Source organism: Duffyella sp. Ts4 (assembly GCF_051851875.1).
Classification (GTDB): domain Bacteria; phylum Pseudomonadota; class Gammaproteobacteria; order Enterobacterales; family Enterobacteriaceae; genus Duffyella; species Duffyella gerundensis.
The window spans coordinates 1-42484 of record NZ_JBLYPN010000023.1 but is presented as its reverse complement, the minus strand read 5'-3'; the positions used below and the strand labels follow the sequence as shown (position 1 = coordinate 42484).

Below are 42484 nucleotides of genomic sequence, written 5' to 3'. Positions count from 1 at the left end.
CAAAACACCAAAACACCAAAACACCAAAACACCAAAACACCAAAACACCAAAACATAAGGTCCTTAAAAGACACTTCAAAAGCACTTAAAAAGCACTTAAAAAGCACTTAAAAAGCACTTAAAAAGCACTTCAGATTGGGGATAAAAGCCGCGAGTTACTGCATTGTTATATCTGTCTTTCCTCCTCAAGTGCTTCCAAGTCAGGACTGGAATTGGAAAGATCTTCATATTGAAGTCTGGAATCTGGAGTCTGGAGTCTGGAGTCTGAAGTCTGAAGTCTGAAGTCTGAAGTCTGAAGTCTGAAGTCTGGAGTCTGGAGTCTGGAGTCTGGAGTCTGGGGTCTGGGGTCTGGGGTCTGGAGTTTGAAGCTTGAAGCTTCAAGTTTGAAGTTTGAAGTTTGAAGTTTGAACTTGGGTTTTAAACTTGGATTTAGATTTAGATTTAGATTTAGATTTAGATTTTATTTAAGACTTTGCTTTTAGTCTTTTGGGTTTTGACCTGGGTGTTGACCTTTAAGAGGCATCACAAACGCCGAGGGAAAAGTGTTTTCCAGGGCGAGCCGCAGGGATGCGGCGAGAGGGCGCGTTGAGCAGGAGCGAATCGCGCCTGGTCCGTCAGGAAAATGCTTTTGCTGAGGGAACCCGCCTTTGGCGGGCGGTTGTGTTTGCCGGATAGCCGGGGTGCAGGGGCGGGGCGACTGCCGCCCCTGCTCGGGCGGCCCGAAGGGCAGAACGAAATAGCCGTTGACCTTAAAGCCGCCTGCAAGGCAGAACCAGGCAGCCATTGACCTTAAAGCCGCCTGCAAGGCAAAAAGCCGCCCGCTTCCGGGCAACAAGAAAGCCCGCCTGCGCTCAGGCCCTCTCCCCCCCATTTTTGGCTTTAACGATATCTGCCATCACCGCCAGGGCAATCTCTGCGGGCGTCTTGCTGCCGATATCCATGCCAATCGGCGCATGAATGCGCGTCAAATCCGCGGCGCTAAGATCGCCGATTTGTGCCAGACGCTGGCGGCGATTGGCGCTGTTGCGCTGCGAACCCATCACGCCAAGGTAAAACGCAGGCGTGTGAACCGCCTCCATCATAGTAAGATCGTCCATGCGCGGATCGTGGGTCAGCGCCACCACCGCGGTGTTGGCGTGGCAGCTCTGCTCTTCCAGATAGCGGGCAGGGAAGCATTTTTCCAGCCGCACCGCAGCATCGAGCTGGCTGGCGAAGTTGGCTAAAAAATCAGGCCGGTTCTCGCAGACGATGGTTTCAAAACCCAACGCCACCGCAAAACTGGCGCAGTAAAGCGCCACCGTCGACAAACCGGCAACGATCAGTCGCGGCGGTGCGGCAATCGTCAGCGTGATGCGATCGCCCTGCTGCTCCACCACCGTGCTGCTGCGCCAGACAATCTCTTCCAGCCTTTCGCAGGCGTGCGGCAGCGTAATCACCTTTTGCAACGCCAGATGCCCAGCCAGCGCACGATGCAGCTGGGCCAGCCGCTGCGCGTTGTCATCACTGGGTTGCAGATGCTCAATCAGGATGTCCAGCACGCCGCCGCAGGGCAAGGTGCGATCCGGCGTCAGGCCGCCATCGCCATAGCGCACGCGCTGGCTTGGCTGCTGAAAATCGCCCTGCCGAATACGGCGGATAAAATCTTCTTCAATGCAGCCGCCGGAAAGCGAGCCGCAATAGTCGCCATCGGCGGTAATCACCATCATGGTGCCCGGCGGGCGCGGCGAGGAACCAAAGGTGCATAACACCGTGCAGAGCCAAACCGGCTGGCTCACCAGCCAGCGCTGTCCCTGATCGATCACCTGTAAATCTATATGCTGCATCAGGGTTTTCCTGTGGTGTTAAGCGGGAGATCGATATCGTCAACCACACCGCGATCGGTGCTGCTAATCAGTAACGGTGGATGTTCACGCAGCAGCGCTTTCGCGCCGCTGTCGCCAGCGAGCTGTAACAGGCTGTCGCGCAGCGGCGCGGCAAATCCCACCGGATGGCCCGGCAGGTGCTGCCAGACCATCCGCGCGGTCAGCCGCTGCGTCAGCGCCTGCGTGACCTGCTGATAGGCCACAACCGGCACGCCTGGCATATCGCCCGGCTGAATCAGCCAGCCCTGCCAGTTCAAACAGCGGCGCACCCCTTCCGCGATGGTGTCGCCCATGCCGCGTGAATCGATAGTGCACCAGCTCACGTTCGCCTGCATGCACAGCGCCTGAATGCCGCGATAGTCGGGCCGCGTAACCACCTGCACCGGCAGGCCAGACGCCACGGCATGGCGCAACACTGCGGCAAACAGCGGCTCGCCGCTGGCTAACGGCTGTTCCAGCTTAACGCCCTTGCCGCCCGCGGCCTGATAGCGTCGTCCAAACCCCGCCGCCGTGATGATTATCCCGCAGCTGTTCATGGTTATTCTGCCTGAGAAAGCTAAAAGCGTAGCCGAGGGTCGGCAAAGGCGAAATGCACGAAACCCGGTTTTTCTTGCCTGAACCTCGCGATCTGCACGCTTCTGCGCCGTTTGATCGCTTTTCTGCCCCACCCGCTTGATATGGCGCAGCAAAATGCGCGGCGGAATTTGCCGACCTCGCCATTTGGTCGCATCATAAAGGTTACTTTTGCCGATCCCTTACAGGAGCTTTTATGTTTCGTGCGCTGGTCATTAATGATAACGAGGCGGAAGGCTATCACTGCCGGTTACAGGACGTAGATGAGAGCCAGTTGCCGCCGGGCAACGTCACCGTGGATATCGATTACTCCACGCTTAACTACAAAGATGCGCTGGCGATCAGCGGTAAGGCGCCGATTATTCGCAGCTTTCCGATGGTGCCGGGCGTGGATTTTGCCGGCACGGTCAGCGCCAGCGACGATGCCACCTTTGCCCCCGGCGATAAGGTGATCCTGACCGGCTGGGGCGTCGGCGAGCGACACTGGGGCGGCCTGGCACAGCGCGCGCGCGTGGAAGCGGGCTGGCTGGTTAAACAGCCGGATAACCTCAGCGCCCGCCAGGCGATGATTATCGGCACCGCAGGCTTTACCGCCATGCTCTGCATCAATGCGCTGGAAAAACAAGGTATTACGCCCGCCAGCGGATCGATCGTGGTCAGCGGTGCCAGCGGCGGCGTCGGCGGCGTGGCGGTGAGCCTGCTCGCCCGGCTCGGTTATCAGGTCAGCGCCGTTACCGGCCGACCGCAGGAGCGCGACTATCTGCTGCAGCTTGGTGCGGCTGAGATCATCGATCGCAGCGAGCTGGATAAACCCGGCAAGCCGTTGCAGAAAGCGCGCTGGGCGGCAGCGATCGATACGGTTGGCAGCCACACGCTGGCTAACCTCTGCGCCAGCGTGATGCACGGCAGCGCGGTAGCCGCCTGCGGTAACGCGCAGGGCATGGATTTTCCAGCCAGCGTGGCGCCTTTTATTCTGCGCGGTATTACGCTCACCGGCGTCGACAGCGTTACCGTGCCGCAGGACCAGCGCCAGCACGTTTGGCAGCAACTCGCCGGGCTGGTGGATGATGCACTGCTGGAATCACTCAGCGATGAATGCACGCTGGACGAGGCGGTGGATCGCGCGCATCAGCTGATGGCGGGTGAAATCCGCGGTCGGCTGGTGGTGAAATGTCGCTGATTCCGCTCTGACCGTCCCCGGCGATCGCGCCTGATATCGCCGGGAACCTCACCACTTTCCCTGCTCTCTACTGTCTATCCGGCTTTTTTTGCCGTTACGCCCGTTTAATTGATAAAAAACCGCTTTTCGCCCGCTATGCTTACAGGCGACACACGCACGCCTTCTTCTGTTCACTGTACCCATAAAGGAAAAATCGATGAATATTGCCTGTTTAGGTTGGGGTTCGCTGATCTGGAAAACCGAAGCGCTGCCGGTTGAGGGAAGCTGGTTAACGGATGGCCCGCAGGTGCCGATTGAGTTTAGCCGGGTGAGCGACGGCGGCGAGCTGTCTACCGCTATCTGTCTGAACGGCGCGACCGTGCCGGTGCTCTGGGCACGGCTGGCAACCGATTCACTGCCCGCCGCCTGCGAAGCATTACGCCAGCGCGAACAGATTCCGGCGGAGCGCACCGACGGCGTTGGCCGCCTGGTGGTGGGTGAATCAGCAACCGGCCCGCTCAGCCAGTGGGCGCGGCAGAACCAGCTGGATGCGGTAATCTGGACCGCCCTGCCGCCACGTTTTGCGCTGCTCGAAGGCCGTATACCCAGCGTTGTGGAGGCGATCGCCTGGCTGGCTGGATTGCGTGGCGAACAGCAGCAGCACGCCAGGGACTATATCGAACAGGTGCCTGCGCAGATCGATACGCCCTACCGTCGCGCCATCAAACAGCAGCTTGGCTGGGGCTGATTAACCCGCCAGCGGCGGTTCAGCGTGCAGAATGCGTTCAGCCTGCTGCGCAGTGAGTGGATAATCAAAGAAGCGCCGATAAAAATCCTGCGTGATCTTCACCATATCGATGCCGACAAAACGCTGCGGATGCAGCTTCGCCGCGGCCCACTGGATCTGTAGCGCTGCTTCGGTGCCGTAGCGATCCCACGGAAATACCCCGGCCGGGTTTCGCCAGACGCGATGCTGTTTAACCGCGGGCAGGCTACTGAACAAGGCGGCATAATCCGACTGCTCTAGCGTGCCCGCGCTGGCATCAATAATAATCACCTCAGGCTGCCAGGCGATGACACTCTCCGGTGTCGTCTCTTTCATGTTGCCAGCAACCTGCGCGGCGGCATTGCGCCCGCCCGCCAGCCGAATCCAGGTGTCGATCAGCGTATCGCGACCATCGACCTTTAACGGATGCAGCGACTGAATGTGCAGCACGCGCGGCCGCTGCGCCTCGCTTAGATGGCGGGTTACCGCACCGATCGCGTTAACCTTCTCATCGAGATACGCATTCCAGGCCCGCGCGCGCTGGCGTGCCCGATCGGTGCCCACGACCTCAGCGGTGGTCAACAGATCGCGCTTCATCGACGGAAAATCGTTGAACTTCATCACCAGCGTCGGCAAACCGGCCCGGCGATACGCGGCGGCATCGTCATCCTCGGCGGGCACAAACACCACATCGACACGACGAGCCAGCAGCGCTTCGCTCTCAAACGTGCGGCCGCGCACCGCCAGCGCCTGCTGTAGCGACGGTTGAATGGCAAACATCCACGGCCGATCGGCGGCATGATTGACCGTGGCGACGATGCGGTCACCGGCGCCCAGCGTCATCAGCACGGAATGATGCGCATACCAGCCGTCGGCGATGGCGCGGGCCTGCGCAGGCACCTGAACCTGATTGCCCAGATCGTCAGTGACCGTTCGCGCCTGCGCGCCGCCAGCCATCAGCGCAGCCAGCAGCGGCAATAAAAGAGAAGGTTTCATCACGGTAAGCCTCGTCGGCAAAAAGGTAAACGGAGTGACGCGCAGTATGGCATTCGCTATGTATTTTTGTTTATAACGCTGTGCGGTTTGTCGATGGTAGCAAGGCGCGGCTTGCCGCTGGCGGTCGGCTAATGCGAGGATTGAGCCTGTGCCGCGATGCGGCAAACTTTTACCACTGAGCAGCCAGGCATCCCGGATCATGAAAACCCTTAACCAGCTCGATTTACACCTGCTGAAAGCGCTGGCGATGCTGCTTGATGAGCGCAACGTCACCCGCGCCGCGCAACGGCTCGGCGTTACTCAACCGGCGATGAGTGCCATGCTGAACCGCCTGCGCGACGCCTTTGGCGATCCGCTGTTTATCCGTGCGCAACGCGGCCTGGTGCCAACGCCGCGTGCGCTGGAACTGGTGTAACCGCTGCGGCAGATCATCAGCGATGTCAGCACGCTGCTGCAACCCGTACGCTTCGATCCGGCCAGCGCGTGCGCATCCTGACTCAGGAGACGCAGACAGGTAAACCGGCGGCTGAGCTGGCGCTGGCGAATCCGAACCCGATGATCAACGGTCATCAGGACTGGCTGAATGGTTTGGTCAGCGCCGCACGGGCCGCGAAGGTGTGAAAAGTGAGTCAATCGAACGGCGTTCGATGAGGAGTTCGGCTCCTGAAAAGCAAAAACCCGCCTTTTGGGCGGGTTCTTTAATAAGTGGTGCCCGAACTCGGACAAAAACGTCAGGAACGTTTTTGACGGGCGCTTCAGCGTCCGCCCGCAGGGCGAGCCACAGGGAGGTGGCGAGTCAATCGAACGGCGTTCGATGAGGAGTTCGGCTCCTGAAAAGCAAAAACCCGCCTTTTGGGCGGGTTCTTTAATAAGTGGTGCCCGAACTCGGAATCGAACCAAGGACACGGGGATTTTCAATCCCCTGCTCTACCGACTGAGCTATTCGGGCAACGGGGCGCATTAAACAATAACGGCAGAATGCCGTCAAATGCTTTTCATTGAAAAGCGAACCGACTGCGCTCTTTTGCATCAACGCCGTCGCAAATGAGTAAAAAAAGGTAACAGCCAAACGGCTTTTGCTGAATCCCTGACCGTTTCAGCCGATAACAGCGGGGACACCCACAAAAAAAATAAGGTCACCCCATGTTCAGTACCATTACATCAGGATTAATGTCGCGGATGGCCAGCCAGCCGCGTCGACACTCGTCCGCGACGCTCAGCTCGTTGAAAGGCTCCATTGCCATGATCGAGTTTAGCGAAGATGGCACCATTATCACCGCTAATCCGCTGTTTCTCGACAGCATGGGCTATGCACTGACGGAAATTGTTGGCCAGCATCACCGCATTTTTTGCCCGCCTGAAGAGGTCACTTCCGCCGGTTATGCTGCCTTCTGGCAACGACTACGCATGGGCGACAGCCTGAGCAGCAAATTTCTGCGCCTGGCAAAAAATGGCCGCCCGGTCTGGCTGGAAGCGCACTATGTGCCGGTAAAAGATCGCAGCGGCAAAGTATTTAAAATCGTTAAGCTGGCCACCGATATCACCTCGCATATTGTCGACGCACAGGAAAAGCGCGCCATCACCACGGCCATTGAACGTTCGATGGCGGTGATCTCTTTTAACCTGCAAGGCGAAGTGCTTAAAGCCAACGATAACTTCCTGAAAACCATGGGCTATCGCGAGGAAGAGGTTAGCGGCAAACATCACCGCATGTTCTGTGCCGAATCGGTCTATAACAGCGCAAAATACACTGAGTTCTGGAACAAGCTGAAGCGCGGCGAGTTTATTTCCGGGCAGTTTCCCCGCGTCAATAAACAGGGCCATACCGTATGGCTGCGCGCCACCTACAACCCGGTGTTTGACAGCAACGGCCAGCTTTATGAAGTAGTAAAATTTGCTACCGACGTCACCGCCCAGGTTGAGAAAAACCTGCTTGAACGGCAGGCGGCGTCGCAGGCGTATCAAACGGCGCTGGAAACCGATAAGAGCACCCGGTTGGGTGCCACGGTAATTGAAAACAGTGTGCAAACCATGCATGACCTGGCCGGTGAACTGCAGGGCATCTCGGGCGATATCTCCGATCTCAGCGAGCAGTCTGAACGCATCGCCTTTATCGTTGAGAGCATCCGCAGCATCGCTAATCAGACCAACCTGCTCGCACTCAACGCCGCCATTGAAGCCGCACGCGCGGGCGCACACGGTCGTAGCTTTGCGGTGGTGGCAAATGAAGTACGCACCCTGGCGGCGAACATCAATCACGCCACCAGCGAGATCGAAGGCATGATTCAGCAGAATCATACGCTGGCTGATAAGGCGCTGAAAGGCATTGAATCAAATCTTAAACGCGCCGATCAGGGCGTGGTGCTGGCAAAGGAAGCGGGCGGCGTGATTGCTGAAATCCGTGACAGCGCCTCCGAAGTGGTGCGCGCCATTGGCTCCGTCACCGAAGCGCTGAAGGCGAAATAACGAAGGGGTGCAGCAGTGTGCTGCACCGTATATTGATGAGCCGCCTCTTTATTAATGGCCTGCGAGCAGCAGGTCTTATTGATTATTTCAGCACACAATTTCATAAAAATTAAATCAAGAATCACCTCAAAAGCAATTAAATAGTTTATTAAACGTAAAATCAACATTGATTTATTTCCGCTGAAAATAAAAACAACCCCATGGTAATGTCATTACGCCGCACATGACCTCGGGTTAATTATAAGGAAATAATCATGAAAAAAACTTCAGCCTCTTTATTTAGCGTCACCTCTTGCCTGTTAACGCTGCCGTTACTTTTCTCGTCTCAGGTCAGCGCTCATTCATTAATGCAGGGAGATGTGCAAACCTCACTATCATTTGGTTTCCTCAGCGGAAAGGCCCATGAATATGTGTATAGTGACGATTATAAAGTCAGTGAGCTAACCTGGACGATTAAAAACGCGCCGATAGTGAATGCCGAATTTAATTACGATATCACCCCGCACTTTAGCCTTAATGCGCGTGGCTGGACCACCATCGTGGGCGGTAACGGATTCAATAACGACTGGGACTGGGAAGACGTCAACGATAAAAACTTTACCTCGCACTCGTGGGGCAAAGCCAATCTGAATTATGCCAATGAAATCGATCTCAGTGCACGTGCATGGATTTTACAAGGCGACCATTATCGGGCTGGCGTATTGGCGGGTTATCAAAAGAGCCGTTTTAGCTGGAACATGCACGGCGGAAAATATAATTACCGAGGTGATCTTGATGACGATGATAATTACATCTCCTTTCCTGAGCCACTCATTGGCGAGCAAGACAAAGATAAACTCAGCCTGGGTTATAAACAACGTTTCAGCGCGCCTTATATTGGTTTGACCGGTCTCTGGCGTAAAGATGATATTGAATTCGGTGGCCTGTTAAAATTCAGTTACTGGGTGCAGTCAAAAGCCAATGACCAACATTACTTAACCGGCGCCACCTTTCGTGAGAAAGGCAATGATGCCAACATGATTTCAGCGCGCCTCTATGCAGGCTACGACGTCACGCCACAAATTAAGCTGTTAACAGAAGCGAGCTATACCCGCTACTCCTTCACGCGTGCCGATACACAAATTTTCGACAAAGAAGGCGTTAAATATTATCCTGGCACCGGCGGAATGAGTAACCACAGCTGGATGGTGCAGGCGGGCTTGCAGTATCGCTTCTGAAGCGAGGATTCAGCCGCCGCTTATAGCTGCGGCGGCTGTGCTTTACGGCGTTGCCGTGGCGGGCTGTGGCGCAGGCAGGAAAATATGGTCGAGGATATTGCGCATCACCGGCGCGGCAGTCACGCCTTCGCTGCCGCCATTTTCCAGTATCAGCGCCACCGCCACCTGCGGATGATCGAACGGCGCAAACGCGGTGTAGAAAATATGGTCACGCAGCCGCACGGGGATCATCTTCGCGTTATAGGTCTGATCTTTGCGCAGGCTGAACACCTGCGAGGTGCCGCTTTTGGCCGCAATGCCGTACGGCGCGGTGTGAAAATATTTATAGCCGGTGCCGTTGGGCGCATTGGCCATGCCAAACATCGCGTGACGCACCAGCGACCAGTACGGCGAACTGGCGCTGCCAATCTGCGGCTGGCTCTGCGTTGGCTGCCAGGGCGTAATCTGCTTGCCACGCTGCGCCTGCGCCAGCAGATGCGGCTGCGTCACCCGGCCATTATTGATTAAGGTCACCATCGCCTTCACCATCTGAATCGGCGTGGCGATCCAGTAGCCCTGACCGATGCCGACCGAAATGGTATCGCCCTGATACCAGGCTTTTTTGTGCACCCGCTGCTTCCATTCGCGGCTCGGCAGCAGGCCGTTGTACTCTTCATGCAGATCAATGCCGGTGGCTTTGCCGTAGCCAAACTCGCTGAGCAGCTGATGAATGCGGTCGATGCCCATCATATAAGCGACCTGATAAAAGAAAGTATCGGCGGACTCTTCAATCGCTTTGGTGACGTCCAGCATGCCGTGGCCGCTATGCTTCCAGTCGCGGTAGCGCCGGTCGGTGCCGGGCAGCGTCCAGGTTGGCGCCCCGAAAAAGTGGCTCTGCGGCGTGATCACGCCGGTTAACAACGCCGACATCGCCATATAGGGTTTCACCGTTGAGGCCGGTGGATAAAGGCCCTGGGTCACGCGATTGATCAGCGGCAGGTTTTTATCCGCCAGCAGATGCTGATAATTTTTATAGCTGATGCCTTTCACAAAAGGATTGGGATCGTAGCTCGGGCTGGAGACCATCGCTAATACGCCGCCGTCGCGCGGATCTTCTACCAGCAGCGCGGCCCGCTGCCCGGCCAGCTGGCGTTCAATATACTGTTGCAGATGCAGATCGAGCGTCAGAGTGAGGTTTTTTCCGGCTACCGGCGGCACCTCTTTCAGCACGCGCACCACGCGGCCATGGTTATCCACCTCGACCTCCTGATAGCCCGGCTTGCCGTGCAACAGCGACTCGTAAAAGCCTTCAATGCCCTGCTTGCCGATGTTGTGATCGGCAGCGTAGCTTTCCGCGATGCCCGCCGCGCTGAGCCGCTTGTCATCGGCGTCGTTGATTTTTGAGACGTAGCCAACCACGTGTGCCAGCTCGGCGCCATAGGGATACTGCCGATCCTGATAGCTCTCCACCGCCACGCCGGTAAAGCGATACTGATTCACCGCGAACCGCGCCACCTGCTCATCACTGAGCTCGCTTTTCAGGATCACCGGCTTATAGCGGCTGCTCTGTTTCAGGTCATGTTTAAAGGTGTCGATCTCATCCGGCGTCAGGTTAATCAGCGGCGTCAGCGCCTGCAATGTGGCCGCCATATCGCTGACCTTATAAGGCGTGATCTGGATGTCGTACCAGGTGACGTTTTTCACCAGCGGAATGCCGTTGCGATCGTAAATCAGGCCGCGCGTCGGCGCGATGGGGATCATCTTGATGTCGTTTTGATTGGATCGGGTCTGATAATAGCCATGTTCATCAATCTGCAAACGGTAAAGATTGCAGGCGAGAATGGCAAAGCAGGCGATTACCAGCACCATCGCCACGCAGGCGCGACGGACAAACAGCCGCTCTTCGGCCTCAAAATTACGCAAATTCACAGAAAATTATCACACGCTTTGTCATCGTTAGCTGGCCGATGATAAAGCGTCGCAGGCACACCGCCAGCGATAAGATGCACGATTACGCGCTAAAGTGTGACATTTGTTAAGCGGCGCGTTTAGTCAAGATCCTCACCGACCATCATGCGGTGCCCGTCGGGCGTTACTACGCTGAACTCGCGCATGCCGTGCGGCTTATCCTCTGGCGGCTGCGGCAGAATGGCGCCGTTGCGGGCAAACTCAGCGTAAAGCGCAGCGGCATCGTCAACGTAGAGATAGGCAAAATAGCTGTGATCGCCAGTGGCGGAAGGCAGCATCGCGTCGGGCGAGTGGCCGAGCATAATGCGCACGGCACCGCGCGTCGCCAGCTGCCAGCCAGACGCCTCCGGCCAGGCGAGCGTAAAGCCCAGCACGTCACGGAAATACGCCGCGCTGCGCGACAGATCGGGAACGGCCAGCACAAAAGCACCCGCCAGCAGGGTTGAATCGGTCATCGGGCATGCTCCAGTATTAACGTGAGATAAGGGGATAAATGCGTGCTCCCGGTCGAGGTGGCAACCGGCAACTCGCGTGCGACTGAGCGGCATGACCGCACGCAAGCTGCTGTACAGGCTGCCATTGTCGCCGAGGCATCAGCAGAAAGCGTTATCCTTTGGCTGAAAGCGGAATGATAACTACTGCTATTCAATAATCGAATTAATTATCTTTAAAATCAACAAAATAAGCGAGCGCCTTTACCAAAAAAGAGTTCAGTTTTGCCCGGTATTGCTGCATACTTCGCCGCATCTGATGCTAAATTGATTAACCATTTTAAGGGTGACGGCATGTTAACTAACGAAATGACCGGCAAACTGAACGAGCAGTTAAACCTCGAATTTTACTCCGCTAATCTCTATCTGCAGATGAGCGCATGGTGTGCCGACAAAGGCCTGGAAGGCGCCGCGGCGTTTCTGAAAGAGCATTCGCGTGAAGAGATGGAACACATGCAGCGCCTGTTCGATTACCTCAGCGACACCGGCGCGATGCCGGTTATCGGCACCCTGAATGCCCCGCCGGTATCGTTTAATTCGCTCGCCGAACTGTTTGAGCAGACCTACGAACATGAAAAGCTGGTGACCAGCAAAATCAACGAGCTGGCACACGCGGCGATGATGTCACAGGATTACTCGACGTTTAACTTCCTGCAGTGGTACGTTTCCGAGCAGCACGAAGAAGAGAAGCTGTTCAAAACCGTGCTGGATAAACTGGCGATGGTCGGCTCTTCTGGCAAAGGCTTGTTCCTGATCGACAAAGATCTGGCGCGCATGAACGCCAACAGCCACGGCCCGTCAGCATAACGACCGGTTTATAGCATCGCAAAAGGGCGCCTTTCGGCGCCCTTTTTGTTGCGGCATTTTCGCTATGCCAGCGTGAAACGCCGACTTTCTTCGCCCTGCACACAGAGCGTACGCTGCTCGCCTGGCGGCAGCAGCAGTTCCAGTTCACGCCATGCCGGACGGTAATCGCCCTGCTGTTCAAAATGGATATCGATGCGCTCAGCATCGCAACGTATTGTCCAGCGCAGCCACAGCGCATGACCGTCGCGCCAGCCGTGGCTTTCACCATCATCCTCAAACAGCATGCCGCCGCTTTCGCCCGCCGATAACGGCCAGATCGCCAGCTGACGCGTGGTATCCGCTATCGAGGCATCACAGCCGTAAGCGTTGCCCAGCGGCAAGGCGGCACCGGCGCGCACCAGCAGCGGCAGACGCTCCAGCGGGGCTTCCAGCGTAATCTGCTGACCACCGGCAAACCACGCGCCGCTGTGCCAGTCATACCAGCCGTGCGGCTGTTCAGGCAGCCAGAGCGTGCGCTGACGTGCGCCCTGCTCCACTACGCTGGCCACCAGCAGATCGCGTCCCAGCAGAAACTCATCGTTCTCCTCAAAGGTGCGCGCATCATGCTCATGATCGAGGAAGGTCGGGCGCAGCATTGGCTCATCTTCGCTGCTCGCCAACCAGAGCAGCGTATAGAGATAAGGCATCAGCCGGTAGCGCAGCCGAATCGCTTCGCGCACCGCAGGCGTTGCCGCCGGATACATCCACGGCTCGTTGACCGTGGCGTCGTCGTTCCACGAGTGAATGGTAAAACGCGGGTGCATCACGCCATTCTGTACCCAACGGATAAACAGCTCGGCATCGGGTTTATCGCCGGAAAAGCCACCCACATCGTGACCGACGTTATACAGCCCCGACAGGCTCATGCCGATGCCCATACGCGTGTTGTAACGCAGCGTCTGCCAGTTGGTGCGGTTATCGCCGCTCCAGGTCTGCACATAGCGCTGCATACCGGCGCAGCCGGAGCGCGAGATCAAATAGGGCCGCTTCTCCGGCGCAAAGCGCTGCTGCGCTTCCATCGAGGCGCGCATCATCAGCAGCGGCATCACCGGGCGGATATGCTTGATGGCGATCTCATCACCAAAGCCGTGGCAGCGCGCCTCGCCGTCCCACACTTCATATTCGTTATTGTCGTTCCAGGTGGCGTCGATGCCCATTTCCAGCAGCTGGCTGGTAACGTTCTCCTGCCACCAGCGCACGGTGGCCGGATTGGTGAAATCGAGATGCGACCCTTCGTCATCCCAGAACACCGAGCGTTCCGGGCTGTCCTGCTCTGAATCGCGGATAAACAGCCCCTGCTCCGCCACCTGCTGATAGCGCGGATGATCCTGCAACAGACAGGGTTTGATATTGGCGGCCAGCTTCAGCCCGGCGTCATGAAAGGCCTGGCTCATCGCCTGCGGTTGCGGCACCTTGCTGTAGTTCCAGTTAAAAACGTAGCGCTTGTTGTTGATTGAGGTATACCCCGACGACAGCTGGAACGAATCGCAGGGGATTTGATGCTCGCGGCACAGTTCAATGAACTTCAGCAGCTGCTGCTGCGCATCGGGCGCATCGGTGTAATGCATGGTCGAGCCGCTGTAGCCCAGGCTCCACTTCGGCAGGAACAGCGTGCGGCCGGTCAGGCGCACAAACGCCTTGGTGACGTCGAGCACGCGCGGGCCGAGCAGCAACCAGTAGTCGAGATCGCCCGCTTCGGCGCGGTAACGGCGATAGGCGGGATGATAATTATCCAGCTCGTTGCCGAGATCAAACCAGCTGCTGCTCAGGTTGTCATAAAACAGGCCAAAGCTGGCGTTGCCGCGCTGGGTGATGGTGAACGGAATGTGCTTGTAGAGCGGATCGGTGCTGGCGGCGTTGTAGCCCATCGCATCGAGGTTGCGCATCTCAAAACGGCGGCCGCCGCGGTTGAGATCGCCGCTCTTCTCGCCGAGGCCATAAAAGCGCTGATCGGCCTGACGGCGCTGATAGTGCTCAACGCCGTTGCCCTGTGCGTCGAGCAGATAGGCGCCGGTATGCCGATCCTCCGCCAGCGGCTGCCAGTCGCTGCCATCGTGATATTCCCAGGCGAGCCACAGCGGCTGGTGCACGGTAACGCGCAGTCGGCCGCTGGTGAGTAGCAGTCGATCCTGCTGTTGCTCCAGCTGATAGCCGGGCGGCGTAAAGCCCGCCAGCGATTCACGGTCACGCCCCTGCCACGGCACATCATCTGCGGGCGCAATACTCCAGCTGCGCGGCAGAGCCAGCACGCCCTCGCGTTTAATCAGCACGCGCATCACGCCGTCGCCCAATACGTACAGGCGGAACAGATGACGTCCATCCACCTTCAGTTCGATAAAAGCGTCGGTTTGCTGCGCCAGTTGCCACTGTTTTAAGGTTTTCATTGTGTCTTTCCTGAATCTTTAGCAGAGCGGCGATCGGCAATCCAGATCACCAGAAAAATGGCGCCGATAAGGTCAAAGAACCCCATTGCGATAAACAGTGGGTTGAAGCCCACGGTGTCGGCGGTGACGCCGATAATCAGCGAAAAGATAAAGCTGGCGATCCAGGCGCAGGAGCCGCGCATGCCGTTGACCGTGGCCATCTGGCCGCGATCGAACTTCTCCACCACCAGCGCGCTGAGCATGCAGGAGATGATCTGATGGCCGAAGCCGCCGAGGGAGATCAGCGCGATCGCCAGATAAGGGTCTTTCACCTGGGTCATCGCCGCCAGCGACAGCATCAGCACCGCACCGGTTACCGAGCTGGCCACCACCGAGTTGACGCGCGTACAGCCAAACCAGCGGGTATAGAGTTTGGTCAGATAACCGCTGGCGACGCTGCCGAGATCCGCCGCCAAAAACGGCAGCCAGGCGAACATCACGATCTGTTTCAGATCCATGCCGCGTTCGTTGGCGAGATAGAGCGGCACCCAAAAGCTCAGCACCGCCCAGGCGGGCTCGGCGAGAAACGCCGGTAACGCAATGCCGTAAAAGCGTTTGTCTTTGCCGATGATTTTCAGCGCCCGGAAAAACGGCAGCCGCACCGCCGGTGGCTCGTTATCCTGGCTGATAAAGGCGCGTTCTTCGTCGGAGAGGCGCGGATGGGTTTCCGGTGAATGGTAGAGAAAGGCCCACAGCGCCACCCACACCAGGCCAATCGCGCCGGAGAGCAGAAACGCGCCCTGCCAGCCAAAACTGATGTGCGCCACGTAGATAATCGGCGGGGCCAGCATGGCGCCCAGCGAGAAGCCGACGCCCGCCCAGCCAGCGGCAATCGGCCGCTCTTTTTTCGGGAACCAGTCGCCAATCGCCTTGGCGTTAGCCGGGGTGGCCGCCGCTTCCGATGCACCCATGAAGAAGCGCAGGATCGCCAGCTGCAGCCAGCTTCCGGCACCGGCATGCAGCAGGCACATCAGCGACCAGAAAATGGCACAGATCAGAAAGCCCATCTTTAAACCGATGACATCAATCAGCCAGCCGCACACCGGCTGAAACAGCGTATAGGCGAGCTGAAACGCCGCCACCACCCACGAATATTGCTCGGTGGTCATGTTCAGGCTGGTTTTCAGCTCCGGCGCCAGAATGCCGAGTGAATTACGGGTGATGTAGTTGACGGTAACGCCGAGCAAGAACAGCGCCAGCATCCACCAGCGCAGATTGCGAAAGATCCGCCGACTGGTCACCGCGGCGACCGGTTTAGTATTGCTATCCACGTGCATGTTTCTGCTCCACATGTTGCCCGGCAGCTGCCAGGTCGAAGGGGTTCATCTGTTCGAGGATGAGAGGAAAACGTGACCTGCTGTGAAGCTAATCAAGGCAAAAACGTGGGTACAGCCACTTTTTTGAAAACTTTTACATGGGACACTACAGCGCCAAAAGCCAGCGGGAATGCAGACCGTTATGACGTGGCTTTCTGCATAATGAAAAATTTTTCATGGCGTAATATGCGTGGGATCACAAAATGAAAGGAAAGCTCAATATCAGGGAAATTGCGGCGCAGGCGGGCCTGTCGATTGCCACCGTGTCGCGCGTGCTGGCGGGCAAAGCAAACACCCGCGCCGCCACCCGTGAAAAGGTGCTGGCCATCGCCCGGCAGCACGGCGTCATGGAGAACCTTACCGCTGGCCGCCTGCTGCTGAATAATCTGCTGGTGTTTGCGCCGCCGCGCGCCTTTGATCAGCGTACGGATATCTTCTACTACAAGGTGATTCAGGGCATTCATCAGGCGCTGAACCATCACGATGTGCGCGTGCGCTACTGCGGTATTGATGAGCTGGACAGCGACGCCGCGCTATTTCTGCAGAAGATGCACCAGCCGGAAACCGACGCGGCGATCATCGTGGGCATCGATGACCGACATATTCATCAGCTGGCGGCCGAGCTGAACAAGCCGTGCGTGCTGATTAACTGCCTTGATCAGCGCATGCGGTTGCCCGCCGTGTCGCCCGATCATCAGCTAATCGGCCATTTTTCCGCTAACTATCTGTTTGAGCAGGGACACCGCCAGCTACTGACCCTGCACTGCCTGCGCCGTTACACCATGGCGCAGCGTCTGGCGGGCGTGCGTGACGCCTGGCGTGCCAACAATCTCTACATGGATGAGCGCCGCCATCTGCTGACCGTCGAGGGCTTTGGCAGTGCCGAGGCGGAGCAGCGGGTTAGCGCCTGGCTACAGCGCACGCCAGCCAACAAGCGGCCAACGGCGATCCTCGCCGGTGGCGATTTTATGGCGATGGGCGCCATGAGCGCGCTGCAAAATGCCGGTCTGCGCGTGCCGCAGGATATCTCGGTCATGAGCATGGATGGCTTCAACCTGGCGGCGATTCACGATATCGCCCTGACCTCGGTACAGGTTCCGCGCAACGAACTGGGCAGCGAGGCGGTGCGCGTACTGCAACAGCGGCTGCTCAACCCCGGCGGCCCGTGCGGCAACCTGCTGCTCGCCGGAAAATTGGTCAACGGCGAAACGGTGCGCCGCCTGCGTCAGCAGGCGCCGGTGCGCCAGGAAGGACTGTACGAATAGCACAGCGCTACAGGTGAAAAATACGCCCGCTGCCATCGGGCAGTTCAACCGTGATGCTCAGTTTGCCGCCCAGCGCCTCAACGTAACGCTTCAGGGTATCCAGCTTGATTTCGTTGCCGCGCTGCTCAATTTGCGCCACCGCGGGCTGGCTGATGCCCATGCCTTCGGCGACGTTTTTTTGCGACAGATGCAGCTCTTCACGCAGCTTTTGCAGGCCCGGCTGCAACAGCATCGCCTCGGCCATATCCTGAATCAGCATCTTCCCTTCCGGCATCGCATTCGTTTCCGTTTTCATCTTTACCCTCAGTGTTCATATCGATGGCAGCAGGCTTCCGCCCTGTAGCCAGCATTGTTGTTCCAGACTCTCCAGCCGCAGTTCCGACGGCTGCGGTCGACCAAAAAAGTAGCCCTGAAACAGCGTGCAGCCCTCTTCGCGCAGCTTGAGGAACTGTTCGCTGCTTTCCACGCCTTCGGCGGTGATCTGAATATCCAGACTGCGGCTCATGCCGGTGATGGCGCGAATGATCGCCAGCGCCTCACGGCTGTCGCCCATGTCGTTGATAAACGACTTGTCGATTTTGATTTTGTCGAAGGGAAACGAGCGCAGGTAGCTGAGCGATGAATAGCCGGTGCCAAAATCATCCAGCGCGATCATCACGCCCAGCGCCTTGAGGTTTTGCAGGGTGCGAATGTTGCCGAGCGAATCGTCCAGCAGCACCGATTCGGTGATCTCCACCTCCAGCCGGTGCGGGCTCAGGCCGGAATCGCGCAGCGCCGCTTCCACCGTTGACACCAGCGAGCTGTTTTTAAACTGCATCGGCGACAGGTTCACCGAAATGGTCTGCTCGCCCGCCCAGCTCACCGCTTCGCGGCACGCCTCATACAGCGCGTAGGCGCCCAGCATATGAATCAGCCCGGTCTCTTCAGCGATGGGAATAAAGTCGTTGGGCATAATCAGCCCTTTAACCGGATGGTGCCAGCGCATCAGCGCTTCATAGCCGAGAATATTGGTGTGTTCGGCGTCGGTAATCGGTTGATAATAGAGCTTAAGTTGCTTGTTGGTGATCGCTTCGCGCAGGTCGTTTTCGATGATGCGCCGCGTGCGGGCCGCGTCATCCATCGCCAGCGTAAAATGTTCATAGCGGTTGCGGCCATTGCGCTTAGCCTCATACAGCGCCATGTCGGCACAGCGCAGCAGATGTTCCGATGAACCGATCGCGCTGCTGGCCAGCGCAATGCCAACGCTCAGCCCCACCGTCAGATTATGCCCTTCGATGTTAACCGGTGGCCGAATCGCTTCAATCAGGCGCGATGCCAGCGCGCTCGCCTCATCCAGCTTATCCAGCCCCGGCAGCACAATGGCAAACTCATCGCCGCCGATGCGCGCCAGCGTATCGCTGTCGCGGATCACGCCGCGTAGCCGTTTCGCTACCGATCGCAACAGTTCGTCGCCAATCTGGTGGCCCAGCGCATCATTCACATTTTTGAAGTTGTCGAGATCGAGGCACAGCACCGCCAGCAGCTTGTGATGCTGGGCATCGGCGCGCAGCGCCTCGCTGAGTCGCTGACGGAACAGCACGCGGTTCGGCAGGCTGGTGAGATTATCGTGGTGCGCCATATGACGAATGCGTGCGTCGACTTCCCGCTGATCGGTCACGTCTTCGACAATCAGCATGACGTAGTCCTGGCGTGCATCCTCGCCTTTGATGGTGGTGGCGCGCGAATGCAGAATGCGTTCACCGGTCGAGGTGGTGAGTAACTGCTCACACTGATGCACGCCTTCGGTACGCAAGGCGATATCCGCTAAATCGTTGAAGTAGTCGCTCAGCTCGGGCGACATACAATCCTGCGGACGACGATGCTGAAACTGCGCTTTGGTGGTGCCGAACAGCTGTTCTGCTTTGTCATTGATCAGCAGAATTTCGCGTGAAACAGCGTCTTCCACAATCACGCAGGAAGGTATATTGCTGATGATGTTATCAAGAAAGTTCGACAGCGATTCCATCTGCGCGCTCTGCGCTTCTGCCAGATCTTTCGCGCGCAGCAGCAGCTGTTCTTGCTCGCGCTTTTCCGTCACGTCGCGGGTGATTTTAGCGTAGCCAATCAGCTTACCGTTATCGTCATGAATGGCGTCGATCACCACATGTGCCCAGAACGCGCTGCCATCTTTACGGTAACGCCAGCCTTCGTCTTCGAAACGGCCAGAGGTGAACGCTATCTGAAGATTGGCCTCCGGCGCTTTGTCCAGGCGCTCCTGCGCACTGTAAAACACGGAAAAATGTTTGTTGAGAATTTCGCTGGCGAGATAGCCTTTTGCCCGCTGCGCACCGGCGTTCCAGTTCACCACCCGGCCCTGTAGATCCAGCATATAAATCGCATAATCGGTGACCCCTTCCACCAGCAGGCGGAATTTGGTCTCCTGTTCGCGCCGTTCGCGCTCCACGCGCTGCTGTTCGGTGCAGTCGCGGGTAATTTTGGCGTAGCCAATCAGCTGGCCGCTCTCGTCACGAATAGCGTCGATGATCACGTGCGCCCAAAAGGTGGTGCCATCTTTGCGGTAGCGCCAGCCCTCATCTTCAAAGCGGCCGGTGCGCCACGCGGTTTGTAGATTACGTTCCGGCAGATAGGTGAGCCGATCCTGCAGGCTGTAAAAAATACCGAAATGCTTGCCGACCACCTCTTCGGCCACATAGCCTTTGGCACGTTGCGCACCGGCATTCCAGTTCACCACCAGGCCATCCTGATCGAGCATGTAGATGGCGTAATCGGTGACCCCTTCCACCAGCAGGCGGAACTTCGCCTCCTGCTCGCGCACTTTGCGCTCCGCTTCCTGCTCCTGCGTGCGGTCGCGGGTAATCTTGGCAAAGCCGATCAGCTGGCCGCTGTCGTCATGCACGGCGTCGATCACCACATGTGCCCAGAAGGCGCTGCCATCTTTGCGCAGCCGCCAGCCTTCAGTTTCAAAACGCCCGGTTTCGCGGGCGATGCTTAAGCCGCGCTGCGGCATGCCTTTATCGCGATCTTCCTGGGTATAAAATTGCGCAAAATTTTTGCCCACGATCTCCTCGGGCGTGTAACCCTTGGCCCGCTGCGCACCGGCATTCCAGTTGGCCACGGTGCCATCCGGCATGAGCATATAAATGGCGTAATCCACTACGCTTTGCACCAGCAATCGATACAAAATATCGTCGTTGTTGTTCATTCTGATTTGCCTGTCATCGTGCTGTGTGTTGACTCGCCGGAAAAGGTCCAGCGATAACTCGGCCTTGTTGTTCAGCGCGACGCTGAACAAAGGTTACTGACACATGATTATCACGTCTTACATAGAGAGTTTATCGGCAACGGTAAGGAAATATTCAGCCAACCGGCATCATGCTAGCGATTTTTTCCCTGTCGCCATGCCAGACGCCACGTGACTTGCAGGACAATTAGCACGCCGCGCCGGTTCTGCTGCGCTGCGGATTAACTGATTATAAAAGCAGGTGGCAACAAAATAGCAATTTGCATTAGAATTGCGCTGGCTGATTAATTTCGACAGCAAATACTATTATAAAATTCCTTTTTAGTCTTTTTTAGAGACAAGTCTCAAATTGGTCTCATCCAGAGGCGGCAATAATGGTCAGGGAAGCACCGGCTTTGTAATTAACGGCTGTGGTAACACCGTCGTTTAACAAAGCAGCAGTCAATTTAGCTCATCGCATTTCTGGGAAAGGCACATGATTAAAACTATTTTTATTGTTGATGACCATCCGATCATATGTACGGGAATTAAAGCGTTTCTACGCGCCAATGGATATGAGATCGCTGGGATTGCTGAGAATGGGCTTTCGGTTATCGCTGACGTCGGGTTGCACCGTCCCGATTTGGTGATTATGGATCTCAACATCCCTGGCAGGGATGGCATTCAGGTTATTGAAATACTTAAAAAAATAAACTCAAGGCAGCGTATTATCGTATTGACCGCGTCGGAAAGTGAATACCATTTACAGCGCTGCCTGCAGCTGAACGTGGAAGGCTTTGTTTATAAAAGCCATGATATCAGCCAGCTACTGGTGGCTATTCGCGCCGTCAACAAAGGCGAACGCTATTATCCGTTGCAGGTCGACCTGGAGAGTGAAGATCGCGACAGCGAAAGCCGCCGTTTAATGAGCCTGTCGCGCCGGGAATTGTCGGTGCTGGTTCGCCTGGCGTCTGGACAGTCAAATAAAGAGATTGCTGCGCAGCTCTGCCTGAGCAATAAAACCATCAGCACCTATAAGGTAAAAATCCTGAGAAAGCTGGGGATAAAAAGCATTGTAGAAATAAACGAAATGGCGAAAAGAAATAATCTTGTCTGATTGATATTCTGTTTTTTCGTTAACTGGTCAGAGTTCGTACCTTTATTTTTAGGAAACTTTTTAGCCCTTCTCTTAATACGTTCGTGTAATGCAGCCAGGGCGGCGGGCCGTTATTATGTTGTTTATTTCCAAATCAGCGGGATAAATAACGTAAATCGCTGCCCATGGCTGATTATGTCTTGAGCGATCCCACCTCATACCGGTAGACTTGCCGCCACGTTTCACCTCGCCTGTTTGTGCCCCTATGTTATCGCCCAAATTATTGTGCGGAATGGCCCTGACGCTGTGCCTGAGCGGCTGCGGCACGCTCTCCAGCAATCACATCGATCTCTCTGCGCGAGCAATGCATCTGGCCGTCTGCGGTGCGCCGCTGTGGCAGCAGGTTGACGCCCTTGCGTTGCCGCAACTGCAACAAACGCCGGGCATCAGCATTGCGGTGCTCGACGCACAGGGTGGGCGCCAACTATTCAACTACGGTTATCTGGATAGTTCCAGAAAAGCGCCGGTAACCGGCGATACGCGCTTTGCCATCGGATCGCTGAGCAAAGGTTTTACCGCCGAAGCGACCGCGTGGCTGGTGCAACATCAGCAGCTGAACTGGCAGGATAACCTTGGCACGCTGCTGCCCGATCCCAACGCGCTGAGCGCCGATGCCCAACGTATTACCCTGGAGCAGTTGGCCACCCACAGCGCCGGGCTGCCGCGTCAGATCACCAACAGCGCGATGCTGGCAAGACTGGTCGATTACCTGTTTACCGGCGCGCCCTTTTATCAGGATCTCGATCGCGGCGACTACCGACGCTGGCTGGCTGGCTTTCATCGCCCGCCGCAGCCGCAGGTGGTCTATTCCAATCTTGGCTACGCGCTGCTCGATCGCGCCGTGCTGTTGAAAAGCGGCCAGCCGCCGCAAAACTGGGTTGAAAAGCAAATTTTGCAGCCGCTGGCGATGCGCCACACCGGCTATCAGCCAGATGCGCTGCCCGACAACGCCGATCGCGCCGTAGGTCACGCGGGCGACCAGCCTAAATTTATGTCGCGCGGCCAGCCGGTGCCGGACTGGCAGTTTCACGGCGACATGGTGGGCGCGGCCGCGTTGTGGTCAACCAGCAGCGATCTGCTGCGTTACGCGCAAGCGCACTTGCAGGGCAGCGGCGATGCCACGCTCGATGCGGCATTTCAGGATGCGATGCGAGTGCGGATTAGCACGCCCGGCCACGATGATGCGGCGCTGGGCTGGCTGCAAAACACGCTGTTTGGTCAGCAGATTCTCTATCAGTCGGGGTTTATTGGCGGCTTCGCCAGCTACATTGGGCTGGATCGCCGCCACGGTACGGCGGTGGTGGTGTTACAGAACAGCTTTAACTGGCGCAATGATATCGGTCATCGCCTGCTGCTGCGTCTGGCAGAGCAGCAGGATCATCCCTGCACGACAACTAGTGTTGCGCTACCGGATGCCAGAAGTGGGTCAGCGCACCTTCTCCGCCGGTCAGCGGATCGCTCTCTGGTAACGGCACGTGACTGATGCGTTCCTGCGAGCGCTCCAGCAGGCTTTTATCATCACGTAGCGTTTCTGGCTCCATCTGATTGGGATAGGCGCCGACGCAGAAAAAATCTTCGCTGGCGGCGACCTGCTTATGGCCGACGCCCGCCGGAATCAGCACCGCATCCCCGGCGCGCAGCGTGACCATGCGGCCATTGTCACCGCCAAACAGCACTTCTGCCCATCCCGCGCCTACGCCAAGCAGCTCATGGGTATTCGGATGATAATGGGTATAAGGATGGATTGGATAGCGCCAGCGCGGCGTCCAGTGATGCTGTGCAAAAGTCTTTTCAAACCAGCCAGCGATATCCTCCTCTTCACCCTCTTCCAGTTCACGCAGCGCGACGCGCGGATAGATAATCAGCGGTAGCGGGTTGTTGGGCACGCCGTTATCGACGGTGGCCAGCATCAGATGCAGCGGATTGGCAGATGCGCCGGCAGAAAAAGTGCCAGCCGCAAAGGACATGGAAAGCAGTAATGACGACACGGGCACAATGGGAGGACACATAAGCCATCTCCAGGCAGGCGGAATGATGAGCTATAATTGTGGCAAATTTTCACAAACTCACAACACCTTCCGCTACGTTTTCATCACAAAAAATGCTTAACAATTAATCACTAAGTCAAATTCAGGCAAAAAAAAACCGGTGACGATAATCACCGGCTGAACCACGAGGTTCTAAGGCACTGACGGGCTACTGGATTCGTTGCATCGCGGGCTTCACCACCTTCTCGCCCTGATGACCATAAAATTGATACAGCGTTTCGGCGGCCGCTTCGGTTAACACCATGATTTCAATGCGCCGGTTGCGGTCACTTAACGGATTCTGCTGATCGAGCGGCATGCGCGCCGCCATGGCATTCACCTGAATCACGCGGGCCGATTCCAGCCCGCCGCGCTCCAGCATGCGCCGGGCGGCCAGCGCACGGTCGCCGGAGAGATTCCAGTTGTTGTAGGCGGCGTTGTCGCTGTAACGCGCCGCATCGGTATGGCCGGTGATCATGATCTGGTTATCGATGCGGTTAAACACCGGCGCCAGCTCGGTCAGCAGCCGCGCAAAATAGGGCATTAGCACCGCGCTACCGCGGGGAAACATGGTGCGATCGCTGTTGTCCTGAATCAGAATACGCAGCCCCTGCGGCACCTTCTCCAGCGACAGGTTATTTTGCGCGTTATAGAGCGTGGCGATATTGAGGATCACCTGGCGCAGCTTTTCCAGCTCGCTGTCGGAGCGCGAGATCACGCTGCTCAAACTTTCTGCCGGGTCCGCCAGCGGCGGCGTCGAGTCGCGAGTTGCGCTGTTGATCGATCCGCCATCGGCACGCAGTTCCGCCTGAGCGGTCGGCAGGCTGCTGGTGGCCAGCTCCGCGTCCGTTGCCACCTCAATCTGCGTCGTCACCGGCGCCGAACCCTGATGGCTGCCAAAGGCGAACGGGTTAAAATCGGAGTTATCGAAGAACGAGGTATGGTGCATCTGCGCCACGATCTCCCGCCGTTCATCTTCCGACACCGAACTGATGATTAACTTCGTGGTGGTCACCAAAGGCGCCGAGCGTATTTCTGAAGTCTCGGCGCGCTTTACCCTTGATGCGCTGCCGGGCAAACAGATGGCGATCGACGCCGATCTCAACGCCGGGTTGATCAATCAGGAAGAGGCGCGTCAGCGGCGCAAAGATGTCGCCAACGAAGCGGATTTCTACGGTGCGATGGATGGCGCGTCGAAGTTTGTGCGCGGTGACGCCGTAGCCGGGATCATGATCCTGTTGATCAACGTGCTGGGCGGCATTTTGATCGGCATCTTCAAATACAATCTGCCCGCCGGGCAGGCGTTTGAGCAATATGTTCTGCTGACCATCGGTGATGGTCTGGTGGCACAGATTCCCTCGCTGCTGCTGGCAACCGCCGCCGCGATCATCGTGACCCGCGTCAGCGACGGCAACGACATTGGCGACGAGATCAAATCGCAGCTGCTGGCAAAACCCTCGACGCTCTACACCGCCGCACTGGTAATGTTTGTGCTGGCGGTAGTGCCTGGCATGCCGCACACGGTGTTTTTAACCTTTACCGGCCTGCTGCTGTTTGCCGCCTGGCGCCAGAACCGCCGCGTGCAGCCAGCAACGCAGAACGAGAACGATATCAGCGCCATTCAGCAGGCGTTGCAGCCGGAAGATGATGGCCTGAGCGTCAGCTGGCAGAGCATTCCGCTGATCGAGCCGGTTGGCCTGAATTTGGGCTATAAGCTAGTGACCATGGTGGATAAAGCCAAAGGCAGCCCGCTGACCCAGCGTATTCGCGGCGTACGACAGGTGGTCTCCGAAACCAGCGGCGTGCTGCTGCCGGAGATCGCCATTCGCGAAGATTTTCACCTCAAACCGGCGCAGTACGCGATAAAAATCAACGGTGTGCGCACCGCTATTGGTGAAGTGCACGCCGATCGGCTGATGGCGATTCCCACCGCCGAGCAGTATGGCGAAATCGATGGCCTGCTCGATACCGATCCCGCTTACGGCATGGCGGTGACCTGGATTTTGCCGGAGATGAAGGCCAAAGCGCTGAACCTCGGTTATCAGGTGGTGGATTGCGCCAGCGTGGTGGCGACTCATGTCAATAAAGTGGCGCGTGAGAACCTGCCGGAGCTATTCAATTATGAGGATATCACCGCCCTGAACGAACGACTGGCCAGTATGGCACCGAAGCTGGCGGAGGATCTCAACGCCGCGCTGAACTACAGCCAGCAGCTGAAGATCCACCGGCTACTGTTGCAGGATCAGGTATCGCTGAAGGATATCGCCACCATTGCCACCACGCTGGTGGAGAGCGCGGCGGTGACCAAAGATCCGATCCTGCTGGCGGCAGACGTGCGCTTTGCCCTGCGCCGGGCGATGGTGGCGGCGATCGCGCCGGATCATAAACCGCTGTCAGCCTTTACGCTCGACAGCGATCTGGAGAATCTGCTGCTGGCGGCGCTGAATCAGGCGCAGCAGGCGGGCAAGATCGCGCTCGACAGCTTCCCGGTGGATCCTAATATTCTCACCCAGCTGCAATCCACCTTGCCGGTGATCCATGAGCAACTGAAGGCGCAGAACCTGACGCAGGTGCTGCTGGTCACACCGCAGCTGCGCCCGCTGATCGCCCGCTACGCACGGCTGTTTGCCGCCGGTTTGCAGGTGCTCTCCTATAACGAAGTGCCGGATGATGCCCGCCTGGAGATTGTCGGCACCGTTAGTTAAGATATTTCTTTACTTATCAGGCCCGGAAACCCCGCCGGGCGCTGTTTTTCACTGCTTTATCCTCCGCTATTCCTGCCTGAAAAAATTATTTATTAACGCTATTCAACTATTTAGTTATGCAATCGCTTGCCCTAAGTAATGTCCCATATCGGCTGTGTTTTCAGGCGTTTATCATCCGCACCTTCTGGGGCCGCAGCCCGTCAGAGGCCGCATTTCCTGCGTCCTGCGTCCCGTTTATGCATCTCTTCCGCTGGCGCTCTGCCGGTGGAAAAACATAAGGACATGCCGATGAAACTCTCTCTGTTAACCCGTAGCTGCCTGCTGGCTTTAGCCACCGGTGGCATTGCACCTGCGCTGCAGGCGGAAGCCTGGCGTGCCGAAGGGGGTGAACAAAAAACCGTGACCAGCGGCCATACCACCAGCACACCGGGTGAATATCCACTTTATGCTGAAGGTGCAGGCAGCACGCTCATTAGCGAAAATGCTTATGAGTTCAATACCACCGGCAACGATCTTTACGCGGCTTATGCACTGGATGGTGGCACGATCATCGCCAACGGCGGCAACTTTACCACCAACGGTACCGGTGCCCACGGCCTGCTCGCCGAAGACGCAACGCTGGTAATTAACGGCGGCACGGTAGCCACCTCCGGCAGCAGCAGCCATGGGATAATGGCCAGCGGCGGCGCGGCTGATATCAGCCTGGAAGATCTGAATATCACCACCTCCAGCAACGGCAGTAACGGCATCAACATGACCGGCGGCATACTGGAAGCTCAGCGCATCACGCTGACGACCTCCGGCAGCAACGCCGATGCGGTTTCACTTGATAACAGCCAGGCGGATCTCAGCGACAACAGCAGCATTACCACCCGCGGTAATGACAGCAACGGCGTGCGCGTACAGAACAACAGCCGCCTGACCATCAGCGACACCACCATTGAACTGGCTGGCAGCGGCAACGCCAGCGGACTGAATATCAGCGACAGCACCGTTAACGCCACGCGGCTGACCGTTACCGCAGCGAACAGCAGCCGCGGTATTGTAGCCAGCAGCAGCGACGGCACTCATCGCTTGCAGCTCAGCCAGACCAACATCACCACCGATGAAGGCGATGCGCTGGTGCTGTCGGGCGGTGAAGCCGAGATGACTAACCTGGTCATCAACAGCAATGAAGGCTATGGCATTCGCAGTGAAAACACCGCGCTAACCCTCAACCAGGGCACGATTGAAACCCTCGGCAGACAGTCAGATGCTATCTGGCTCAGCGGTGACAACAGCGTTGCCAATATTGATGATGTTGAACTTTCAGCCAGCGGCGTGCGGGCCCATGCGGTGCTGCAGGACGGTGGCAGCATTACGCTGCGCAACAGTGAACTGCAAACCAGTGGCATTGGCGGACACGTTATTGAGAGCAGCAACGGCGTGTTCAACGGCGATAATCTGCGTATTAATAGCAGCGGCGCAGGAGGCCACGGCGTGCTGGTCGGCGCTGATGCAGTCGTCACCCTGACCAACAGCGACATTAACACCCTCGGCGGTGGCAGCGCGGGCATACGCGTAAACAGCGGCGGCAGGTTGATCGGCAGCGGCCTGGGCATCGATGCCAGCGGCGGCTCAGCGGTGGCGCTGCAGGGCGGCGATTTACAACTCAGCGAGAGTAAATTACACGCCACCGGCACCACCGCGGTGCTGGATGTACAACCCGCCGATGACGTTCGCGGCCAGGGCCGTTTCGACAATGTTAGCTTCAGCAGTGAACAGGGTGCGCTGATCAAAGCCACCGGCGGCAACGCCGATCTGATCTTTAGCGGCAGCGGTGAGCTGAAAAGCAACGGCGGCGGCCTGCTGCTGGACGCGACCACCCCGGGCACCAGCGATCTTACCGTGCAGACGGATAACTATCAGCTGGCTGGCGATATGCGCGTCGGTGACAACCATCGGGCGGCGGTGACACTGAGCGGGGAATCGGTGTGGCAAGGTGCGGCATCCGCGCTGACTGAATTGTCACTGAATAACAGCCGCTGGTTGATGACGCTCTCCTCTACGCTTGGTTCGCTGAATTTACAGAATGGCCGCGTGAACTTTGGCGCCGCTGGGGCGGATGATTTTCAGACGCTGACCACCGATACGCTTAGCGGCAGCGGCGAGTTTGCCATGCGCACCGATATCGCTAACCTGCGCGGTGACCGGCTGCAGGTCACGGCTGACGGTGCCTCACAGGGTAATCACACCCTTGTGGTGGAGGATTCGGGCCGTGCGCCGCAAAACGGTGACGATCGCCTGGTGCTGGTCGATGCCAACGGCGGCGATGCGCGCTTTAGCCTGGCGGGTGAACATGTTGATGCCGGTGCGTTCCGTTACTATCTGCAGGAAGAGAACAGCGACTGGTATCTGGCGACCGTAACTGAATCGGTTGACCCCGTTGACCCGGCCGATCCTGATCCCATCACGCCAGTCGATCCGGTCGATCCGGTTACGCCCGTTGTGCCGATTATTCCGGAAGATCCCCAGGATCCTGTGGCTCCCGCCAGACCTGACACGCGCGCTAATAACCTGTCAAAAGGCGCTAATGCCGGATTAGGTCAGCAGACCGCTCTGATTGCGTTGCTGACGGCAGAAAACGCCACGCTGGTGGAACGCATGGGTGAGCTGCGAACCGATGGCGGCAGCGGCCTGTGGGTACGTCTTATTGGTGAAGCTTTGCAACACGATCTTGCCCGCAGTCGCGCCTTTAAGCAGACTCTCGGTGGCTTCCAGTTAGGCGGCGATAAGCGTATGCGTTACACAAGCGGCGACCTGCTGCTGGGCGGACTGTTCGGCACCACCGTTTCGGAGCAGGAATATGGCAATAACAGCGCCGGTGAACTTACCTCTTTCAACGTCGGCGGCTATGCAACCTGGCTGGATAACAACGGTTTCTATGCCGATGCGGTGGTGAAGTTCCACAGCATTGAAAGTGCAATCGATATGCGCAATAACCTTTATCGCCGCATTGATGGTGACAGCACCAGCCGTGCCATGAGCGCCAGTCTCGAGACAGGCAAGCAGTGGAAAAATGATGACGGCTGGTTTGTTGAACCACAGGCGCAGCTCACCTCTTTCATTCTGTCCGGTGACACGCTAACGCTGGATAACGGGCTGGAGATTAAAAACCGTCATTACACCTCTCTGCAAAGTCGGTTTGGCGTACGCGCTGGCCGCACGCTGGCGCTGGACGATCAGCAGTCGCTGAATTTCTACGCCAGGGTGTCGAAAATTACCGAGCACGGTAAAGAGCCTGAAGTGCGCGTTGATGGCGTGAAGCTTTATGCCGCGCTGCCTGGCGATCGCATTGAGTATACGGCGGGCGCCAGCTGGCAGGTGAACAACAAGCATAAGCTTTATGCCGAGGCGGGTTATGGGCACGGTAAGCGGATTGAGCAGAAAATGAACCTCAATATTGGCTATCGGTATAGTTTTTAAGGGGCCCTGTGGCCGGGCTGGGCGCTATGGGGGCCGGGGCCGGGGCCGGTAGTTTTAAGGTCAACGGCCATTTCGTTCTGCCTGAAGGCAGCTCTTAAGGTCAAGGTCAACGACCATTTCGTTCTGCCCTTCGGGCCGCCCGAGCAGGGGCGGCATGCGCCCCGCCCCTGCACCCCGGCTATCCGGCAAGCACAACCGCCCGCCACAGGCGGGTACCCTCGTCGGTTCACATTTCTTCACGGACCGCTCGCGATTCGCTCCCCGCTCAACGCTCCCTTGTCCCGCCATCCATGGCGGGCCATCCTGAAATGTTCACCTCCTCAGCGGTGGTGATGCCTCCTCAAGGTCAACACCCAGGTCAAAAGCCAGGTCAAAAGCCAGGTCAAAAAAAGAAGAACAAAAGGAATAAAAAAACAGGGCAAACACGTAAAACAGAACAAAACAGAACAAGACAGAACAAGACAGGCAGAACAGGCAGAACAGGCAGAACAGGCAGAACAGGCAGAACAGGGCTGGGCTTCGACCTGAATATTTAGGTTTAATCAGCTTTGGGCATGTCAGATAGCCTTTTTTTAATCAGATAGCCGTTTTATGGCTGGTCTGTCGGGATGCGGGCGATGACTTTGATTTCGAAATCGAATCCGGCTAGCCAGGTGACGCCGACGGCGGTCCAGTTGGGATAAGGTGGGTGCGGGAAAAGCGCCTGTTTTATCTGCATGATCGTGGGGAATTGGTTTTCCGGATCGGTATGGAAAGTAGTGACATCGATCAGATGGTCAAAAGTACAGTTAGCGGCAGCGAGTGTGGCCTTAAGGTTCGCAAAGGCTAACTCTACCTGGGCGGCAAAATCTGGCTCCGGCGTGCCGTCGGCACGGCTCCCAACCTGACCTGACACAAACAGCAGATCGCCGGATCGTATCGCGGCAGAATACCCATGCGCCTCATAAAGTGCATGCCGGTTCACAGGAAAAACAGGTTCACGCGGGATCATAGTGTTTCCTTTTTTTATCAATGGTGAGTAAGACAACAGCACCCCACGCAAAATTGATTTAATATACGCGGCGTATCTTTAATTAATCACGCATACGTAGCGTATGTCAATTAGCATACGATGGGTATGTCAAAAAGGATGATTTATGGCTGGTAAACGTCGCGCTGAGAGCATGGAAGAGAACCGCACAAAGTTAATTACGGCGGCGCGTAAAGCCTTTGCTGAAAAAGGATTTGCGGCGGCCTCGATGGATGAACTCACTGCCAGCGTTGGGCTAACGCGCGGCGCGCTTTATCACAATTTTGGCGACAAAAAAGGGCTGCTGGCGGCGGTTGTAGCGCAGATGGACGGTGAGATGGCGCAACGTGCTAAAGCTGCTGCCGCGCGCGCGGCGGACGGCTGGGAGAAACTGCTGGCGGAAGGCGTGGCCTATATTGAAATGGCGCTCGACGCGGACGTTCAGCGCATCGTGCTGCTTGATGGCCCCGCATTTCTGGGCGATCCCTCACAGTGGCCGAGTCAAAACAGTTGTCTGGCATCAACCTGCCAGAGCCTGACTGACATGATCGATCGCGGCGTCATCAAACCGGTCGACCCCGCCGCCGCCGCCCATCTCCTCAACGGCGCTGCACTTAATGCTGCGCTATGGATAGCCGCCAGCGACAACCCACAACAGGCGCTACCCAAAGTCATCGACGCCTTCACGATCCTCGCCAGCGGCCTGCGCAACACGCCCGATCAAGCCCATTAATCCTCCCCAACTGAAAGAGCCATATCCACCCCCTACAGATTTACTTCAGTTTTCAGTTTTTAGTTTTTAGTTTTTAGTTTTTAGTTTTTGACCTGGGTTTTGACGTGGGTTTTGACGTGGGTTTTGACGTTGAGGAGGCATCACAAACGCCGAGGCAAAAGCATTTTCCAGGGCGAGCCGCAGGGAGGCGGCGAGAATAAGCGCCGCGCCGGGAGCGCGTCGCGCATGGTCCGTCAGGAAAAGGCTTTTGCCGAGGGCACCCGCGCAGCGGGCGGTTGTGTTTGCCGGATAGCGCGGGTGCAGGGCCGGGGCGACTGCCGGCCCTGCTCGGGCAGGCTTTAGCCTGGACGAAACGGCCCTTGACCTGGCCCTGCTCGGGCAGGCTTCAGCCTGGACGAAACGGCCCTTGACCTGGCCCTGCTCGGGCAGGCTTTAGCCTGGACGAAATGGTTTTTGACCTTGACCTTAAGACCTTGACCTTAAAGGCCGCCCGCCAGGCATCCCACCCCACCCTCCGCCCCAACTGTTATAGGTTTCCCTTCCCCTTCTGTCTCTGCTATGAGACGCCATTTTATGCTTTACTATGTAGCAGAATGCATCAACGAGGAATCACGATGGAAGCCATTAAAAACATCATGCTGCGGGAGATCGCCATCCTGAACCAGGAAGAGCGTCGGGACAACCGACCGCGTTTCAGCCTGAATTTCCTGCGCACGCACCCGGGCCTGTGGGCCATCATGTACATCTGTTACGCGCTCTGTGTGGTGCTGATCTTCACCACCGACTTTCTCGGCTGGCCGGCGTTCTGGTTCGCCACGGCGTTTGTGCTGATCATGAGCGTGCTGATGCTGATGGATATCAATCCAAAGTACCGTTTTGAAGATATCGACGCTCTTGATCTGCGCGTCTGCTTTAACGGCGAATGGTATTACGTGCGCGCCCTGCCGCAGCATGCCATCGACGAAGTGCTGGCAAACCGCGAGACGCCGGAAGCGGTGAAAGAAGGCATCGCCCGCCTGATGCAGCAGAAAGGCGAAGTCGATTTCTACGATCTCTATTTTCTGACCTGGGGCAACCGTGCGGCCAGCAAGATCTAATGCGGCTGGCTGAGCTGCTGGTTAATCAGCTCGGCCAGAATCGCGACTGCCGCTTCCTGCGCCGCATCCCACGGCCAGGCGGTATTAAAGCGAAAGTAGTTAATATACTGATTGCCTGAAGAAAACATACTGCCCGGCGCAATGCTGATGTGGTGCTCCAGTGCGCGGCGATAAAGCAACGTCGCATCCTGTCCGGCAGGCAGTTCAATCCATAAAAAATAGCCGCCCTGCGAATCGTTGATTTTTACCTGCGGCGGCAGCAATCGACGCAGCGCCTGACGCGCATGATTTTTACGCTGCGCCATCACCTGACGAATACGCCGCAAATGACTGTCATAGCTACGCGTGCCGAGATAGTTCGCCAGCGCCAGCTGCATCGGCGCGCTGGTGGAGAGCGTGCTCATCAGCTGTAACCGCTGAATGCGTTGCGCATGCCGACCCGCCGCTACCCAGCCGACGCGAAATCCCGCCACCAGATTCTTGGAAAATGACGAGCAGTGCATCACGTTGTCATGCTGATCCCAGGCTTTCACCGGCAGCGGCCGCTTGCCGCCAAACCACAGCTCGGCATAAACATCATCTTCGATTAACGCCACGTTACGCGCCGCCAGCAGCGCCGCCAGCCGCTGCTTGTTAGCATCCGGCATGGTAAAGCCCACCGGATTTTGCTGGTTGCTCATCAGCCAGCACGCCTTGATCGGCCAGCGATTCAGCGCCTGTTCCAGCTGATCGAGATCGATACCGTGCTGCGGATCGGTGGCGATGGCCACCGCCTTGAGCTTCAGCCGCTCAATCGCCTGTAATGCGCCATAAAATGCCGGGTTTTCAATCACCACCCAATCTCCCGGCTCGGTCACCGCCTGCAAGCTGAGATTCAGCGCTTCCATGGCGCCATTGGTGATGACGATCTCATCCGGCGACACGGTAATCCCCTGCTGCGCATAGCGCTGTGCCAGCGTTTTACGCAGTGTTTCATTGCCGGGCGGCAAGTTATTCAGCGCATCGCTGGGTTTGAGATGATGCGAGACGTTGCTTAACGAACGCATCAGCTGGCGCATCGGAAAGAGTTCGGGATCGGGAAAAGCGGAGCCAAAGGGAATCACCTGCGGATCGCGCGCCGCCTGCAACACTTCAAAGATAAAGCCGTTGATATCGACGCTTTCCGCCAGCTGCACCGGCTGATGGCTGGCAGGCTGACTGAGGTATTCCGCGCGCGGCGCGACAAAATAACCCGACTGCGGCCGTGAGACGATCCAGCCCTGGCTCTCCAGCACCTGATAGGCGTGCATCACCGTCATCAGGCTCATGCCGCTGAGTTCCACCTGCTGACGCAGCGAGGGCAGTTTCTCTCCTGGCTGCCAGGCTTCCGCCTCGATTTGTTCCCGTATCTGCTGCACCAGCTGTTGGTATTTTGCCACGTTGCGCTTTCATTTTTGGCTGTTTGAGGCCGCGCAGTATAACCAACTTTATCGCTGATTGCTGCGCGGCGGCTGCCTGGCATCGGTGCCCTCTCCTCTTCAGAAGATTCCAAATTCGGGACGCATCTTCTGTCAGCTTTTTTTCATTGTCTGCAGAATCGTGTGAATTCAGCCATTTTACGGCCGGTATGCAACATAGCCTCACTCCAGAAAGGACACTATAAATATGCAGATAACTAACGCAAATGAGATCAGAATCACGGACCCTGACTGGCAACATGTCCTGAAGATTGATGACCCCTCGCTGGAAAAGCTGATCGTAAATTTTGATGGGGTGGAATATGAAATTGATATTACGGGCCTGACCGAATATATCTGGACGCCGCCGCCGGGGATGCTGACTGAAGGTCGTCATACCGTTACCTTTCGCTATCAAGATCTGGCAAAAAACTCCGGCAGCACCTCCGCTTTTCTGTTGAACCTGGATACTACGCCACCCGAACGGCCGCTGATTATTACCGCGCGTGATGATGAAGGCGACTGGACTGGCAGCATCGATTCCGGTGGCCGTAGCGACGACATGACTCCTGCTCTTCGTGGCGCAGCTGAGCCGGGCAGTCTGGTGACCGTCTACAATGGCAGCAACCTTCCGATTGCCAGCGGCTATGCGAATGCCAACGGCTATTGGGAAATCATCACGTCGCTGGCCACAGGCACGCATGCGCTGCATGTCACTGCTACCGATCAGTATGATTACGAAAGCGCGCCCTCCGACGTTTTCAACGTTTCTATAGGGCCCGAAGGCATGACGATGGCCACCGAACCGGCACAGGCACAGGCAGCCGCGCCTGATAGCGCCCCCGGTGCGCAGGTGAACAACGCCCATGAGATCCTGACCGACGATCCTGCCTGGCAATACCGCATGGTGATAGACGATCCGACGCTGGAGTGGTTGGTTGTCAATTTTGACGACACGGAGTACCGGATTGATATCCGCGGCCTGACCGAATATACCTGGATGCCGCCGGCGGGCGCCTTTACCGAAGGACGGCATATCATCAGCGTTCGCTATGACGACTTGGCGGGCAATCCCGGTCAGAGCACCGTTTTTGTCCTCAACCTCGACACTACTGCCCCCGGGCGCCCGCTGATCGTCAACGCTTACGACGATCAGGGCAGCCGTATCGGCAGCATTGACAGCGGCGGCCGAAGCGATGACAGCACCCCTACCCTGCGCGGCGTGGCTGAGCCGGGCAGCCTGGTTACCGTCTACAACGCCAATAATCTGCCACTGGCTAGCACCTATACCCGCGCTAACGGCTATTGGGAAATTTCTCTGCAGCTGGCAACAGACACGCATCAGCTTTACGTCACCGCCACTGACAGCCTGAATCATGTCAGTGTGCCCTCTGACGTTTTCAATATTACCATCGGTGCCGATCCTGTGGTGCCTGCGCAGATTACGTATGCTGAAGATGATCAGAGCCCAACAACCGGCAGGCTTACTAGCGGTGCGCTTACCGACGATGACACGCCCCGACTGCATGGCATCGCATCGCCAGATGCTAGCGTTTCCCTACAATACCGTAGCGCAGATGGCAGCTGGCAGAATGGCGGCAACGTCGTAGCCGGACCCACTGGTAACTGGCGATGGGATGCGCCGAGGCTACCAGAGGGCGACTGGGAGTTTCGCGCCAACGCCGAGACAGGTGGCTGGAGCGAACCTTTCAAACTGGAGATTGACCTTACGCCACAGGACAGGATTGAGATTACCCACGCCTGGGACAACGAAGGCATTTATCAGGGTAAGCTGAGCAGCGGCGCGGCAACCGATGACCTGACGCCGACCCTGCACGGTCGTGCTGAAGCCAATAGCCTCGTCTATGTGCACGTCCGGATAACGAATGGCGGCTGGGCGGTGCTGGGCAGCGCCACCGCCGACACCGCGGGCAACTGGACGCTGACCAGCGATCGCCTTTCTCCCGGCACTTATCAGTTCCAGGCTGGCGTCAGCAGCGTGCCAGATAATAGCAACACGCCATTTGAGCTGCAGGTGCTTGCCGCAGATGCCGCTAGCCCGCAGGTCGTGGGCATTTACGATGATGTCGGTGCCGTCACCGGCTGGCTCAGCAATCCCGACGTAACCGACGACCGCACGCCGCGCCTGGAAGGCCGCGCACCGGTAGGTGCCATTGTGGTCATTTATCAGGACGGTATCACCATCGGCTCAACCGTTGCCACAGGCGGCCTGTGGCAGTTAGAGGTGCCAGCGCTGGCGACCGGCAACACCTACCGCTTTACCGCTACTATCCGCGATACTGCTGGCGGCGAGGGCGTGCCATCGCCCGGCTGGCTGGTGGAAATCGTCGACGCCACGCCGCAGCCGGTGAACATCGCCTTTACCGGCATGACCGCCGACAGCGGCGCCTCGGCCAGCGACTGGATCACCAACGACGGCAGCGCCGGCCGCACGGTCAGCGGCACCCTGAGCCGCACGCTGGCGGCGGGCGAAACGCTGCTGGTGCACAACGGCAGCGAGTGGCTGCGCGCCGCGGTCAGCGGGCTGAGCTGGACGCTGGTCGACCCGGTCGCGCACGGCGCCAGCTGGCAGTACCGGGCTACGGTGGAGAACGCCGTCACCGGCACCACCACGCCGCCGGTCGGCCAGCAGGTGGTGTTTGACAACGCCATCGCCACCCCGGCGATCAGCGGCGTCTACGACAACGGCGGCGGTGCCGAGGTGCCGGTGGCCAACGGCGCAACCACCACCGACAGCACGCCGCTGCTGCGCGGCACTGCTGAAACCGACAGTCTGGTATATATCTACCGCGAGGGGGTGAGCGCGCCGGTGGGCAGTGTGAAGGCGGTGAACGGCCAGTGGAGCTTTGTCTCACCAGAACTGGTGCCGGGCAACCATCGCTTTTACGTTGCCGCCGAGGACGTTGCCGGCAACCGCGCCACCTCGGGCAGTTACGGCATCACCACCGCCTCCGCCAGGCACGGCTGGGACTTTGAGAACTACAATAACGGAAAGGTTGAGCCGGTGTTTATCGACGGCCTGAAAATAGCGCAGATTTACAACAAGCCCGCTCTTTATCCTCTCAATGCCAAAGTAATGAATGCACTTAGTATGTCACCACCACACTTTGGTACAAAACTCCTTTACTGTTATGACGACACGAAATTTGAATTTGAAAAGCCGGGATATGAAATCAGCTTTGATATTATGAAAAATCAAGGGGTGAGTTATACCATCACGATCACCTTCTACAACGCCAGCGGCGGCGTGGTTAAGACAATCCGTCCCTCCAACTCGTTGCAGTATTTTGAGGTTCACGAAACCTTTAGCCAGCCGGTGACCGCTTTTAAGGTTGATACCAACGATCGCGGATTTTACATCGACAACATTGAGGTTAACCAGAGCCGCGATCGCTCGCTGATCCCGGAGAAAGTTCAGCAACCGGAGGACGTGCTGCCGCTGATTCAGGAGACGCAGCCGGAGGCCGCACAGGGCCGCATCGACCTGAGCCAGGCAGCGGACGAATCCTATCAGCTGGACGTGGAGACCATCCTCCAGCAGGGCCATGACGACCTGTTCATCAGCGACGGCAAAACCCAGCTGCTGATTGCGGGCGACGCAGGAGATAGCGTGCAGCTGGTGCCGGACGGCAGCAACGGCGGCACGTGGACCGCCGAGGCGGGCACGGTCACCGTGGCGGGCGTGGAATATCAGGTCTACCGCCACAGTGAAAAGCATACAGAAGTGTTGATTCAGGAGGGCATCAATACCAACGTGATGTAACGCCCTAAACAGCCCCACCGGCAGCCAGCATGGCTGCCGGTGGGGCAAAGAGTCTGCTATCCGGCAGGACCTTTTTCCCGTTCTCCGCCATTCGCCGTCCTTACAGCTATCGCCACCCCACCTCAGAAAATTCCAGTTTCGGGACAGGTCTTCTGTCACGCTTTTTGCCTAACCAGCAGAATCGCGCAAACCCGGCTATTCCGGTTAGCACGCTACGAATGATTCGCAGCGTAATATCATTTTGAGGGAAACAGCATGACCATGCAGATCAATAATGCACTTGAGTATTGGACGAGCACTAATGAGTGGAGTATTACCCTGACGCCAACAGAGACCGATCTGGAGTTTATGTGGGTCTATTTCAACAATGTAGAGATTAAAGTGCCTGTTGCGGGCCAGAACCCCATTATCTGGTCGCCGCCGAAAGACCTGTTTAAAGAAGGCGTAAACAGCGTCAGCATGCGCTTCGACGACTTCGCGAAAAACCCTGGCGCAACCTCGGTATTCAACTTAAACCTCGATACCACTGCTCCCATCAAGCCACGCATTCTTTTTACCACCGACGATGTCGGCAGCAACACCGCTATCGTGGGCCCGGACGGCCGCACCGACGATCAATCACCGGTACTTAATGGCCTTGCTGAGCCAAAAAGCCTGGTGACGCTTTATAACGCGCAGGATGAGGTGATTGGCAGTGCGATTGCCGACGGTAACGGCCTGTGGCAGATCGAGGTCGAACTGGCCGATGGCGAGCATGGATTCTATGTCACGGCGGAAGATGCTTTGGGTAACGTCAGCGTTGAGTCCGATGCCTTTAACCTGGTTGTCGGCCCGGATCTCGGCAACACGCCGCCCGGCGTGGCGCTGATCACCCATGCTGAGGATGACGTTGGCGCGTCAACCGGCGAATTGCGCTCGGGTGCCATCACCGATGACACCCGTCCACAGCTGCACGGCACCGCACAGGCGGAGAGCACGATCAATATCCAGTATCGCAACGGCGACGGTGAGTGGATCGACGGCGTCGCGGCAGTAGCCAACGCCAGCGGAGAGTGGAACTGGACCGCACCTGAGCTGGAAGCAGGCAACTGGGAATTTCGCGCCAACGCCGGTGGCAGCTGGAGTCAGCCGTTCAAACTTGACATTGCCACCGCAGGCAGTGACGCACTTAAAGCGGCGATCAGCCAGGCAGAAGATAACTTTGGTGAATACACCGGTCCCCTGCTCAGCGGTGCGATCACCGATGATGCTACGCCAACCCTGAGCGGGCGCGCTGAAGCTAACGCTACCGTAATTATCCGCTGGAACGACGGCAACGATTTCTTTTCCACCACGGTACAGGCAGACGCCAGCAGTAACTGGCAGTGGACTCCCGAGCCGGCGCTCGCACCTGGCAAGTGGGACTTTGCGACCAAAACCAGCAGCAATAGCTGGAGCGCACCTTTCACGCTGGACATTATCGCGCCAGGCTCGCAGGCACCGCTGATGACGGATGTCTATGACGACGTCATGCAAAAGGTCGGTACCGTTGCCAACGGCACTGAAACCAATGACAAGGAACTCCAGCTCAGCGGGCGCGCCGAAGCGAACAGCATTGTGTACATCTATGACAACGAAGTGCTGCTGACCTCGGTAACGGTAGGTCAGGACGGTAACTGGCAAGTGACCACACCGGAACTGGATGATGGCGATCACAGCTTGACTATCAGCTACGGCGACTACGACAGCAGCCTGGCGAGCTGGGATTTTGAAGTCGATACCGCGCCGCCGCCCGATTTTGAGATCGACTCCATGAGAAGCGCTAAGACGTTCAGCCTCTCTTATGAAGAGATTGTTGCTGAAGGCCAGAAATCACTGTGGATCGACAACGACAAGCGCCAGTTCAAGGTAGATGGCAACGAAGGTGACGTACTCGAGCTGGAAAATCTGACGCCGCAGGAGTGGCTGTCGATGGGTGAAGTGACCATTGCAGGCACGCAGTATGACGTCTGGAGTCATCAGGGTGGTGAAACTGAACTGCTGATTCAGCAGGGCATCATCAGCGAACTGGATCAGGCGTAACCCTCCGCCGACAACAGCCCAGCCAGCAAACGCGGGCGCAGCGCCCACTCTTCAGCCCTTAACGTGCTGATGACCAACAAACCGGGCGCATCAGCCATGAATCTTTTAAAGGAATACTACGTGAATATTTTAACCACACCAGGCGTTAACATTCTTGAGCGTGATAGCAACAGGCCGGTGATATCCGGCAGATTACCAAGCGAGATCGGTAAAGGCGGCGAGATGGAGATCGTCATCGGTGCTGACCGTTATACCGTGATGATCGATCCGGCCGACGGCAGCTGGAGCTGGACGCCGCCTGAAGATCTGGCCGACGGCACCTATAGTCTTTCCATCCGCGCCACCGACAGCGCCGGCAACGACGGCACGCCAAAGCTCTATAACCTGGTGATCTCCACCACGCCACCGGAGCCACCGGAATTACTTAACCTTTACGACGATGTTGGCGGCAAAACCGGCAGCTTTGACGCCGGTGTTCCTACCGATGACCGTCGTCCGACGCTGACCGGTCTGGCGCCAAAAGGCTCACTGGTTTTCCTTAAAGATGGCGACGTCGTTATCGGCAGCGCGCTTGCCGATGCGGAAACCGGCAAGTGGACGCTGGAACCGAACGTCGACCTGCAGGACGGCCAAAACAGCCTGACGCTGGTCACCCGCGACACCTTTGCCAAAAAGGATCGTGAAAGCGAGGAGTCCGAGCCGTTTATCATCGTGGTTGGCGCAGATGTCATCACGCCAGCGCCTGGCCCGGGTATAGTATTTATTGATGGCGCAGAGGATAACGTTGGCACTAACACCGGCACGCTGACCTCCGGCGCGCTCACCGACGACACCCGTCCGGAGCTGCATGGCACCGCTCCGGCCAACAGCACCCTGCGCATGCAGTACCGCAGTGAAAAAGGCGACTGGATCGAGGTCGGCAACGTGCCGGTTAATGCTGACGGCAGCTGGAGCTGGGCGCCAGTTAATGCGCTGCCCGACGGCAGCTGGGAGTTCCGCGTGCGTGGCGAAGCTGGCTGGACCGACGAGTTCGCGCTGAAAATCAACGGCCAGGCGCAGACTAGCGTGATCATTTCCTACGCCTCGGACAACAAGGGCCCCTACACTGGCGAGCTGGCAAACGGCGCCATCACTGATGATGACACGCCGTCCCTTCACGGACGCGCCGAGGCCAACAGCATCGTTTACATTCACGGCACGTACAACGGCAGCGACACCTGGAACCCGATGGGCAGCGTGATCGCCGGCCCGGACGGTAACTGGAGCCTGACCACCATGCCCCTGCCCCTCGGCAACTGGCGCTTTCAGGCCGGTGCCAACGCAGCGGCAGACCCGCAGGCCGATACCTTCCTGATTGACCTGATCACCCCTGGCAGTCGCGCGCCGGTTATTCTCGGTGCCTGGGACGACGTGGGTAACATTACTGGTCCGATTGAGAACGGCACCAACACCAACGACACCTACCCTGAACTGCGCGGCACCGCCGAGGCCAACAGCGTGGTGATGATCGAGTATGGCAAAGCCGGTGAGCCGTACAGCACCGGCTACAGCGTTACCGCCAACGCCAGCGGCGAGTGGTCGTTCACCCCACCGCAACCGCTGGAGCTGGGCGGCTGGGTGTTTCGCACCAAAACGGCAAACGGTACCAGCTACAGCAACAGCTGGGGCTTTACCGTAACCGAGGGCGAATTGAAGACTTTTGTACATGATTTTGAAGACCAAACCGTTAGCAATATCTCCAGTGGCTGGAAATATGGGCAGGTAACACTTAGTGCTATCGGTTCAGGAACCAGCTTCGGAATTCATGATTTAACATCAAGAAACATTGGCGTAGGCAAGGTGTTAAAACTGGTTTCATTGTCGACTTCCACCACCACAGAGCTAGCAAGAGCCCGACTCGATTTTGACGAGAAGGTAAACTTCGTGCAGTTGGACGCCATTGAGTGGGAAAGTACCAGTGCGTACGTCACCTACCACAACAGCGCGGGCGTTGAGATTGGTCGGCGTTACGCTACTGATGTTAAAGCCACGGCTCGCGAGGAGCTGAGCTTTTATACCGCCGAAAACGAAATCGCCTACATTCAGTTCTATTTATCAGCCAGAGTTAACTTAACTCACTTCTTTATCGACAATATTATTATCAAGCAGAACTATACTCCGCCGGTTCAGCCAAACGCTGAAGAGCCGTCGCTTTATGACGTTAACGGTGCTGAACTTGAGCTGATTAACGGCGGCAACGACGTTGACACGCTGGTGATGTCAGGCCAGCAGCAGACGCTGGTGATGTCAGAGGTGACCGAACAATTCAGCTCCGTTGAGGTAGTTGATATTACCGGTAGCGGCGACAACCGGCTGGCACTGAACATCGGCGACGTGTTGGACCACGGCGGCCGCGACCTGTTCATCAACGACGGCAAACTGCAGTTTATGGTGCAGGGCAACGCCGGTGACACCGTGCAGCTCG

At 57.4% G+C, this 42484-nt stretch carries 27 protein-coding genes, 1 tRNA gene and 3 pseudogenes; 17 read left to right on the top strand and 14 right to left on the bottom strand.

Annotated features, from left to right (window positions below):
* Positions 1-851 precede the first annotated feature (851 nt).
* Positions 852-1823 (bottom strand): XdhC family protein, encoded by a 972-nt coding sequence (locus ACJY2L_RS19500; protein ID WP_439213778.1) that lies wholly within the window; start codon positions 1821-1823, stop codon positions 852-854.
* The gene (locus tag ACJY2L_RS19495) at positions 1823-2398 is read right to left on the bottom strand and encodes a nucleotidyltransferase family protein (protein ID WP_439213777.1); all 576 of its coding nucleotides are present in this window, start codon (positions 2396-2398) and stop codon (positions 1823-1825) included. The genes ACJY2L_RS19500 and ACJY2L_RS19495 overlap by 1 nt, the downstream gene beginning before the upstream one ends.
* 233 nt (positions 2399-2631) lie before the next feature.
* Between ACJY2L_RS19495 and acuI the strand changes: the two genes are divergently transcribed.
* Both acuI and ACJY2L_RS19485 read left to right on the top strand, forming a co-directional pair.
* Positions 2632-3615 (top strand): acrylyl-CoA reductase (NADPH), encoded by a 984-nt coding sequence (gene acuI / locus ACJY2L_RS19490; protein ID WP_439213776.1) that lies wholly within the window; start codon positions 2632-2634, stop codon positions 3613-3615.
* A gap of 196 nt (positions 3616-3811) precedes the next feature.
* The gene (locus ACJY2L_RS19485; RefSeq protein WP_439213775.1) at positions 3812-4342 is read left to right on the top strand and encodes a hypothetical protein; all 531 of its coding nucleotides are present in this window, start codon (positions 3812-3814) and stop codon (positions 4340-4342) included.
* Here ACJY2L_RS19485 and ACJY2L_RS19480 read toward each other — a convergent pair whose 3' ends face one another.
* On the bottom strand, positions 4343-5356 hold the full coding sequence (locus tag ACJY2L_RS19480) for an ABC transporter substrate-binding protein (protein ID WP_439213774.1): 1014 nt from the start codon (positions 5354-5356) through the stop codon (positions 4343-4345). It lies immediately after the preceding gene.
* A 199-nt stretch (positions 5357-5555) separates the two neighbouring features.
* Here ACJY2L_RS19480 and ACJY2L_RS19475 point away from each other — a divergent pair.
* Together ACJY2L_RS19475 and ACJY2L_RS19470 are read left to right on the top strand one after the other, a co-directional pair.
* A pseudogene (locus ACJY2L_RS19475) lies at positions 5556-5840 on the top strand (LysR family transcriptional regulator); the annotation flags it as partial.
* Positions 5828-5977 (top strand): annotated as a pseudogene (locus tag ACJY2L_RS19470) (SRPBCC domain-containing protein); the annotation flags it as partial. The pseudogenes ACJY2L_RS19475 and ACJY2L_RS19470, both read left to right, overlap by 13 nt.
* 252 nt (positions 5978-6229) lie before the next feature.
* Here ACJY2L_RS19470 and ACJY2L_RS19465 read toward each other — a convergent pair.
* A tRNA-Phe gene (locus tag ACJY2L_RS19465) sits at positions 6230-6305 on the bottom strand.
* 194 nt (positions 6306-6499) lie between these two features.
* Between ACJY2L_RS19465 and ACJY2L_RS19460 the strand changes: the two genes are divergently transcribed.
* Together ACJY2L_RS19460 and ACJY2L_RS19455 are read left to right on the top strand one after the other, a co-directional pair.
* Entirely contained in the window at positions 6500-7822 is a 1323-nt protein-coding gene (locus ACJY2L_RS19460; RefSeq protein WP_439213773.1) for a methyl-accepting chemotaxis protein, read from the top strand.
* A 254-nt stretch (positions 7823-8076) separates the two neighbouring features.
* On the top strand, positions 8077-9039 hold the full coding sequence (locus tag ACJY2L_RS19455; protein ID WP_439213771.1) for an omptin family outer membrane protease: 963 nt from the start codon (positions 8077-8079) through the stop codon (positions 9037-9039).
* A 42-nt stretch (positions 9040-9081) separates the two neighbouring features.
* Here the strand turns inward: ACJY2L_RS19455 and mrdA are convergent, their stop codons facing one another.
* Both mrdA and ACJY2L_RS19445 read right to left on the bottom strand, forming a co-directional pair.
* The gene (mrdA, locus tag ACJY2L_RS19450; protein WP_439213770.1) at positions 9082-10947 is read right to left on the bottom strand and encodes a penicillin-binding protein 2; all 1866 of its coding nucleotides are present in this window, start codon (positions 10945-10947) and stop codon (positions 9082-9084) included.
* Positions 10948-11066: 119 nt separating this feature from the next.
* Positions 11067-11441 (bottom strand): VOC family protein, encoded by a 375-nt coding sequence (locus tag ACJY2L_RS19445; RefSeq protein WP_067433671.1) that lies wholly within the window; start codon positions 11439-11441, stop codon positions 11067-11069.
* Positions 11442-11771: 330 nt separating this feature from the next.
* On the opposite strand from ACJY2L_RS19445, the gene ftnA reads away from it, so the two are divergent.
* Complete coding sequence (gene ftnA / locus ACJY2L_RS19440; protein WP_067433675.1) at positions 11772-12284, top strand: non-heme ferritin; 513 nt, start codon at positions 11772-11774, stop codon at positions 12282-12284.
* A 62-nt stretch (positions 12285-12346) separates the two neighbouring features.
* On the opposite strand, the gene ACJY2L_RS19435 is transcribed toward ftnA, so the two are convergent.
* Together ACJY2L_RS19435 and ACJY2L_RS19430 are read right to left on the bottom strand one after the other, a co-directional pair.
* Positions 12347-14707 carry a glycoside hydrolase family 31 protein gene (locus ACJY2L_RS19435; protein ID WP_439213768.1) on the bottom strand — a complete coding sequence of 787 codons (2361 nt, stop codon included), beginning with the start codon at positions 14705-14707 and terminating at the stop codon, positions 12347-12349.
* Positions 14704-16023, bottom strand: coding sequence for an MFS transporter (locus ACJY2L_RS19430; RefSeq protein ID WP_439213766.1), 1320 nt, complete (start codon positions 16021-16023; stop codon positions 14704-14706). Before ACJY2L_RS19430 ends, ACJY2L_RS19435 begins: the two co-directional genes overlap by 4 nt.
* A 242-nt stretch (positions 16024-16265) precedes the next feature.
* Between ACJY2L_RS19430 and ACJY2L_RS19425 the strand changes: the two genes are divergently transcribed.
* Positions 16266-17327: a LacI family DNA-binding transcriptional regulator gene (locus ACJY2L_RS19425; protein WP_439213765.1), complete on the top strand. Its 1062-nt coding sequence runs from the start codon at positions 16266-16268 to the stop codon at positions 17325-17327.
* 7 nt (positions 17328-17334) lie between these two features.
* Here ACJY2L_RS19425 and ACJY2L_RS19420 read toward each other — a convergent pair whose 3' ends face one another.
* The gene (locus ACJY2L_RS19420; RefSeq protein WP_371317217.1) at positions 17335-17634 is read right to left on the bottom strand and encodes a helix-turn-helix domain-containing protein; all 300 of its coding nucleotides are present in this window, start codon (positions 17632-17634) and stop codon (positions 17335-17337) included.
* Positions 17635-17637: 3 nt separating this feature from the next.
* The gene (locus tag ACJY2L_RS19415) at positions 17638-20529 is read right to left on the bottom strand and encodes a sensor domain-containing protein (RefSeq protein WP_439213764.1); all 2892 of its coding nucleotides are present in this window, start codon (positions 20527-20529) and stop codon (positions 17638-17640) included.
* A gap of 514 nt (positions 20530-21043) precedes the next feature.
* On the opposite strand from ACJY2L_RS19415, the gene ACJY2L_RS19410 reads away from it, so the two are divergent.
* Together ACJY2L_RS19410 and ACJY2L_RS19405 are read left to right on the top strand one after the other, a co-directional pair.
* Positions 21044-21664, top strand: coding sequence for a response regulator transcription factor (locus tag ACJY2L_RS19410; RefSeq protein WP_209501372.1), 621 nt, complete (start codon positions 21044-21046; stop codon positions 21662-21664).
* 271 nt (positions 21665-21935) lie between these two features.
* Positions 21936-23186, top strand: coding sequence for a serine hydrolase domain-containing protein (locus ACJY2L_RS19405; protein ID WP_439213762.1), 1251 nt, complete (start codon positions 21936-21938; stop codon positions 23184-23186).
* Here ACJY2L_RS19405 and ACJY2L_RS19400 read toward each other — a convergent pair.
* Both ACJY2L_RS19400 and ACJY2L_RS19395 read right to left on the bottom strand, forming a co-directional pair.
* Positions 23098-23712 (bottom strand): hypothetical protein, encoded by a 615-nt coding sequence (locus tag ACJY2L_RS19400; RefSeq protein ID WP_439213761.1) that lies wholly within the window; start codon positions 23710-23712, stop codon positions 23098-23100. The genes ACJY2L_RS19405 and ACJY2L_RS19400 overlap by 89 nt on opposite strands.
* A gap of 187 nt (positions 23713-23899) precedes the next feature.
* Entirely contained in the window at positions 23900-24745 is an 846-nt protein-coding gene (locus tag ACJY2L_RS19395; protein ID WP_439213760.1) for an OmpA family protein, read from the bottom strand.
* Between ACJY2L_RS19395 and ACJY2L_RS19390 the strand changes: the two are divergent.
* Together ACJY2L_RS19390 and ACJY2L_RS19385 are read left to right on the top strand one after the other, a co-directional pair.
* Positions 24720-26435 (top strand): annotated as a pseudogene (locus ACJY2L_RS19390) (flagellar biosynthesis protein FlhA); the annotation flags it as partial. The gene ACJY2L_RS19395 and the pseudogene ACJY2L_RS19390 overlap by 26 nt on opposite strands.
* Positions 26436-26723: 288 nt before the next feature.
* On the top strand, positions 26724-29900 hold the full coding sequence (locus tag ACJY2L_RS19385) for an autotransporter outer membrane beta-barrel domain-containing protein (protein WP_439213759.1): 3177 nt from the start codon (positions 26724-26726) through the stop codon (positions 29898-29900).
* 589 nt (positions 29901-30489) lie between these two features.
* Here ACJY2L_RS19385 and ACJY2L_RS19380 read toward each other — a convergent pair.
* Positions 30490-30891: a RidA family protein gene (locus ACJY2L_RS19380; RefSeq protein ID WP_439213758.1), complete on the bottom strand. Its 402-nt coding sequence runs from the start codon at positions 30889-30891 to the stop codon at positions 30490-30492.
* Between the two features lie 145 nt (positions 30892-31036).
* Between ACJY2L_RS19380 and ACJY2L_RS19375 the strand changes: the two genes are divergently transcribed.
* Positions 31037-31642, top strand: a complete 606-nt coding sequence (locus ACJY2L_RS19375; protein WP_439213757.1) for a TetR/AcrR family transcriptional regulator — start codon at positions 31037-31039, stop codon at positions 31640-31642.
* Positions 31643-32256: 614 nt separating this feature from the next.
* Entirely contained in the window at positions 32257-32739 is a 483-nt protein-coding gene (locus ACJY2L_RS19370; protein WP_209501284.1) for a YlaC family protein, read from the top strand.
* Here ACJY2L_RS19370 and ACJY2L_RS19365 read toward each other — a convergent pair.
* Complete coding sequence (locus tag ACJY2L_RS19365) at positions 32736-34157, bottom strand: PLP-dependent aminotransferase family protein (RefSeq protein ID WP_439213756.1); 1422 nt, start codon at positions 34155-34157, stop codon at positions 32736-32738. The two genes, ACJY2L_RS19370 and ACJY2L_RS19365, sit on opposite strands and share 4 nt — an antisense overlap.
* A gap of 226 nt (positions 34158-34383) precedes the next feature.
* Here ACJY2L_RS19365 and ACJY2L_RS19360 point away from each other — a divergent pair, with 226 nt between their 5' ends.
* The 3 genes from ACJY2L_RS19360 to ACJY2L_RS19350 all read left to right on the top strand — a co-directional run.
* Entirely contained in the window at positions 34384-37959 is a 3576-nt protein-coding gene (locus ACJY2L_RS19360) for an Ig-like domain-containing protein (RefSeq protein ID WP_439213755.1), read from the top strand.
* 255 nt (positions 37960-38214) lie between these two features.
* Positions 38215-40020 (top strand): Ig-like domain-containing protein, encoded by a 1806-nt coding sequence (locus ACJY2L_RS19355; protein ID WP_439213754.1) that lies wholly within the window; start codon positions 38215-38217, stop codon positions 40018-40020.
* Positions 40021-40140: 120 nt separating this feature from the next.
* Positions 40141-42484: Ig-like domain-containing protein (locus ACJY2L_RS19350; RefSeq protein ID WP_439351305.1), on the top strand; the 2344-nt coding region annotated here is incomplete at its 3' end.

Bases quoted from the DNA above. Each gene is read 5' to 3' on its own strand.
- ACJY2L_RS19500 (WP_439213778.1), bottom strand. From the start codon at position 1,823: ATGCAGCATATAGATTTACAGGTGATCGATCAGGGACAGCGCTGGCTG.
- ACJY2L_RS19495 (WP_439213777.1), bottom strand. From the start codon at position 2,398: ATGAACAGCTGCGGGATAATCATCACGGCGGCGGGGTTTGGACGACGC.
- acuI (WP_439213776.1), top strand. From the start codon at position 2,632: ATGTTTCGTGCGCTGGTCATTAATGATAACGAGGCGGAAGGCTATCAC.
- ACJY2L_RS19485 (WP_439213775.1), top strand. From the start codon at position 3,812: ATGAATATTGCCTGTTTAGGTTGGGGTTCGCTGATCTGGAAAACCGAA.
- ACJY2L_RS19480 (WP_439213774.1), bottom strand. From the start codon at position 5,356: ATGAAACCTTCTCTTTTATTGCCGCTGCTGGCTGCGCTGATGGCTGGC.
- ACJY2L_RS19460 (WP_439213773.1), top strand. From the start codon at position 6,500: ATGTTCAGTACCATTACATCAGGATTAATGTCGCGGATGGCCAGCCAG.
- ACJY2L_RS19455 (WP_439213771.1), top strand. From the start codon at position 8,077: ATGAAAAAAACTTCAGCCTCTTTATTTAGCGTCACCTCTTGCCTGTTA.
- ACJY2L_RS19445 (WP_067433671.1), bottom strand. From the start codon at position 11,441: ATGACCGATTCAACCCTGCTGGCGGGTGCTTTTGTGCTGGCCGTTCCC.
- ftnA (WP_067433675.1), top strand. From the start codon at position 11,772: ATGTTAACTAACGAAATGACCGGCAAACTGAACGAGCAGTTAAACCTC.
- ACJY2L_RS19435 (WP_439213768.1), bottom strand. From the start codon at position 14,707: ATGAAAACCTTAAAACAGTGGCAACTGGCGCAGCAAACCGACGCTTTT.
- ACJY2L_RS19430 (WP_439213766.1), bottom strand. From the start codon at position 16,023: ATGCACGTGGATAGCAATACTAAACCGGTCGCCGCGGTGACCAGTCGG.
- ACJY2L_RS19425 (WP_439213765.1), top strand. From the start codon at position 16,266: ATGAAAGGAAAGCTCAATATCAGGGAAATTGCGGCGCAGGCGGGCCTG.
- ACJY2L_RS19415 (WP_439213764.1), bottom strand. From the start codon at position 20,529: ATGAACAACAACGACGATATTTTGTATCGATTGCTGGTGCAAAGCGTA.
- ACJY2L_RS19410 (WP_209501372.1), top strand. From the start codon at position 21,044: ATGATTAAAACTATTTTTATTGTTGATGACCATCCGATCATATGTACG.
- ACJY2L_RS19405 (WP_439213762.1), top strand. From the start codon at position 21,936: ATGGCCCTGACGCTGTGCCTGAGCGGCTGCGGCACGCTCTCCAGCAAT.
- ACJY2L_RS19400 (WP_439213761.1), bottom strand. From the start codon at position 23,712: ATGTGTCCTCCCATTGTGCCCGTGTCGTCATTACTGCTTTCCATGTCC.
- ACJY2L_RS19385 (WP_439213759.1), top strand. From the start codon at position 26,724: ATGAAACTCTCTCTGTTAACCCGTAGCTGCCTGCTGGCTTTAGCCACC.
- ACJY2L_RS19380 (WP_439213758.1), bottom strand. From the start codon at position 30,891: ATGATCCCGCGTGAACCTGTTTTTCCTGTGAACCGGCATGCACTTTAT.
- ACJY2L_RS19375 (WP_439213757.1), top strand. From the start codon at position 31,037: ATGGCTGGTAAACGTCGCGCTGAGAGCATGGAAGAGAACCGCACAAAG.
- ACJY2L_RS19370 (WP_209501284.1), top strand. From the start codon at position 32,257: ATGGAAGCCATTAAAAACATCATGCTGCGGGAGATCGCCATCCTGAAC.
- ACJY2L_RS19360 (WP_439213755.1), top strand. From the start codon at position 34,384: ATGCAGATAACTAACGCAAATGAGATCAGAATCACGGACCCTGACTGG.
- ACJY2L_RS19355 (WP_439213754.1), top strand. From the start codon at position 38,215: ATGACCATGCAGATCAATAATGCACTTGAGTATTGGACGAGCACTAAT.